Consider the following 56,106-nt stretch of genomic DNA (forward strand, 5'->3'; position numbering starts at 1 on the left):
CGCTCACCCCCTCCCCAAGTCCACTCGATGTGACATTGACCCCCGAAAAGGCCACCGAATGTCACATTGAGTACCCACCAACGGGAACAATGGTGACGGAACACGGGAATCGATTGTCGACTTTGGGAGCAGCAATGACCGCGCTGGATGCAGTACGACGACGTTGGCCGAAGACGATGCCGTTGCAGCCGCTGCCGTCGGAGTCGTGGGCCAAGCAGGAGCCCACCTGGAAGGGTGCGAATCCGCAGGTCATCGAGTCTGCTTTGAAGCGTGCGAAGACACGGACCTCCGGCAACTGGTTCGTGTTCGCTGCCAGTCGCGACGTCAAGGCCGACAAGCCGTTCGGCCGTTATGTGGGCACCACGGAATTGGTGGCCTGGCGTGACTCTGCAGGCAAGGTCCACATCGGTCCTGGTGCGTGCCCGCATCTCGGTGCAGCGTTGGACACCGCGAAGATCGAGTGCGACACGCTGGTCTGCCGCTGGCACGGTCTCGCGCTCGGGCCGAAGGGCAAGCCCGGTTGGCGTCCGGTTCCCGCATTCGACGACGGGGTTCTGGTGTGGGTTCGGCTCGACGAGCTCGGCGGTGAGGAGCCGACGCCCGTGCCCGTGGTCCCGATCCGACCGCCTGCCTCGACCGCCATCGCCGGTGTGGTCACTCTCGTCGGCAAGTGCGAGCCCGACGACATCATCGCCAATCGACTCGACCCGTGGCACGGCGCGTGGTTCCACCCGTACTCGTTCGCTCGGCTGAAGGTGGTCAGCGCGCCGACCGAGATCGATGTACCCGAGGAAGACGATCGCTTTCTGGTCGACGTGACCTTCCGCGTCAGTCGCGGCATCGGAGTTCCGGTGCGGGCCGAGTTCGTCTGCCCCGGTCCCCGCACCATCGTCATGCGCATCCTCGACGGCGAAGGAGCGGGAAGCGTCGTCGAAACGCATGCGACGCCTCTGGCCCCCGCAGCCGACGGCACGCCCCGCACCGCCGTCATCGAGGCCACGATCGCGAGTTCGGATCGTCCGGGATTCCAGATGGCGCGCAAGGCATCCGGTCTCCTGCGGCCGGCGATGAACTTCACCGCTGCACGGTTGTGGAAGGACGATCTCGACTACGCCGAGCGACGCTACGAGTTGCGTTCGCAGGGCCGGGCCTGATCTAGCCTTCGACGAACTCGGCGAGTTGTGCGATGACGGTGCCCCAGCCGTCGTGGAAACCGTACTCCTCATGCATCTTTCGGTCTTCTTCGTTGCGGTGCATCACGTGGGCGTGGTACTCGGTTCCGTCGGGGTGGTCGGAGATGGTGATCACAGCGGTCATGAACAGCTGCGGCGCCGGCCGCCACCCTTCGACGAGCGAGTTGGTGAACACGATGCGCTCACCGTCGTCGACGGCCAGGAAGCAGCCGTCGATATGGGGCTCGTAGGGACCGCCGGATTCGCTCATCGAGGTCCGGAATGCGCCACCGGGCTTCGGATCCCAACCGTCGACGCGACACAGCGCAGGCGCGGGAATCCACCATTTCTCGAACTTCGACGGGTCGGTCCACGCACTCCAGACTGCTGCGCGTGGAGCCTTGATGACTCGGGAGATGGTCAGATCCAGAGCCGGATCGATCGATGTCATTGCGGTTCACTTTCATTCGAGGTATGGGTGACGAAGTCTTCGAGGCGATCCGTCCGGGATTCCCAGACGGCCCGTTGTTCCTGCAGCCAGTGACCGGCAGCATCCAGGTTGGATCGCTCGATCGTGCAGGCACGTACCCGGCCGACCTTGCGCGTACGGATCCAGCCACTGCGCTCGAGCAGATGAATGTGTTTCATGAACGACGGCAGAGTCATGTCGAACGGTTCGGCAAGCTCGCCCACGGTGGCCGGTCCGGATCCCAACCGGCTCAACACAGCCCGCCGGGTCGGGTCGGCCAGTGCCTGAAACACATCGTCGAGAACAGTCGAATACTGAGCCATAAGGCACACTATCTCGCAGGCAATACTAAGCGCAAGAGCTAAGTATGTGAACAAGCTGCTGCGATCACGACCCCTACTGCGCCGCAGCACTATTGGACCTGAAAAAATTCTGAGAACCTTCGAGAAACCTCTTGGCACTCTCGGGGTCGGAGTGCTAATTTCTGTTCTGCACAGTTGAGGAGCGACTCACCACAGGGGTGAGCGCATCTGGGTACAGGAGGTGGTTGCTGTGCTTCGTTTCGATCCGTTCCGTGATGTCGATTCCCTCACGTCGGCAATGCTGGGTGCCTCTTCCGGTTCGGACCGCGCCCCGCGATTCATGCCGATGGACCTCTACAAAGTCGACGACCACTACGTGCTCAGTGCCGATCTACCCGGCATCGACCCCGGATCCATCGATGTCGACGTCGACCGCGGTACGTTGACGCTCACCGCTCATCGATCCGCCCCGGAAAGCACTGGTGTGCAGTGGATTACCTCGGAGCGATTCGCCGGCACGTTCCGTCGCCAGGTCTCTCTCGGTGACGGCGTCGATACCGAGCGCATCTCCGCCGCGTACGACAACGGCGTTCTGTCCATCACCATTCCCCTGGCCGAACGCGCGAAACCGCGCAAGATCGACATCACACACGCCGAGCAGAAGTCCATCGAACACGAGACGGCCTGAATCGAACCGACCACGACACGGCAGTGGGGGTGATGCACTATGCAATCCGAGGCGGTGATGTGGACGGAATCGACCGACCGTGAGCGCTGGTGGCGCACGGTGGTGGGCGTCGAGACGAGCATGAGGGAATGCTCGACGGCAGATGTGCTCGATCAGTGTCGAGCCGAGCCTCTCGACGACGATCTCTACCCGCACACACAGCACGCAGCCTGACGAGAAGGGCCGGCACCGAACACTCGGTGCCGGCCCTTTTCATCGGAAGATCTACAGGGACAACGAAAAGAACGCACTCGATGGATCCACCACGTAGTCCGCGAACGGCGGGCACTCGGCGAATCCGTGTCGCACATACAACCTGCGGGCGGCGGCGAAGTAGTCCTGAGTTCCCGTTTCGAGGCTCACCCGCCCGTACCCGCGTCGACGCGCGTCGTCGAGAACATGAACGAGCAGACTCGACGCCACACCGCGGCCCCGCGCCGCCCCCGTGGTCCGCATCGACTTCAGCTCACCATGATCGGGTGAAAGCTCCTTCAAGGCAACGATTCCCAGCAGTGCGTCCGCCTCCCAGGCAGTCCACACGGTGACGTCCGATCCGCGCAAGCCCGACAGATCGAGGGCGTGCACACTCTCGGCAGGCGAGGTGGCGTGCATGTCCGCGAGATGCTCGGTGAGCAGCGCATGCACGTGCGGACGCGACAGATCGTCGACCTCGATCCGCATGCCCGAACTCACCTGTTCATGAGCCTCTCGATGGCGTCGAACATCTTGAATCGTCCACTCGTCGGAACTGTTTCGATGTCGTGACCGGTGATGCCCCAGCTCGCCAACAGTGTGTTCGCCGCCTGCAGCCCGGTGGTGGCTGCACGTTCCATGAGCGCGACCGGCAGATCGATACGGATGCCGTCGCCCGCCAGTACCAGTGCGGGTTCGGGAGTACGGACGGTCGGCCGCTCGGCGAACGCACCGAGGCCGAACATCGGGCAGTCGTCGCGCCACTCGGATCGCTCGGCAATCACCTCTGCAGCAGCGGTTTCCGGATAGATCTCGTGCATCCGATCCATCAGCTGCTGCCGGGTGACCTCCTCGGAGTCCTCGGCGGCGTAGGCGTGCAGTTCGACGACGGAGCCACCGGTGCGGGCAGCCCACTGCGCGGCCTCGTCCTCGAATCGTTCGAGCACGCTGATGTTGTCGATCGGGGGCATGCCTCCGGTGCCGATGAAGGCGGGGCGGTCGGCGTTGACGGCCTTGCTCAACCAGACTCGGTGAACCAGGAAGGGCGGTGTGTTCTGCAGCGCCGCAACCTGTTTGCGCCAATCGGGCGTACCCAGCTCGGGTGACTGCTCGATCACTCGCTGCAATCCGGCGATGTCGGTGGCGAGCACCACCGCGTCGGCGTCGATGATGCCGCCTGCGTCGACGCGGAACTTTCGCAACCCACCGCGGCTGATCTCGCCGCACGGAGTGGACGTTCTGATGTCGACTCCGAGCCCGGTGAGATACTCCCCCAGCGGGTCCCACAGAGCCTGCGGATACGGGTCACGTGGAACGTCGAAGATCAGGCCCTCGGAGGAGCCGAGGAAGTAGATGTGGAACATCATGGCCAGCTCGGCGGCAGACATCTTCTCGGGATCGGCGAAGAAGCTTCGGGAGAACACGCCGAACGCCAGGTGCCGCGCTGCCTCGGGAAAGTTGATGTTGCGCAGAAACTCTGCGGCCGGAGTGGTATCCAGCTCGTCGAACGTCTTCGGCACACTCACCGTCATCAACGGCAGTGCCGCGATGCCGTTGAGGTCGGTGAGGTCCTTCCACCGGAACGTCGGGCTGCGCTTGACGAACGCGAATGCATTGAGTGGCGGCGTATCGGGCAGGCCTTTGAATCCGTCGATCCGGCCGTCGCCATCGATCAGCGGGTAATCATCGACTGGGCGCAACCGCGCCAACTCGGGGTCCGTGCGACGCAACAGGTTTCGGAGGTTGTAGTACTGCCGAAAGAACGCGTGGAAGCCGCGGCTCATGGTGGCGGGCGAGCCGTCCTCGAGCGTCGTGTCCCAGCCGCCGACGCGGCCACCGAGGTAGCTTTCGCGTTCGACCACGTGCACCTTCACGCCGCGCTCGGCCAGTGCGGTCGCAGCACTCAGGCCCGCGATACCACCGCCGACCACCACCACGTGCGGGACGTCCGCCAGCTGACCGGCATCGGAATATCCCTGCGCCGCAGCATGGGTGACCTTCTTGGAGTCGGTCAACGCTCTTCCTCCGTGGGACGAGAGCCGAGGAACGTGTGCACCACACCGTTCTGCCAACCGGTCATGGTCTCTCTGGCTACGCCGGTGTAGCCGGCTCGCTGCATCCGACGCATGAAGGCCGAGGCACCGTCGAAGGTCACGACACTGCGCCACAGGTGCCGGTACAGGGTGGCGTCGCGCGTCGCCAGCCAGCCCAGCGGAATGATGATGCCCCAGCTCACCACGTTCCAGGAGATCCTGGCCCGTAGCGAATCGTGCACCGAGTACTCGTGGAACGCGATGGTCGAGCCCGGACGCAGCAGTGACAGAAGCGATTTGAGCTCCGTGTCGGGGGCGTCCACATTCCGGATGAGGTAGGCGGCGAGAATCGCGTCGAACGGACCGTCCACCCCGTTGATCGCCAGATCTTCGACGCGTGAGTGCACGAACGTCACGTTCGACGGCCAGTCCTTGCTCCGTGCGACCTCGAGCATCTCGGCGGACGCGTCGGCGGCGACGATCTCGGCGTGCGGCGCGGCTTCGAGCAGCGCTGCCGTGGATGCGCCGGTGCCGCAACCGATGTCGAGCAGACGCAGACCGGAACCGAGGTTCGGGATCCGTAGGCGCTTGGCCGACTTGAGCAGGTGTTCGTGGTAACCGGGGTTCGCTCCGACGAGTCGGTCGTACGCCTTGGCGCCGACATCGAATGCTCCGGGAACTTCGTTGCGCGGCAGTCCGCCCTTACCGACCTTCACAGTGCCTCTTCCTTGCTCACGCGGGCCGAGGGCCCACCCTGGACCGATACGACATCACCGTGCTGCAACTGCCGTCCGCGCCGCACATCCACGTCTCCGTTGACGCTCACCAGTCCGTCGGCGATGACGCCCTTCGCCTCGGCACCGGATTCGATGAGGTTGGCGAGCTTGAGGAACTGACCCAGTCTGATCGATTCGTCGCGGATGGGGACATCGTGTGCGTCGGACATGTCTCCATCCTGTACTAGCGAGCCGTTCGCTGCTACCAACCGGTCACATCGACGAACGGAACCGGCGCAACCGCAGGCTGTTGCTCACCACGAACACCGAGGACAACGCCATCGCGGCACCGGCGAGCATAGGGTTGAGCAGGCCCGCAGCGGCCAGCGGCACGGCAGCGACGTTGTAGGCGAAGGCCCAGAACAGGTTGCCCTTGATCGTGCTCAGCGTGCGTCGGGAGAGCCGGATGGCGTCGCCCACTGCCCGCAGATCACCGCGCACCAACGTCAGGTCGCTGGCCTCGATCGCCACATCGGTGCCGGTACCCATCGCAAGCCCCAGATCGGCCGTGGCCAGCGCGGCCGCGTCGTTGATGCCGTCGCCGACCATCGCCACGACCTTGCCCGACGCCTGCAACTCGCGGACGGCATCGACCTTGCCCGTCGGCAACACGCCTGCGATGACCTGGTCGATTCCCACCTCGGCGGCGATCGTGCGCGCAGCGGCCTCGTTGTCTCCGGTGAGCATGACGGGAGTCAGTCCGAGTGCCCGTAGTTCCGCGACGGCCTGCTTCGACGTCGGCTTGACCGAGTCGGAGACCACCAGCACTCCGCGAGCCCTGCCGTCCCAGCCGAGCGCGACGGCGGTGCGGCCCTGACGTTCCGCGGTCTCGAATGCATCGGCCAGTTCCGACGGCAGCGGCATCGACCAGTCGGCCAGCAGTGAACGACGGCCGATCACCGCAGCGCGACCGTCCACGACACCCTGCACTCCGAGGCCGTCGAGGCTGGTGAATTCCTCGACGCTCATGGACTGTGCCGAACCCGCGATGGCGCGGGCGATGGGGTGCTCCGAACCCGACTCCAATGACGCCGCCACGGCACGGACCACGTCCTCGTCCTCGCCGTCGGCCACGTGCACCGACTGCAGGGTCATCTCCCCGGTCGTGACGGTGCCGGTCTTGTCGAGGACGACGGTATCGACCCGGCGCGTGGATTCGAGGATCTCCGGGCCCTTGATCAGGATGCCGAGCTGCGCCGCCCGTCCGGTGCCGACCATCAGTGCGGTGGGGGTGGCCAATCCGAGCGCGCACGGGCACGCGATGATGAGCACCGCGACTGCAGCGGTGAACGCACCGGCTGCGGAACTGCCTGCACCGAGCCAGAATCCGAGTGTCGCGACCGAGATCGCGATGACGATCGGCACGAAGATCCCGGAGATGCGATCGGCCAAGCGCTGCGCCTGCGCCTTGCCGGTCTGGGCGTCCTCGACGGCCTTCGCCATCTGGGCGAGCTGAGTGTCGGCACCGATTCGCTGTGCTCGCACGGTGATTCGGCCGCCCACGTTGAGCGTCGCACCGACCACGGCGTCGCCGACGCCGACTTCCTCGGGCACGGATTCGCCGGTCAGCATCGATCGGTCGACGGCCGAGGATCCACTCTCGACGGTGCCGTCGGTGGCCACCTTCTCGCCAGGACGAACGACGAACACATCGCCGACGGCCAACTGCTCGATCGGAATCTGCTGTTCCTTATCGTCTTTCAGTACAGCAACTGTCTTGGCACCGAGGTCCATCAGGGCGCGCAACGCCGCACCGGCCTGGCGCTTGGATCGACTCTCGAACCATCGTCCGGCCAGAATGAAAGTGGTCACGCCCGCCGCGGCCTCGAGATAGATGTTGCTCGCCCCGTCCATTCGAGCGATCGTGAACTCGAACGGATGCGTCATGCCGGGCGTGCCTGCGGTACCGAAGAACAGTGCGTACAGCGACCACCCCAACGCCGCGAGGGTGCCCATGCTGACGAGGGTGTCCATGGTCGAGGTGCCGTGCCGCAGGTTGGTCCATGCGGCACGGTGGAACGGCAGCGCGCCCCACACGACCACGGGTGCGGCGAGGGTCAACGACAACCACTGCCAGTTGGTGAACTGCAACGCTGGAATCATCGCCATTGCGATCACCGGCACGCTGAGCACCGCCGAGACGATCAATCGCTGCTTCAGTGGGTCGGTCGGAAGCTCGTCGGCCGGTTCGGCCGCGGGCAGAGTGGCGGTGTAGCCGGCCGCCTCGACGGCCGCGATGAGGTCTTCGGTGGCCACGCCGTCACTGGTGACGCGCGCCTTCTCGGTGGCGTAGTTGACCGTCGCCGATACCCCGTCGAGCTTGTTGAGCTTGCGTTCGATGCGGTTGGCGCACGAAGCGCAGGTCATGCCGCCCAAGATCAGTTCGGTTTCCTGGCTCATGCCTGTCCCTCCTGTACCTCGATGGTGAATTCGGCTGTGTGCACGACGCCCCCGTGCTGGAAGTCCAGATAGAGCGCGTACGTCCCCGCGGTCGGCGCGGAGACGGTGAAGTCGACCGTCGGCCCCGGTGGCCCGTCCTCGGGGTGAACGTGCAGGTAGGCGAGGTCGTCGGCGCGTAGGGCCACCAGGTGTCCGTAGGCACCGAGGTACGGCTCGAGGTCGGTGACCTCGCGACCGTCCTGCTCGATCGTCAGGGAAACGGTGGAGTTCGTCCCCGCGGTGACCGCACCGGCGAGCGTCACGTCGTAACCGTCGACCCTCGATGTCACATTCGGTGTACTCAGGGGCTGCGGCCGATAGTCGCCGGGAACGGTGAGCTCCGCTCCCAGGGTGATGTTCTCGCCACCGGCCGGGGTGAAGTCGGCGAACAGACGATAAGGCCCGGGCCGGGTGAGATCGAGAGCCGTCGACCATGTTCCCGACGCGTTGCGCGTCGGATGTACGTGCTGGAACTCGGTCAGATCGCGCCGAACGACGATGAGGTGCAGTTCCTCGGTGTGCATGACGTCGTAGTCGATCAGCGCCGCCCCGTCCGGTCCGCTGATCGTGAAGGCGACCGGTACCTCGGGCCCGGACTCGGTGACGGAACGATCGAGAGACAGTGTGTAGCCGTCCTGGGTGGCCTGCAGCCCGGCAGGCACTGCGGCCGGGGCGGCCGTCTCGTCGTGCGCGTCGTGGCCGGTGTGTGACGCGGCTGCGGTCGCCTGGGCGTCGGGTCCGATCTTGTCCCCGACGAACAGCGCCGCCAGGAACAGGAACGCGATCCCGACGACAAATCCGACGAGTTTGGTGGGTGCGTCGAGTTCCTGCCGTTCCGAGTTCACAGCACTACCCTACCCCCCCAGGGTATCTAGGCGGTAGTTCCGAGTGCCAACTTGTAGCCGACGTGGGAGTCGACGAAGCCGAGACGGCTGTAGAAGCGATGGGCGTCCGTCCGACTGGCGTCGGACGTCAACTGCACCAGAGCACACCCACGCCGCTCGGCTTCCGCGATCGCCCACCTGATCAGCGCACCGCCGAGTCCCCGGCCACGCCACCGCGCGTGCACCCGAACCGCTTCGATCTGCGCCCGCAGTGCGCCTCCTCGTGCCAGCCCGGGAACGAGGGTCAACTGCAGCGTTGCCACCACCGCGTCACCGTGCACCACCACTACCTGCAGGTTTCGGGGATCCGAGTAGATGTCCTCGAACGCAGCGCGATACCGATCCATGTCGTCGGCGGACTCCCGCGTGACACCCAGCGGGTCGTCGACCAGCAAGGCCACGATCGATTCCAGGTCCGACGCCACCGCCTCACGCACAACGCACGTCGACCCGTCGGGCAGGTCGAATTCCATCGATGTCATTTGGGGTCGAAATGCCATGCGTACGACGGTAAATGACGCGGTTTGTAACGCGAACGACCCGACCGACGAAATCCCGGGTAACCCACTGGCAACTGCAGTCGGGAAAATCGGTTCGGGCCGTGAGCGATGGGGATCGAAAACATGAATGTTGGCAAGTCGAAGCGTGCGCGCGTTGCGTTGAGCGCGTTCGCGATCGGAGCCCTCGGTGCCGGAGTAGTCGTCGCCGCACCGTGGTCGACTCCGTCCACGACCACCGAAGCATCGATCGAACTGGTCTCGACGGCCACCTGCTACGACATGGTGAGCATCGCGATCGGCGGCCGCGGCGACACCCCGCGTGAGGGCGTCAAGTGGCTCACCACCCCCGAGGGCGAGCGGCTCCCCGCAGCGATGTCCGGTGACTACTCCAGCGACTGGATCGACCAGGCCGTGCGCGCCCCCAACAACGGCAACGTGGTTCCGGACTCCTACGCCGCGGTGTACGTCGAGTACCCGGCCGACCTGGCGAGCTACGAGAACGCCGTGCAGACCGGCGTCACCAACTCGCAGACCATCATGAGGACGATCTCGGCGTCCTGCCCCGACACCAGATTCGCCATCGTCGGCTACAGCGAGGGCGCAGACGTTGCCCGCCGCACCGCGATGGAGGTCGGCAACCAGGTTGTGTCCGCCGACGGCACCTACGGAATCGTCGACCCCAACCAGGTCGTCGGTGTCGTCATCTTCGCCGACGCAGGCCGCGTCGCCGGGGAGGGCCCGTTCCCCGGAGCCGAGAACCCGTTCGGTAACCCGGACGGCTTCGACACCCAGTACCAGAACGGCAACAACGCGGTCTCCGGCCAGGGCGCACTCCCCGGTACGTCCGGCGGATTCGGCGCACTCGACGGCCGAGTGGCGTCCTTCTGCTCCGACGGCGACCTCACCTGCGCACTTCCCGCCAACACGTCACTGATTCACCTGGCCGCCAACGTCGGTCGCCAGGTCAACGCCGACGCGCTGCAGAACGAGAACCTCACTCCCGCCACCGGTGCAGATCTCGCACTGGCCCTGGGACGCATCGCAGTCAACGCCTTCAACGAGATCGCATCGCAGCCCAACTGGATGCAGAGCGACGAGACGTTCCTCGACGTGCTGATCAAGGTCTCCGAGCCCGACTACAAGCCCGGCTCAGTGACGACCCCCGTCTCGGCGAAGGTCGACGGCGAACAGGAGCCGATCGAGACCGGTCAGATGGTCGACCTGGTGTACCTGCCGCAGAAGATCTTCAAGGAGATCACCGGCTTCATCTCCTCGAACCAGAACACGATCCCCGTGGTGATGAACGACCCGTACGGCCTCACCCTGGCACCCGGATCGGGACACCACTTCGACTACTGGCGCGACGCCGATGCCGCCAACGGCAAGCCGCTGACCTCGGTGCAGTACGCCGCGGCATGGCTGACCGAACTGGCGGAGGAAGCCAACCGGGGCGAGCCGGTGAAGACCAAGGCAGTCCAGGAGAAGGCCGGACGCGCAGCGATCGAAACGATCGTCGCACCGGTGACCACGTCGGCAACGGCAACTCCGAAGGCCACGACGACCGCCCCGGCAACCTCGACCCCCGTCGTGACGACCACCGTTCCGGCTGCACCCGCACCCGTCACCACCGCCGAGACGCCGGCACCCGCCGTCGTCACGACGACCCCCGAGTGCACGATCCCCGTCGAGGGTGAGACGCCGGTCGAGGGAGCACCGCCGGTCTGCGTCACCGCGACCGACACGGCTGCCGAGACAGCTCCGGAGACCGTCGTTCCGACCACGACGACGGCAGTCCCGGCACCCTAGGTGAACGGAACTTCGTAGCCCGCTACGAGGTTCCACTCACGACGGCAGGCCTGCGCATCAGAAGCGCGCAGGCACCCGTCACCACTGCTACGACCACAAGCCCGGCCACCGACAGCATCAGGTGGTCGGGCTCGCTTGTGCGCGAGATGACCGATTCGTCCATGGACAACGACGGTTCGTAGCTCGCGGAATACACCACGACCGGCAGAGTCATGGTGAACAGCGCAGGCAGCGAGAGCGCCAGAGAGCCCGGCGACGTCGCGAGAGCCGACACCACCACGTACGCGGCGACCAACGGCAGGGCGAATTCCGATCCCGTCGGCACCTCGGCATAGCCCCCGATCACGCCCGCAACGGCGATGACGAACAGCCCGCCCAGCCCGATGTACAGCTGCGGCCAGCGGTAGCCGAGGCCCGCTCCGACGATCAGCAGACCCACGCTCAGAGCCAACTGCGCACTGTCACCGGCAGCGAAGCCGAACGAGCCGATCCCAGCCGACGATGACGCGAACAAGACCAGCAGCAGCCGTCCGTCGCGCCCGGGCAGAAGGAACGACGCCACCAGCGCGACGGCCGTCATACCGGCAAGTGCACCGAGCCAGACGGCATCCCCACTGTCGTGGCCGCCGGCGAACCAACTCAGAACACCGGCAGCCACAGGCAGCGGAAGGCCGACCAGCAGAGTCCGCCGGGTCTCGTACGGCTGTAGTTCTTGATTGCGGTACGCCAGGAACAGTGCGATCGCCGCGGCCGAGGCCACGATCACCATGACGATCGCCCGCTCCGGAACCACTGCGTCCTCGGCACCGACGACATCCCACACGAACACGGGACCGTCGTCGGCTTGCAGCAGGGCATCGAGCGCTTTACCGAGAAGACCGGCTCCGACAGCGGCGACGACCAGCGATGCCTGCGCACCGCGATGTCGCCCCGCCAGCAGGGCGGACGCGCCGAGCAGTGCACCTGCTCCCACTGCGCCGGCCCAGTCTCCAAACATTCCGGTCACCATGCCGACTGTCCGGAACACGACGACCAGTACTGCTCCGATCGCCACGACGAGCACACCCCGTGCACTCGAACGCGCGAGCACGACGCTCACCAGGCAGGCGGTCAGTGCGAGGACAGTGAGCCCGTTGACGATCGTTGCCGGTGAACCGAATTCGGCCGTGCTGCTCAGCAGGGAGTCGAGCGGTCGGACATCACTGATCGCATAGCCGACGACGAAGCCGGCGAGGATCATCGACAGTACTTTCATACTGCCGATCATGCCGTCAGCCGAACTTCACTCCCTGCGCCAGGGGCAGTTCGTTGGAGTAGTTGACCGTGTTCGTGGCCCGCCGCATGTAGGCCTTCCATGCGTCCGAACCGGATTCGCGGCCCCCACCGGTTTCCTTCTCGCCGCCGAAGGCTCCGCCGATCTCGGCGCCGGAGGGTCCGATGTTGACGTTGGCGATGCCGCAGTCCGAGCCGGCAGCGGACAGGAAGCGCTCCGCCTCACGCAGGTCGGTGGTGAAGATCGACGACGAAAGACCCTGCGGCACATCGTTGTGCAGTGCGATGGCCTCGTCGAGGGTCTCGTACGTCAGCACGTACATGATGGGCGCGAACGTCTCGTGCTTGACGATGTCGGTCTGCGCGGGCATCGTCACGATAGCGGGCTGAACGTAGAACGAGTACTCGTCGACCACGTTCACTCGCTCGCCGCCGACCACGACCGTTCCGCCGTCGGACACCGCAGCCTCGAGAGCCTTCTGATACCCCGCGAACGCACCGGCATCGATGAGCGGACCCACCAGAGTGTCACTGGCCAAGGGAGATCCGATCGAGAGCGTCTCGTAGGCCGCGACCAGCTTGCCGACCAACTCGTCCGCGACGGAGGAATGCACGATGACGCGTCGGAGCGAGGTGCACCGCTGCCCTGCCGTCCCGGCGGCCGAGAACACCAGACCACGCGTGGTCAGATCGAGATCGGCCGACGGCGTCACGATCGCTGCGTTGTTTCCGCCGAGTTCGAGCAACACTCGCCCGAATCGCTCGGCGACACGAGGTGCGACGGCACGGCCCATCCTCGTCGAGCCGGTCGCCGAGACCAACGCAACCCGCGAATCGTCCACCAGCGCTTCGCCTGACGCGCGATCACCGATCACCAGCTGCGCGATCTTGGGGTCCACTCCGGCTGCGGCGGCGGCGCGCTCGAACAGCGCCTGCACTCCGACGGCCGTCAGCGGAGTCTTCTCCGACGGCTTCCAGATGACCGTGTCTCCCGCGACGAGAGCGAGAGCGGTGTTCCAACTCCACACCGCAACAGGGAAATTGAACGCGGTGATGACGCCTACGACACCGAGCGGATGCCACTGCTCCATCATGCGATGCCCTGGCCGTTCGGTGGCGATCGTGTTGCCGTACAGCTGACGCGAGAGTCCGACGGCGAAGTCGCAGATGTCGATCATCTCCTGCACCTCACCGAGGCCCTCGGAGACGATCTTTCCGGCCTCGATGGACACCAGCGCGCCCAGATCCTCCTTGTGTACGCGCAGCAGTTCACCGAGTTCCCGGATCACCTGACCACGTACGGGAGCCGGCACCTGCGACCACGACACGAACGCGGTGCGAGCGTCGGCGACGACGGTCTCGACATCGGCCGCCGAGGCCGACGCCAGCGACGCCAGGTTCCCACCGGTGATCGGCGAGCGCGCGATGATCGCGTCCGGTCCCGCGGGGGCGTCGAGCGCGATCGTGGCACCCAGCCGGTCGAGGATCGCGCGAGTGCGCACACTCAACTCGTCGTGGGTGATGGATGCAGACATGCGCGTACACCTTCCGTGAAGAGAACCGAACTGTCGGAGATGAGCCTACCGATGACGGTCACAACCGTATAATTTCCTGTCATATGGACTTGCTTACGGAATTTTAACGCGTATGTTCGACCACATGACGCAAGTATTACAGCGCACAGGCGCGACCATCGACGCCTCGACGGTCCGCGAGGTGATCGGCGAGCACCTACTGGCCGACGGTTTCGAGCTGGTTCTCGACCTCGACGCCTCGACCGGCTCCACACTGGTCGACGCCAGGGACGGCACCCGCTACCTCGACCTGTTCACGTTCTTCGCGTCCAACGCGCTGGGCATGAACCATCCCGCCCTGATCGACGACCCGGAGTTTCGGGCCGATCTGATGCAGGCGGCGATGAACAAGCCGAGCAACTCCGACATCTACACCGTGCCCATGGCCCGATTCGTCGACACGTTCGCGCGGGTCCTCGGTGACGCTCGCCTGCCCCACCTGTTCTTCGTGGAGGGCGGCGCATTGGCGGTGGAGAACGCGTTGAAGGTGGCGTTCGACTGGAAGTCACGCTGGAACGAAAGTCATGGTCTCGACCCGTCACTGGGCTCCCAGGTGATGCACTTCGAGCATGCGTTCCACGGGCGCTCGGGCTACACGATGTCGCTCACCAACACCGATCCGAACAAGGTTGCCCGCTTCCCGAAATTCGATTGGCCGCGCATCCCGTCCCCGTTCATCCGATCCGACGCGAACATGGACGAACTCGAGGACGCATCGTTGGCGGCGGCTCGGGTGGCGTTCGAGGCGAATCCGCACGACATTGCCTGTGCCATCATCGAACCCATCCAGGGCGAGGGTGGAGATCACCACTTCCGGCCTCGCTTCCTGCAGAAGCTGCGCGAGCTCTGTCACGAGTTCGACGCACTGTTCGTGATGGACGAAGTGCAGACCGGAGCTGGAATGACCGGCACCGCATGGGCATTCCAGCAGCTCGACGTCGTCCCCGATGTTGTCGCCTTCGGTAAGAAGGTTCAGGTCTGCGGGGTCATGGCCGGCGGTCGCGTCGACGACATCGACGACAACGTCTTCGCTGTCAGCTCCCGCATCAACTCCACGTGGGGTGGGAACCTCACCGACATGGTGCGGTCGCGTCGAATCCTGGAGGTCGTCGAGGCCGAGAAGCTCATCTCTCGTGCCGGTGAGCTCGGAGCTGTACTGCTGAACCGGTTGCAAGAGTTGGCAACTCGACACACGGTTGTATCCGAGGTCCGTGGCCGCGGTCTGATGTGCGCCTTCTCCCTACCCGACGCCTCCACCCGCGACCGCGTGATCGAGCTGTTGCGTACCGAGGAACGTGTACTGGCGCTCGGCTGCGGCGATGCGGCAGTGCGATTCCGACCTGCACTGACCATCACCGAAGCCGAACTGACACAGGCAGTCGACTCCATCGACCGGGTGCTGAGCATGCTCCAGCGCTCGGGGGAATGTCCGGCCTGAGCTACAACAGCATTCGTGCCGCGCCCGCTGCCACGGCGTCGGCCGCTCGCTGGAGTGCTGCAGAGGACAGCGACCATTGCTGCCAATAGAGCAGCACATCGTCGATTCCGTGGTCGTCGAAGCACTTCAGCGAGTCGCGGGCCTGCAGATCGGGGATCATGCCCCAGCCGAAGCCGAGGTCGACAGCCCGCGCGTAGTCGGCAGAAGCCGGTACCAAGTGCCGCGGCGGCTCGTGCGGTTCGATACCCAAACGCTGTAAGTAGTTGTCCTGCAACCGGTCGTCGGAATCGAACACGACCACCGGAGCGGAGCGCAAAGCCTCTGCCGTCACTCCCGCGGCGAACCATCGCTCGATGAACTCCGGGGTGGCCGACGGCCGGTAGCGCATCGCGCCGAGGCGTCGGACGGTACAGCCACGAACCGGCTCGGCCACTGATGTTATTGCGGCGGAGACGATCCCGTCGTGCAGCAACTGCGCGGTGCGGTCCTGATCCTGTCGATGCAGATCGAAGGTGGTGTTGCGCGCCAGTGGAGCGAGCGCGGGCAACACCCAGGTCGCCATCGAATCCGCATTGACGGCAAGCGAAAGGGGCGCAGCAACGCCGTCGTCACCCAGTTCTGCCCGAGTCTGCTCGGTGAGAGTGTCGATCTGACGCGCCAGACGCAGCACTGCGACGCCCGACTGGGTTGCCACCACCGGCTTGCTTCGCTGAACCAGAGTCCGACCGAGCGACTGTTCCAGTGACTTGATGCGCTGGCTCACCGCGGACGGCGTTACGTGCAGCGTGCGGGCCGCGGCCTCGAACGTTCCGCCGTCGACCACTGCTCGCAGCGCTCTGAGCTGCTCGATCTCCATCAGATGAAGCTACGCTAATCATTCCTCAAGTACATTCGCTGGACCTAACGGTGGTGCCCTCCTAACGTTGCCGGCATGACCTCGCTCGCCGCCGCACAATCGACCCTCACCGGATTGGGCGTCGGACTCTCCCTGATTGTCGCCATCGGAGCTCAGAACGCATTCGTACTACGTAAGGGCCTCCAACGCGCCCACGTACTGCCGGTGGTGGCAGTGTGCGCGTTGTCCGACGCGGTTCTCATCCTGGCCGGGGTGGCAGGAATCGGCGTTCTCGTCGACCGGTTTCCTGTCGCTCTACGCGTCGTGACCGTCCTCGGTGCACTGTTTCTGCTCGTCTACGGACTGATGGCACTGAACCGTGCCCGAAGGCCGTCCGCCATGACCGCGGAGGCGCACGGTGGCGGTTCGCTGATCGCCGCTGTCGCCACGTGCCTGGCTCTGACCTGGCTCAACCCTCACGTCTACCTCGATACTGTGGTGTTCCTCGGGTCGATCGGGAACCGTCAGCCGGGTGACCTGCGGTGGTGGTTCGCCGCCGGCGCGATGCTGGGCAGCGTGCTGTGGTTCACCGCCCTGGGATACGGATCGCGGGTGCTCAGTCCACTGTTCGCGAGGCCGGCGGCGTGGCGAGTACTCGACCTCGGGATCGGCATCATGATGCTGACACTGGCGGCGCTGCTGGTGCTCGGCTGAGTCACGACACCTGACGTCCCAGCACTTGATCCGCGGCACAACGAGTGATCTGATAGTCGCGAAAGACCGACCGCACGGTCTGACAACCCTGGAGGATTTCCCGTGCCGTACTTCGGCCTGCTGATCATGCTGCTGTCGATCTTCTGTTTGATCGACGTCATCACCGCCGACGACTCCGGCATCCGCCATCTTCCGAAAATGGTGTGGCTGCTGCTCGTCATCGTTCTGCCGCTCGCCGGATCGATTGCGTGGCTCGTCGTCGGCCGACCCGAGAACGGCGGCATCTGGGGTGGCAGCGGCGTGCCTCGTACCTCGTCGGCCTACCCCGAATACGACGCACGACCCGGACGCGCCGTTGCCCAATCGCAGGAGAGCGACGAGGAATTCCTGCGCCGTTGCCGCGCCCGAGCCGAGGAACAGCGCCGCATCGCCCGCGAGCAGCGCAGGAACGACTGAGCCAACATCGCTCAGTGTCCACAATTTTCGTCTGCGGACGGTTTTCCGCCTGCGAGCCGAATTGTGGACACTCAGCTCACTACCCGACGACCAGAGATGCAATGGCCAAGCTGACGACGTTTCCCGAACCGAACTCCGCCCTCTCCGATCCCGCCGACCTGTTTCGCGAATACCTGCGCTTCTATCGCGGCGAGTTGGTTCGGCGAATCACGGCCCTGAGCGGCGATTCCCTGACCACCACAGCCGTTCCCTCGGAGTGGACCCCACTGCAGATGCTGACCCATCTGGTGCACATGGAGCAGCGCTGGTTCGTCTGGGGATTCCTCGGCCGCGCAGTCGACGCACCGTGGGGAGACCAGAAGGACGGGTCGTGGCATGTGCCCTCCGATGTGGACGCCGACACCCTGCTGCGCAGACTCGCAGACGGTGCCCGCCTCACCGACGAGGTACTGAGCTCACATCGAATGGACGAATCGGCCAGCCTGGGTGGACGATTCACCGACGAGCAGCCGACGCTGATCTGGATCTGCTTCCACGTGCTCCAGGAATACGCACGCCATCTCGGTCATCTCGACATCGCTGTCGAACTGGCCGGCGGACCGACCGGCGAAGAACCCGAGAGCTGACGCCTCAGACGTTCGCGTACAGATCGACGGTGGTGCCGTCGGGGTCGTGCACGACGGCATAACGCTGTCCCCAGAACGCATCCCAGGGCTGCAGGTGGCCGGTGTACCCCGCCGCGGTCACCGCTGCCCACGCCGCGTCGACCCCGTCGGGCGTCCCGCAATCGAAGGCAAGGGCGACGCGGTGTCCCCCGCTGGGCGGCGTCCACGTCGGATCGAACGAGGTGATGGTCGACGGCAGGTCGAACAACAGGCGAACGCCGCCGAGGTCGACCTCCACATGCTGCTCGGAATCGGCCTCGGCCGGAATGTCCAGTCCCAGAACGCGGTAGAACGCCAGAGCCGAGGCCATGTCGGCGACGACGATTTCGATTCCTGCGAGGCGAGGGTTCACGGGAAGAAGGCTAGACCGGTCAGCCCCAGTTCGCGGCATTCGTCAGACAGAACGGATGCCCGGACGGGTCGAGCAGCACGCGCCAGGTCTCGCCCGGCTGGTCCTCGGGCAGCGTCGCACCCAGCTCCACTGCCGCACTCGCCGCTGCGTCGAGGTCTTCGACCGCGAGATCGAAGTGAAACTGCTTGCTGCCGTTGGCATTGGGCCAGACGGGAGGCCGATAGTCGTCGATGCGACCGAATCCGAGCGCACTGCTGGGCCCCTGCAGCATCGCGTATTCCCTCTCCGCATGGACGACGCTCCAGCCCAACAGCGACGACCAGAACGTGGCGCTGACCTCGGGGTCTGCGCAGTCCAGGGTGACCATCTTCAGGGTGGCAACGGGTGTCTCGGTCATGGTGTTCTCCTCCTCGTGTCGGACCAGACTCCTACACTGACGCGCGTGCCGGATAGGAAAAACGCGACAGCCACGCAGTCCGGCGTCCTGCGACCGGATCAGTTGGCGCAGCATGTCGACCTGGTTCGGCTGCCGTGTGCCCCGTCCCTCGAACCATGGGTCGAGAACTACTGGCAGCTGCGCTGGGATCTGCCGTCCGGTGTCTCCTATCGCAGCTCGACGCTCCCACACCCGGCCTGCACGCTGAGCGTCGAACACGGTTGGAGCCGCGAAGGCGTCGTCGATCCGGTCGTCGTGACGGGGGTGCTCACGCGCCGCTTCGACGTCGTCCTCGCCGAGTCCGGGTGGGTCTTCGGCGTCAAGTTCCGGCCCGGCGGCTACGCGAGTTTCACCGGAACCGTGGCACGAACCCTGCGCGACGTCTCGGTCGCGCCACCGACCCCGTTCCGGTCCGAGACCGTCGCTGCACTGGCCGAGCTGGGAGGACATCTGGATGCCGACCACTGCCGAACCGTCGTCGACTCGGTTCTCGCGCCCTACGCCGGTGACGTGGAACCGGAGTACGAGACCGTCCTGGACATCATCGCGGCGATGCTGCGCGACCGGACGCTGGTTCGCGTCGCACAGGTGGAACAGCGGTGCGGCATCGGCACTCGTCGATTGCAGCGGCTGTTCGAGCGTTATGTCGGCGCGACGCCCAAGTGGGTACTCGGGCGATATCGGATTCACGACGCCCTCAGCGAGCTCGACAGCGGCTACTCGGGTCCGCTGGCAGACCTGGCCGCGCGATACGGCTGGTTCGACCAGGCTCACTTCACTCGGGAGTTCACCGAACTGGTCGGAATGCCGCCGAGCGCCTACCAACCCTGAGTAACGCCTTCGTCACGCAATGCGACTTTTGCCGATTCGTTTGGCACAGTATCCCGCGGTGCTCGACAAGCATCGTGGTGGGGAACAGCAGCACAGAGGAAGAGTGGGCTTCAACGCATGATCAACATTCTCATCGCCGGTGGAATCGCGTTGGCGGTCTCGATTCTGTTGACTCCATTTCTCATCGCGCTGTTCACCCGGCAGGGCTTCGGCCAGGAGATTCGCGTCGAAGGTCCGGCGAGTCACCACGCCAAGCGAGGAACGCCGACGATGGGCGGCGTCGCGATCATCGTCGGCCTGTGGGCCGGTTACCTCGGCTCCCACCTGGTCACGATGGGCGGCGATGGACCGTCGGCATCGGCGCTGTTGATACTCGCTCTTGCGACCGCACTCGGTGTGGTCGGCTTTCTCGACGACTACATCAAACTCCGCATGAAGCGAAGCCTCGGCCTCAAGGCGACCGGAAAATACGTCGGGCAGATCAGTGCGGCGGTGATCTTCGCCGTGCTGGCGCTGCAGTTCCGGAATGGGAACGGGCTGACTCCGGGCAATGTCGAATTGTCGCTGGTACGCCAGTCCACCTTCTTCACCATGGCCCCGATCGTCTTTGTCCTCTTCTGCGTCTTCCTCGTCGTCGCGTGGTCCAATGCCGTCAACCTCACCGACGGGCTCGACGGTCTGGCGGCGGGGTCGATGACGCTCGTCCTCGGCGCGTACACCGTGATGACGTTCTGGCAGTACCGGCAATCCTGCGCCACCAATTCCGTCGCCGGGTGCTACGAGGTGCGCGATCCACTCGACCTCGCAGTCGTCTGCGCGGCCGCCGCGGGTGCCTGTATCGGATTCCTCTGGTGGAACGCAGCCCCGGCCAAGATCTTCATGGGCGACACCGGCTCACTCGCCCTCGGCGGACTGCTCGCCGGACTGTCGATCGTGAGCAAGACCGAACTGATCGCCCTCGTCTTCGGAGCCCTGTTCGTCGCCGAGAGTGCCTCCGTCGTCATCCAGGTCGCGTCGTTCAAGAGCACCGGCAAGCGGCCGTTCCGAATGGCACCGATCCACCACCACTTCGAACTGGCAGGCTGGGCGGAGACGACGGTCATCATCCGACTGTGGTTGTTCGCGGCCATCGCGTCGGCGCTGGGACTCGGTTTGTTCTACAGCGAGTTCCTCGCGGCCGTCGGCTGACCTCTACGATTCTGGGATGACTGACGAACTGTCTCCGGTTGCCAAGGTCGACGCTCTCGCCGCCGAGCTCGAACAACTCGATGCTCGACGCGTCGCCATCGGGGTCGAACTCGTCAACCTTCAATTCGGTCTCGACGGAGACGCCAAGATCCGCGCGACGGAGATCTTCCACAGCGACTACCTGGGCCGGCTGTTCACCTTGGTCGACGAACTGCGCACCGACGAATAAGGCTCGTCACACAGCATCCTGATCCGAACGCGACACCACGGTCAGGCGGAAGTCCCGCAGCGACAAGGACAATGCGGCCAACGCGGCAATCGCTACTCCACCGATCGGAAACACCAGCCACGGATCGCCGATGGTGGGGGTGAAGGTCGAGGGGACAAGGTCGTCACCGAGATACGGCACATACACTGCGTCGGTCACATATGTTTCGGCCATGTAGGTGTCCGTCGCTGTCCAGCCGAAGTCGGCTGCAGGAGGCGAGTTGATCTCGATACTCAACGGATGCTCCCACGACCAATTCGACGCGGCTTCGGTTGGTTGCGGTGGCCAATGCGTCCAGGCGAGTGCACTGCCCGCTCCCAGTGCCGCACCCACGACGATCAGCAACGCGAACAAGTCGATGCGACTGCGTTGGCGATCCTGGACGAGACGCAGACCCGAATCGACGAGGAACGAGGCAGCCACGAGACCGATTGCTACCCCTGCTGCGACGAGATAGAGCGTCACGGGAAACCAACTCGGGCGGGCATGGGTCACGCCCAGTTCCTGCGGATCGGCTACGGCGACATGCCAGACCACCGCTGCGGCAGCGCCTATCGACGCGCCGACGGCGGCAAGCACTGCGACGAGCGCTTTCCCGGATGGCCTGTCCACGATCGGGACTCTACCCACGAGATCCGAAGGAAACTCGATGGCATCGGGAGAGAACGCGCTACGCGGCCCCTTGCCGCCAGCGCCTTTTTTGGTGGCTATGGCCCTCGTCCTGCGCTCGGTCTTGACCTGAAGTTCGGTTCAGGTTTTAGGCTCGTTTTCATGACATCAAACAGACCCATGCAACCGCCCGAGCGTCAACCCATCGGATTCTGGACCGTGCGCGCCGGGGAGGCGATTCGCGCACGAATCCGCGGCGCGCTACACGATATCGGGTTGACGCAAGCCGAATGGTGGCTCCTGCACCAGATCTCGCTACATCCCGCGGGGGCTGATCGCGCCGAGACCATCGAGAAGATCGGGCACAACGACACGCCGGAAGCAATCGTCGAGGCCATCGAGTCCGCACGCGCCAAAGGTTTGGTCGTGGAATCGAATTCGCGCGTGACATTCACCCCGGAAGGTGAAGCGCTGTTTCGGCGAGCAGCAGACGTTCAACAGATGCTGCAGGACGAACGAATGCAGGGAATAGGCCAGGACGAGTTCGTCACCACCATTCGAGTCCTGCAACGAACGATCCAGAACGTCGGAGGTGAAGCCTGGCATTGGTGACGATCAGGCGCGGCGGCCTACGTGCCCTAGCACTCGTCGATATCTCGACCATCTCGGTCGTCTGCTCGGCGTCGATCGCCTTTTATGCCGCTGTGCAACTAGCATCTATCGGAGTCATCGAGCCCCGGCCGCTCTTCGAGATCATGGTCGTACCACCGGCCGTCGTCGCCGTCGCTAGGTTGCTTCTCGGTGCCGTGGTCGGTCTCGGAGTGCTGGTTCGTCCGTCGACACGGAAGCTTCCATCTGGTCTCATGGCCATCGGACACATAGCGGCCAGCGCCGGTGGAGTCGCCGTCACCATTCGCACTCGTATATCGTTCGCGAACAGCAATCCTAGGATCAGGGCTTCCTACGCGCCCTCGAAATCAGCACGCCTGCAACGAAACCGAATGCTGCGCCCAGAACGGGCAAACCGACGACGAGGGTGGCCAGCTGCCCGGGCATACCCAACAACTCCGAGTATTGCGAATCGTCGCCGACAAATGCATAGTTCACTCGACGCGGCGCATCGGCCCACAGGACGATACCGATAGAGGCGATGAGCCCGAGTGAGAAGCCGATCAGGATCGAGACCTTACGCATCCGAGCGGGCTTCGCGGGCCGCTGCTGCGAATGCGGCCATACTCGGGAACTTCATGTCGACACTGTATTCCCCGGATGGCTCCGGCGTTGCTCCCCATCCGGGACGATCGTGCCGCCGATCGATCCACACCGAGGCGATGCCGTGCCGCTTCGCCGGTACGTGATCGTGGAACAGGCTCTGCGCAACATGGAGTAGTCGAGATCGTGGGGCACCCAGCGTCTCGAGAACTCCGTCGAGCGCATCGAAGTGGTTGTCGGCCGGCTTGTAGGCCTTGACATCCTCGGCGGTGACGATGGCGTCGAACTGCACGCCGAGCCGACGATTGCTACCTGCGAAGCCGTCGCGGTGCACATTGGAGAGGATGACGAGCTTGTAGCTCTCCCCGAGGGACGACAACGCGTCGGCCGAATCCTCGAATGCCGGCCAGTCCGAAACGGAAGCCCCGAGCTTGTCCGCCCACTCGGCCGAGACCGGTATTCCCAGCGTGCCACCGGTCCGCGCGAAGGCTTCGGCAAGTATCCGAGGGTACAGGTCCGAGGGCGAATCCCGCTGCGCCTGAGACTCGTTGACACCGTACGCCGACAACAGCTCGTCGTCGGACAACGGCGAGCCGGCCTGCTGCGCCCATGGCCTGAGCACGTCGAGGATACCGGCTTCCCAATCGATCAACGTTCCGTAGCAATCGAAGCTCATGACGTCGTAGTCGGCGAGATTCATGTGGTTCGGTCTCCTTGCGAAAACTCGATGGCGGCCGACTGCTCGTGCCGATACCGTCTGCAGATCATGAACAGCCTACCGCCCGTCATCTGCTCTCGCTTGTCCGGCCGTCGATGTGCGCGCTGACCGACCGGGAATCAAACCTACTGCGCAACAATGTATATCGGGTAGCTCACCGTGGGCCTGTCGTGGGAAACGTCGGGCACTTCAACCTCCCTGCAGTGGCGTCACGCCCCGGCTAGAATTCCAGCGAGCCGACTCGAACGATGACGAAGGGCAGCCCCATGAGCATCGACAGTGACAGCATCGGCGTAGTCGACGAGGTATCCGCGCTGCTGTTCGAGAGAGCCGACACCGGCGATGCGGGCAGGGACCTGACCTCGCGGGTTCGAGAGTTGTGACACGGATTCTGTTGCGCCCCGCCGAGGAGTCCGACGCCGACTTCTTATTCTCTATGGCATCGAACCCTGAGGTCGTCCGTTGGGTCGGAGACGGAAAGCCCTGGAGTAGAGACCATTTCGATCGCCGATTCACGCAGGCACTGAACGCGACGGGCAGCCAACGGCCGGATGTGCAGCAGTGGTTCATCGGCACCGACGAGGATCGACACCCCGTCGGCTTGCTCAGCCTGATCAGACGATCCGACCACATCGAGGTCGGGTACTGGGTGCATCCGGAGCACTGGGGTCACCGATACGCAGGCGAGATGCTCCTCCACGCGCAGGAGCACGCGGCCGCGCTTCCACTGGCGGCGCAGGTGTACCGGGCGAACACGGCCTCCCGCCGGGTGCTCGAGCGTGCCGGGTTCACACTCGTCGACGACGGTGAGCCCATGATTTTTCGGTCTCCTCCGGTGCCATGATGTGCGGCTCACCACCGCCGATTCGGGCGGGGTCGAGTACTGGTGCGTCCGGTCGTGACGCCGCGCACCATCGGTCGTGTCAGAAACTCGTGCGGAAACCCGAGGTCTACAGCGCTGACTGCATGTAGCTTGTCGAGCTGGGATTCGTCGAAGACCACATCGAGAGCAGAGATGTTCTGGCTCAACTGTTCAACGGTCCGAGCCCCGATCAGAGAGCTGGTGACCGATGGATTCCGAAGCGTCCATGCCAGCGCCACCTGCGCAGCGGACACACCGAGTTGGTGTGCGACGTCGACAACTACTTTCGCGATGTCGAGGCCCCGTATGGTCAGCGTTCCGTTTGCCTTCGCGTGATCACGACGGGTTCCTGATGGGCTGTCGGAACCGGCCGTGGCAAGGTCCGCGGCAGAGTACTTACCCGTCAGCACTCCACCGCCGAGCGGAGCCCAAGGAATCACACCGAGTCCCAGATCGGCTGCCATAGGGAGTAATTCTCGCTCGGTAGTTCGCTCGATCAGGCTGTATTCCACCTGAAGTGACGCAAAAGACGGCCACCCACGAAGCTCTGCGGTGGTGTTCATACGAGCGACTTCCCACGCTGGAGTATCCGAAACACCCAGATACAGAACCTTTCCCGAGCGGACGAGTTCGCCGAGCGATGCGATGATCTCGTCACTCGGCGTCATTCCGTCCCACGCGTGCAAATACAGCAGGTCGATGTAATCGGTACCGAGGTTCTTCAGGCTCGCTTCGACGGACCCGCGAAGACTCTTTCTCCCGCCCCCACCGGCATTCGGATCCGACGGATCACGCGTCGCCGCGTATTTCGTCGCGACGACGACCGAATCGCGACGGCCACGGAGAAACCGGCCCAGGTACCGCTCCGATTGGCCGTCGGTGTAAATGTTGGCAGTGTCGACCATGTTTCCGCCCGCGTCGAGGTAGGCATCGAAGATTCTCCTCGAGTCGTCCTCGTCCGCACCCCAGCCCCAGGCATCGCCGAATGTCATGGCTCCCAGCGACAATGGTGATACTCGCAGACCGGAGCGTCCCAGCAGTCGGTACTCGTCCATGCGCGTCATAGATTGTTCCTCTCGTTCACGGTTCACTCCAGCTCACAGTCCCGGTCTCGTCTGGCAACGGGAAGGGCGTGATCATCCTGGGAAGGGCGGTACCAGGCTGATCACGCTGGAGTGACCTACCCTGAAGCGGGTGAGTACGCGGCTGGGTCGAGACGAACTGGCGGCATTTCTGCGTGCCCGACGCGAGGCACTCGTCCCGTCGGATGTCGGTCTGCCGCCACGAATCGGGGCTTCACGTACACCTGGTTTGCGACGCGAGGAGGTCGCTGCGCTGGCTGGGGTGAGCGTCGACTATCTCGTTCGACTCGAGCAGGCAAGGGATGTTCGACCATCCGCTCAGGTGGTTCGGTCACTGTCGAATGCGTTGAAGCTGTCGTTCGATCAGACCGGCTACCTGTTCACGCTCGCCGGACACCGGGCACCCGAGCGGGCCACTGCCCAGCAGATTCCCACCGGAATCCATCAGTTGCTCGGCGATATCGCCCCGCTGCCGGCGATGGTACTCAATCACCGACTCGACATCCTGGCCGCGAACGAAACAATGGCCGCGCTTCTGCTCGACATCGACGACCGTCCGGCCTCGGAACGCAACGTTCTACGAATGTGTTTCCTGGACAAACGATTCGACGGATTCTACGAGGCACGTGACGACGTCGTCCGGGGCGCAGTAACCGACCTACGTGCCGCGTGGGTGAACCACTCACACGACGAAGTGCTCGCCGCCTTGATCGACGAGCTCGAACGAGGGAGTAGCGAGTTCTCCCGGTTCTGGCAGTCTCGGGAAGTGGCCGTACGGAACCGGGGTGACAAACCGATGCGACATCCGCTCGTCGGGCCGGTGACCGTGACATTCGATGTTCTGACGCCACTCGGAGACCCGGACCTGCGGTTGATCGTCTACCGGCCCGCGGACGCGCGATCTCGTTCTGCGCTGAATGAACTCGGTCGGATGCGACGACGACGTGGCGAGCGGCATCTGCGCACCATCTGAATCCGACCTTTCGCGACACGGAAAGTCGAGACTCCATCGGTGCCGTGCTCCTATCGTTTTGGGCAGAACAAAGGAAGGTCATCGGCACATGCTCGAACGATGGAACTCAGCGCTCGACTACATCGAGAGCAATCTCGACCGCGAGATCGATCCGACCGAGCTCGCTCGGATCACCCTCACATCGGAATATCACTTTCGACGAGTGTTCTCGGCACTCGCTGGACTACCGCTGTCGCACTACATCCGACAACGGCGAATGACGCTGGCAGCAGCGGATATTCTCGACGGACAGGGCGTACTCGACGTTGCGACGAAGTACGGATACACCGCAGACGCATTCACCCGCGCCTTCCGAGACCTGCACGGCATCACACCATCTCGGGCACGCCGACCCGGAGCCGTCCTGCGTTCCAGACAAGCAGTGACATTTCACCTGACCATCGAAGGACGAAGCACCATGCGATACCGCATCACCGACCTGCCGGCGTTCCATATCGTCGGCAGAACCACCCGAATCCCACTCCGGTTCCACGGCGAGAACACCGCCATGACCGAATTCCATCGAAACCTGACACCGGGTACCGGCGAACAACTGCGCGAACTAGCCGACCTGCCCGAACTACCCGACATCCTCTTCGTCAGCGACGGCTTCGAGCCCGAACGCGAAGACGGCAGTCTCTTCGACTACTACTTCGCCGTTGCAAGCACCTTGCCTGGAACACCCGATTGGGACACCCGTGCTGTGCCCGCATCGACCTGGGCAGTATTCGAGACAAGCAGCGACACCGCACTCGCGCCCGCACTGCAACAACTCTGGGCCGACGCCTTCAGCGAATGGTTCCCCTCCAACCCCTACGAAACAATCCCGGGACCGGAGATCCTGACCGTCACCGAGACCTCCCCCGACTGGACCTCGGGAGCGGGAGAACTCTGGATTCCAGTCCAACGAAGTCGATAGCCGTCCTTCACTCCTCCCCCTGCCGTCGCGGCCAGCCATGGCTACTCAATGTGACATCCAGTGGCCTTTTTGGGGGTCAATGTCACATCGAGTGGACCGGAAAAGGTGTCAGGCGATCGATTGGCCGTAGACGTGTGTGACCGAGATGGTCACCAGTACTCGTCGGTCGGCGACCATTACTGCTCGATATTCGTTCCAATCGGGGTGCTCACCGGCGGCGGCGCGGAAGTAGTCCACCAGGGCATCGACTTCGCGGCTGTCGGGTGACGATCTCGGGCCGGTGAGGGTGACGGTTCCCTCCGCCGTCGCCCATGCTGTGCCGTCGGCGCTGGTCACTTCGAGCGCGGCACGAGGGTCTCGGCGTAGATTCGTCGTTTTCGCTCGCCCTTCGGTGACCGAGATCGTGATGGTGCCGGCTTCCCGGTCGTAGAACGGCGTCACCGGTGATAGCTGCGGTATTCCGCTCGCTTTGATGGTGGCGAGCACGCCGATTCTGCTCTGCTCGAGAAGCGCATGTGGATCGTAGGTGCTTCCGGTCATGGAGTCCCCATTTGGTCGTCGAAACGAGTATGCACGAACTTCAGCAGAGAACGCCGTCGACGAGGCGTCGGTTCCGTTCCGGTCTCACGGTTGTCTGTCGTCGAACAGCTCCGCCGCGTACGCCCCGATTGCTCGACGGTATCTCCCCAAAGCCGGGTCTGCGGCATGCAGTGCGTTCCGCAGAGCCTGCGCACCGTCGCCCCTGTCCCAGAGTGCGAGTGCCACGAAAGCATCTCGCGCAGAGGAGTATTCGGTTGAGAACTCGAACTCCTCCAGCACTCGCAACGCGTCGTCCTGCCGACCCACGTTGCGGAGCGAACTCGCCAGTTGAATCCGAGCCTGGTTCTCCCTGTCGATATCGAGCCCGTAGGACAACGACGCCTCGTACAGCGGCACAGCCGCGGATTCTTCGCCCAAGAAGTCCTCCAGGCAAGCTCGCTCGAACAATGCACGGGCGTCAGAACACTCTGAGGCTGAAAGCAATTGGTCGATCTGGATCCGCATACGAACGGGGTCTGTATCGTCCGCGTCGCGCCAGAATTCGGCAATTCGATCTTCCCAACTCAGCATGGAATCGATCGTCCACGATGCCGCGGCCCGACGCCACCGCTGTATCTCGGCACTTGCATTGTCTTCGCGACACAAGAAACGTAGTCCGGAGAATCGACGAGGCCGACTCCCCGACGTAGCGATGACACTCGACAACTATCGAGCTGCCAAGAATTCGATTCGATTGCCCACGCCGTCGCGGGTATGGAACCGCCGTCGACCCGGGATCTCCTCGGGATCGGCCCAATTCACCGGGTAGCCGGCAGACGTCAACGCTGCAGCAGTCGCATCGACATCGACCACGAAGGCCGGGTGCGCCTTCAGCGCCGGTCGAAAGTCGTCCTCGATACCGATGTGTACCTCACCATCGGGACCGCCCACTCCCGGCACGCGAAACCAACAGCCGCCGCGGACGGCCAACGGTGGCGGCTTCGCGATCTCCTGCCAGCCGAGAGCACCCGAGTAGAACTCCCGCTCGCGGTCTTCGCCGCCCGCCGGACAAGCGACCTGCACGTGGTGAATCATCGAACGAACGTACCGCCATCTCGATTGACACGCCGGTGAACGGTAGGCAAACGTATGGGCATGCAACTGAGATTTCTGGCCGGCATCTCGACGGCCTTCGCATTCAAGCTCCTGCTGATGCGAGCGCTGACACTCAAGCTGCAGCGAGACATCGAAGCACTGAACAACGGCGACTACCGCCCGCTACTGTCGTCATTCCACCGAGACGCCGTGCTCAAGTTTGCCGATGGTGACAGCCGCTGGTCGGGCACCCACCGCGGCCGCCCGGCCATCGAAAAATTCTTCCAAGACTTCGTCGCTGCCGGAATCAAAGGCCAGATCACGGAAATCTACAGCGGCGGCGCACCCTGGCGTATGACGCTGCTCGCCCGCTTCGACGACCAAGCCCACGCCGCCGACGGCACCCAGATCTACAGCAACCGCACTGTGCTCCTGGTCCGCACGAGCTGGGGAAAAATCATCTCCCAAGAAGACTTCTTCGAGGACACCACCCGCCTCGACGCATTCGAGAAGAAACTGCGGCAACTCTAGATCCGCCGGGCCAATCGCCTCGGCGGACCACTTCGGCTGGTACTCAATGTGACATTCAGTGGCCTTTTCGACGGTCAATGTCACATCGAGTGGACTCCGGGGTCGGATGGGGCGGGGCGGCGATAGGTCACCTGTGGGTAATTGTCGGCATTCGTGACGCTGGCGTGCACGTTGTATACCGTGCGCACCAGGTCTTCGGTGATCACTTCGTTCGGGGTTCCCGATGCCACGATGGCGCCGTTGTTCAGCACGATGATGCGGTTGCAGAACATGGCGGCGAGGTTGAGGTCGTGGAGGGCGATGTAGCTGCTCAGGGGTAGGCCTGCGACGAGGGTGAGGATGTCGAGTTGGTGTTGGATGTCGAGGTGATTGGTCGGCTCGTCGAGCAGTAGTTCGGTGGGTTGTTGGGCGAGGGCTCGGGCGATCTGGACTCGTTGGCGTTCGCCGCCGGAGAGGGTGTGCCATCGTCGGGTGGCTTTCGACGCCATGGCGGTGTCGGCGAGTGCCTGCGCTATCGCCGCGTCGTTGTCGGCTGCGTCGCCGCCGAGGATGCCGTGGTGGGGGATGCGGCCGAGACGGACGACGTCGCGGACACTGATGTCGACGTCGGTGTCGGAGTGTTGGTCGACCATCGCCACGCGTCTGGCGATGCGGCGTCGACGCAGTGTTCGCAGGTTGTCTCCGTCGAGCAGCACGTCGCCGCTGTCGGGGGCGACGATGCCGGCGAGGATTCGCAGTAGCGAGGATTTGCCCGACCCGTTGGGGCCGATCAGGCCGATGGTCTCGCCGGGTTCCGGCGCGAAGCTGATGCCGTCGAGGATCGGGTGTCCACCGCGGGTCCATCGAATGTCTCTGGCGTGCAGTGTCATCGGGACCTCCGTAGCCGGAAGAGAATGAGCGCGAAGGCCGGCACGCCGATCAGAGCGGTGACCACTCCGACAGGAATTTCCTGTGGTGCGAACACAGTTCGGGCGATGGTGTCGACCCAGACCATGAAGATTGCGCCCATCATCACCGTCGTCGGGAGCAGTCTTCGGTGGCGCGCGCCGACGAGGAAGCGGGCGGCATGCGGAAGTACCAGTCCTACGAATCCGATGGCTCCGGCGGCACTGACCAGAGCGGCCGTGATCAGTGCGGTGATGACCAGCAACAGGATTCGCACATACTTCACCGGAACGCCGAGGGACGCGGCGGCGTCGTGCCCGAAGGTGAAGGCATCGAGAGCCGAGGTGTTGAACAGGCACACCACCATTCCCAGCAGTGCGACACCGCCGCACAATGCCACGTCCGTCCAGTCGGCGCCGCTCAGGGAGCCGAGCAACCAGAACAGCACCCCGCGGGTCTGTTCGGCATCGGCCGAGGAGATGACGATGAACGACGTGAGAGCCGAGAACAGTTGCGTCCCTGCTACTCCCGCGAGTACGACGCGGTCGTTTCCGCCGCCCGCACCCGCGGCAAGCAGCATCACCAGGACGAACGACAGCAGTGCTCCGGCAAAAGCTCCGGTGGACAGCGACAGTGCGCCGCCGCCCACACCGAGCACCGCGACGGAGACGGCACCGGTGGATGCGCCCGACGAGATACCCAACACGAACGGGTCGGCCAGGGGATTGCGCAACAGCGATTGCATGATGGCTCCACACAGAGCGAGGCCTGCACCGCAGATGGCAGCGAGCAGCGTTCGGGGCAACCTCAACTGCCAGACGATGCCGTCCTCGATGCGACTCACTCCGGCGGTGCCGATCCCGATGTGCCCCAGTATCACTCGATACACATCGGACACCGACACACTGGCCGGGCCGATCGTCACGGCCACGCCGATCGAGAGCACCAACACCACGAAGCCACCGAGCAGCAGCGGGATCAGCAACCCGCGATCGGTCCGGCTCATGGGGTGGTCAGTCCCCAATTCTGCAGAGCCGCGGCAACTTTCTCGACCCCGTCGATCGTGCGGATCGACGGGTTGAGGTCGGCACCGTTGACGACGATGTACCGCTTGTCCTCGACGGCGGTGAGCCGACTGGTGACGGAGTTCGATTCCAGGAAGGCGATCTTGCTGTCGAGAGCATCACCGGCAATGCTCCGTCGACTCAGATCGGCGAGCACGAGCGCGGTGGGATCGCGATCGAGAACACTCTCCCAATTGACCTGCGGCCATTCGTCGGTGGTGTCGGCGTAGATGTTCTGGGCACCGACGGATCCGGTGATGATGCCCGACGACCCACAGCATCCGGCCATGTACGGGGTGTCGGTGTCGGCGAACCAGTACGCCAGCGTCACCCCCGAGGCGTCGACGGCTCCTGATGCCGTCGCGAAGCGATCCTGCAGCTCGCCGACGAAGCGTTCGCCGCGATCACGCACGTCGAAGATGGCTGCGAGGTCGCGAATTTCCTGGTAGACGGTCTCGATTTCGAGCGGTGATGTACGCGCACCGTCGGAGTTGACGCTGTCGTCGGTCTTGCCGTTGCAGTCGGTGGGAGAGAGATAGCTCGGCACACCGAGCTGCTCGAACTGGTCCCTGTCGGCGACGCCTCCCGGCCCGAGGGTGCCGCCGAACGACGCGGAGACGAAGTCGGGCTCGGCGTCCAGGACCACCTCCAGAGAGGGCTTGTTGTCCGCCAACCTGGGGACCTTCGCGTTCTCCGATTCGAGGTTCGCGCGGACGGGATCGGTCCAGGTGGCGGTGCCGACCATGCGGTCGGCGAGGCCGAGTGAGAGCAGAATTTCCGTCGAACCCTGATTCAGCGACACTGCCCGCTGCGGCGGGGCGTCGACGACGACGTCGCGGCCGCAGTTCTCGATGGTCAGCGGATAGTTTCCGGTGGTCGGGGTAGCCGCGTCGGTGGTCGCGGTGGACGAACAACCGGCGAGAACGAGGATCGAGACCGCGCCTAGGACGGCGAGAGTGGTGCGCATCGTGAGGAGCTTCCTGCTGAGGGCTCGTGTCGCGGAGCCGCGGGTGGAGGTGGATCGCGACGTCCGAGCATTCGGACTTCGAGCTCTCACTCGTCACCGTTGCGCGCCAGTCCCGGAATTGCACCGGATTCCCTCGTTCGTCGCTCGCTGACCCTATCGTGCGGGGCACCTCGAGGGTCAGCGTGCCGCTGCTGTCACCGGCTCCTGGGCATAGCTGCGCGGAAAGGTCCTGCGCGCCATGACGACAATCACCAGCGCTGCGGCCACCAGCGCCGTTGCAGCAGCGGTGACGGCCACGATGCCGCTGAGGTCGATCACCACACCACCCACCAGAGCACCGGTCGCGATCGCCAACTGGAAGGCAACGACATAGATCGCCGACGCCTTGTCCGCATCGGCCGGGGCCGCTCTGACCACTGCCGATTGGATGCACACCGGGAGGGTGGTGAATGCGAGTCCCCACAGGGCGATCGCACCGACGGCGAACACGGCCCAGCTACCGGGCGCTCCGCTCAGAGTGCACCAGAGAACTGCCACCGCCGCAGCGACCGCACCCAAGGCCCCGATGGTCGAGTGTCGGGGCCACCGGTCGTAGGTTCTGCCGATCACCCAGATGCCGATCACCCCGAACAGTCCGTACAGCATCAACATCAGAGTCAGAGTGGTACCCGCCGATCCGATGGCACGGTCGACGATCACCGAGAAGTAGGTGTACGCGGCGAAATGACCGAGGACGGCCAGAAACGTCACTCCACACAGAACGGCCAGGGTGCCGTCGAGCACCCGCGGTGTCTTTTTCGTCTCCGAAGCCGCCCGGGTGACCGGCAGTGCCGGGAGGACGAAGTACAGCGCCACGGCGATCGCTGCGGCCACGATACCGAGAATCGTTGCCGCCGTGCGCCATCCGAACCACTGACCCAGTGCGGCAGTGAGTGGATTGCCGGCCACCAGCGCCAGCGACGTACCGGCGTACACCGTGGCGATCGCCTTGCCCTGCTTGCCGGGTAGCGCGAGCGACGCCGCGACCGGGGCGACGACGGCCCAGAAGACTCCGTGTGTTGCCGCACAGAGCATTCGGGAGATCACCAACATCGGATATCCGACGGATACCGCCGAGAGGAGTTGCGAGAGTGCCAGTGCAGCAACGGTGATGACGACGACGCGCCGTCGGGGCCAGTCGCGCACGAACCGGATCAACGGCATCGTCATCACCGCGACGCCGTACGCGTAGAAGGTCAGCAGCAGACCCACGGCGGATTCGCCGACACCGAGGTCCCCGGAGATCTCGGGGAGCAACCCCACCGGCAGCGTTTCCGCCGTGACGTAGATGAATGCGGCTGCGGCGAGCACCAGCAGCTTCGGTAGCGGCGAAGACATGTTGTGTATCGTTACACACGGTCCGTGCGGCGCGCTACAGTGGCCCGGTGAACACTCGGGTGACCATGGCTGACGTCGCAGCGTCCGCAGGCGTTTCCACCATGAGCGTCTCGTACACCTACAACCGACCGAGCCGGGTTTCGGCGGCCACACGCGATCGCGTGCACGAGGCAGCAGCCACCCTCGGTTACACCGGTCCCAACCGCACCGCGCGGTCACTGCGCAGCGGCAGGCACAACAGCATCGGTGTCGTCCTCGGCGAGAAACTCACCTATGCCTTCGAGGATCCCCAGGCTCGACGCTTTCTGTCCGGGATCGCCGAAGCGTGTCTCGACGCCGACACCGCGCTGGTGATGCTGCCGAACCTGCACCGCGACACCGACAACGCACGCATCAGGGACGCACAGGTCGACGGGTACGTCGTGTGGACCACCGAGATCGGCGACCCCCTGCTCGACGTGCTCGTCGACACCGGCCGCCCGACGTGCATCCAGGGTGGGCCCGACCACCCCGGACTGAACTGGATCGCCATAGACGACAGAGCTGCAGCCGACGCCGTGGGCACCACCGCGTTGAACAGCCGATCTCGACCTGCCATCGTCGCCCTCAGACCCGATACCCGACGCGAATCGACGATCGTGCGTGGCGCGGACGCGTCGGACATCTCGATGCCGGTGACCCGAGCGCGGCTCGCAGGCTACCGAGACGCATGCCTGCGATCGGGGATCGACTGGTCGACGGTACCGACACTGTTCACCACCGACAACGCCCGCGCAGAAGGCGACAGAGCAGCGCGACTGCTGTTGCAGGACAATGCCATCGACACACTGCTCGTGATGAGCGACGAACTTGCCCTCGGGGTACTCGATGCTGCAACCGTGTCCGGAATCGACATTCCGGGGCGACTGGCCGTCACCGGGTGGGACGACTCCCCCGCCGCAGCCGAAGCCGGATTGACCACCGTCGCGCAGTCGCTGTTCGATCAGGGGCGGTCGGCGGCCCGGTGGGTGCTCGGACTCAGCGACAGTGTGGACGACGCGATCTGGAGAATCGAAGAACGAATATCGACAGGTCGCACAAACGGCACACAAACCGAGAACACCGTGATCTAATAGTCCATAAAAAGGGGATGTTCCCTGTTTATGGCGTCTAACCGGACTCTTGGGCTAGTATCACTCGTGGCTATCCGGCCATGAGGGGGAACAATGAGCCGAGAGCACGACGCGCCGCCCCGTCATGTCGCAGCCGTCTCCGGAACAGCAGCCCAACACGACGCTCTGACCGGCCTCCCGAACCGCATCGAGATCCTTGCCCTCATCACCACCGAGCTCGACCGACGCACCCCTGACCGCCAGTTCAGCGTCCTGCTGGTCGACATCGACGGATTCCGAGAATTCAACGACGCCCTCGGCCCCGCCCAAGGCGATGACCTGCTGTGCATGGTCGCCGACCGACTCCTTGCCTCCACCCGGCCCGGCGACACCATCGGCCGACTCACCGGCGACGAATTCGTCGTCATCGCACGAGGCTGCCACTCCATAGCCGCGCGCGCCATGGCCGCCGGATTCACGAGCATCTTCGAGCCCGCCTTCGAGCTCGGCGGCCACCAACTCACCCTCACCGCCAGCGTCGGAGTCGCCTCCAGCACCGACACCGACATCAGCGCCACCCAACTGGTCCACAACGCCGCCGCAGCCATGCACGCCGCCAAAGCCGTCGGACGCAACGAACACCACGTCTTCACCGACGAGCTCCACCAGACCAACCGCACCCGACTCGAACTCATCGAACGACTACGCGGCATCGCCATGGTCGAGCGCGAACTGACGATGGTCTACCAACCCATCGTCGAACTCGCGACAGGAACGGTCGTCGGGGCCGAAGCACTCATCCGATGGAACCACCCCGAACTCGGCCTGCTGATGCCCGACACCTTCATCCCCCTCGCCGAGGACGCCGACCTCATCGTCCCGCTGAGCCTGTGGATACTCGCCGAGGTCGCGCACACGATCGCCGACTGGCAGGCCCGCAACATCCACCTCCAGGTGGGCGTCAACATCAGCCCAGCCCACTTCGCCACAGGAACCCTCGCCACCGACGTCATCGACACCGTCGACACCTACGGCATCGAACCCGGACGGCTCGCACTCGAACTCTCCGAATCACAGACACTCCACGACCTCGACGCCGTCCACTACCAACTACGCGACGTCCAACGCCACGGCGTCCTCATCGCCATCGACGACTTCGGCTCCGGGTTCTCCTCCCTCGAACGACTCGCCACCCTCCCCGTCGACATCCTCAAGATCGACAAATCCCTCACCCAACACCTCGACAGCGACAACCTGCACCGACGCCGCGCCATGACCACGCTCTGCACCGCCCTCGTCGACGTCACCACCACCCTCGGCAAGGACACCGTCATCGAGGGAATCGAGACACCGGAACAACTCCAGATCTGCACCGACATGGGCGTAACCTTCGGCCAAGGACACCTACTCGGACGCCCCATGCCCGTTGCGGCACTCGAACAATTCATCACCCGACACAGCACCCACAGCGAATCCGCTTAACCCGAGGAACCGAACGTGAAGATCGACAACGAAGTCCAACGCTTCACCGACGCACCCCGAGCCCAACTCTCCACCATCAACCCCGACGGCACACCGCACCTCGTACCGATCGTCTTCGCCGTCGCGCCCACCGGCGACCGCATCTTCACCGCCATCGACTGGAAACCCAAGACAACCCGAAAACTCCAGCGACTCGACAACATCCGCGCCGACCCCGCCGTCAGCCTCATCGTCGACCACTACACCGACGACTGGTCCCAACTCTGGTGGATCCGCGCAGACGGATCCGCCCACATCGTCGAATCCTCCAGCACCGAAGGCACATCGGCCACCGACGCCTTGGTCGCGAAATACAGTCAATACAGAAACAACAGACCCGAGGGTCCAGTCATCATCATCGACAAACTGTCCTGGAGATCCTGGTCGGCTTCCTGACCCCGCCCCCTGCCCCCGCTTTGACCACTCAATGTGACCTTCAGTGGCCTTTTCGCCCGTCAATGGCACATCGAGTGGACTGCGGGCGGGTGGAAGTGCGGCGAAATTCGTTGGCAAGTCGGGTGCACTGTTGACACACTGCTGACCATGCTCGACGTGCCTCCCGATCGGATTGTCACCGACCGACTCGTCATTCGTCGCGAATCGGTCGACGATGCGGTTGCCATTGCCGATGCGATCGATCGCAATCTCGTTCGCCTCGTGCCCTGGATGGGTTGGGCGACCGAAGAAGCCACACAGCCTTCGGCTCAGTTAGCTCGTATCGCCGAGGCCGTCGAGCAGTGGGATGCCGGGGAGATGTTCGATTACGGAATTTTCGACCACGACGGCGGTGCGTTTCTGGGCAAAATCGGGATGCATCGCCGAATCGGCCCGCACGGAATCGAATTGGGTTACTGGCTCGATGCCCAGGCGGAGGGACGTGGGGTGATCAGCGAGGCCGTCGCTGCCCTCATGCGGGAGGCCTTGAAACTGGACAGAATCATCCGAGTCGAAATTCATTGTGATGCAGCAAATCTCAGAAGCCAGGCCGTACCCAGGCGGCTTGGATTCGTTCTGGACAGGATCGAGCATCAACCGATCGCAGCTGTTTCAGAGACCGGCGAGCACATGATCTGGGTGTATCAGCCCGACCGACGATAAGCCTGATCTGCTCGCGGCCGAACCGTGACGTTCGGTCGCGGTCGCGCCTTGGCCTGCTCGTAGCGCGCCCGAAGGTCGGACAGCACGCGTTCCGGATCGTCTCGAATATCGCTCGGCAGATGTGTCACCACGATGAGGCCGGCGTTCTGCGCTCGTTCACGACGCTCCACCGTCGCCCTGTGCGCCGCGGGCGAGAGGTGGTACTCCAGCGAATCGATCTCCCAATCCAATGCGACGTCATCGAGCCAGTTGTCGGCGATCAACAGGAACTTTCCCCGCTCGTCGTGGACGACCACATTGTGTTGCATCGCCGGAAGTCCGCTGCGCGCGTACAGCTTCTGGGCCTGGGCTTCTGCAACGGAATGCGCGCCGGCCGCCAACTCCCGCAGCACCCGTCGCGGCATCGCCGTCCCACGAGTACTGCCGGCGTCGAGCTCCTTCATGATCGCGTCCACGGTGGCCGCGCCTCGCTGCACGACGCTTGCAATCAGCGCCAGGCACTGCTCGGCATTCTTCATCCGCCGAACTGCATCGCACAAGCACCGAACGATCGGCGCGACGCGGAGCCCCGACCTGATCTCCGCCGTGGGCATTCGCCACGTTCGCTCCACCACTGCGAAGCTCACGGACTTGCGGTGTTGCGGCTCGGGAATCAGTGCAAATGTCTCGTCCAGCGAGCCCGACGTACCGAATCCATGCAACGCCAACCCTGCCCGACCACTGATGAGAGCATCTTTGCCGCAGTAGATCGCCACCGCGGTGGCGCGTTCCATCGGCGTCAGCGAGCGGTTCTTCAAGAACACCAACCCAGGCAGCGCCCGTGACCAGCTGCCGTCCGGCTGAGTGCGTCGAACAATGGTCTTCGACGCCACCCCGAGTTCGAGTAGATGCGCTGTCCTCATGAAGCCGCGATCCGATGCAGCCGCGATCACCTTCGCGTCGACTCGTGCTCCACCCCGCTTCATAACCAAGATGATGCACAGTCCGCACACCCCGAATCCATCACGACGACGGGAAACGAATTGCCCTGTGGACAACTCACGCCCTGTGGACAAACTGCCGACCCTCGTGCGCCGAGGCGACGCTGCACCACGATCCAATGCCCCCGAAGATTCGCTGCCCGCACTCGATTCGAGGTCCACTCGATGTGCCATTGACTGCCGAAAAGGCCACTGAACGTCACATTGAGTGGACGGGCGGGTCCGGCAATGGACAACTGACTCGGTCGGCGGGGATACCGTCTACGTTGCAAGTGCATTCTGACTTCGGGAGTGAGATATGACGGCGACAGCAGTTCCCTCGGAGCGGTCCGGGTCCATGGCTCCGCGGTCGTTCGTGCCACCCGCGCGTGGTCGGTTGAGTGAGGTGCCCCATATCGCGGGGTTGGTGCTCGGCGTGTTCGCGGTGTTGTTGTTTCTGTGGAGTCTGTCGCCGACTCTTCGCTTCCTGATTCATGTTCCTCGTGAATACGTGGACCGCTACTACTTCGATGCTCCCGATACGAGTTTGTCGTGGGCGTTGGTGGTCGGGTTGTTGGCGGCGGCGCTGGCGAGTCGCAAACGCATTGCGTGGTGGTTGTTGACGATCTATCTGGTGTTGTTGGCGATCACCAATGTCGTCGAGGGCATCACGGAGAAGGACGTCAGCTCGTGGATTGCACTGGCTGTGCATGTCGTGGTGACGGGGTTGTTGATCGCCGCGCGCAAGGAGTTCTACACGCGTGTGCGCCGCGGTGCGGTGTGGAAAGCGCTCGGCGTGCTCGTGCTGGGCGCCGCCATCGGGACGGTGATCGGGTGGGCGCTGGTGGCGTTGTTCCCCGGGTCGTTGCCGGAGAGTCAGACGTTCCTGTGGGCGTTCAATCGGGTCACGGCGTTGGCGACGGTGGACAACGAGCAGTTCGACGGCAGGCCGAACGGAATCGTCAACACGGCGTTGGGTCTGTTCGGAGCGTTGGCGTTGCTGGGGGCTGTCATCACGTTGTTTCGGTCTCAGCGGTCGAGCAATGCGCTCACCGGTCGCGACGAGTCCGCTCTCCGTGGCCTGCTCGACAAGTGGGGTGCCGACGATTCCCTCGGCTACTTCGCGACCCGACGCGACAAGGGCGTCATCTTCGCCACCAGTGGCAAGGCGGCGGTGACGTATCGCGTCGAGGTCGGTGTGTGTCTTGCCAGTGGTGACCCGATCGGCAACCCCGAGGCGTGGCCGCATGCGATATCCGAATGGTTGGACCTGGCCGAGAAGTACGGCTGGACCCCGGCTGTCATGGGAGCGAGCGAGATCGGCGCCACCGCGTACAAGCGGGCCGGCCTGAGCGTCCTCGAACTCGGCGACGAAGCAATCCTGAAAACCAAAGATTTCAACCTCAATGGACGCGAGATGCGCCCCGTGCGTCAGGCGGTCAACCGGGCTCGCAAGGCGGGTGTTGTGGTCACCGTGCGTCGTCATCGGGATATTTCGTCGGAGGAGATGTCGGAGATCATTGCCTGCGCGGATGCGTGGCGCGATACCGAAACCGAGCGTGGTTTCTCGATGGCGTTGGGCAGGCTGGGTGATCCGCTGGACGGCGATTGCCTTCTGGTGCAGGCAGTTCAGGGTGAGAAGGTGATCGGTGTTCTCTCGTTGGTCCCGTGGGGGCGTACCGGTGCATCGCTGGATCTGATGCGCCGGGATCCGGCGTCGCCCAACGGCGTGATCGAATTGATGGTGACCGAGCTCGCCACCGGCGCAGATCATTTCGGCATCAGCAAGATCTCGCTGAACTTCGCGGTGTTCCGCGCGGCGTTCGAGGAGGGCAGCCGGATCGGGGCCGGGCCGGTGTTGCGGATCTGGCGAAGCGTGCTGGTGTTCTTCTCCCGGTGGTGGCAGCTCGAGGCACTGTATCGCTCGAACGTGAAGTACCTTCCGGAATGGGAGCCGCGCTACCTCTGCTTCGCCGACAATCGGGTGTTGCCCAAGGTCGGCGTCGCGTCGGCCATCGCCGAAGGCTTCCTGACTCTTCCGACCTTCCGACGGGCCTCGAAGCACACCGGTTCCCACGTCGCGGTGCCCGCAGCTCTGGCCGACGCCGCCGACATTCATCCCGACGGCAGTGGACCCGACAGCGTTCCGGATGAGCCGACGCCGGGCCGGAAGCGTCCCGACCAGGTGCGCGTGCGCATGTCGAAGCTCGATCGCCTCGAACGCGAGGGCACCGAGGGCTATCCCGTCGCGTATCCCCCGACCCACACCGTCGAGGCAGCGGTGGCGTCGCCGCAGGGCACAACGGTGCGAATCGCCGGACGCATTCTGCGTATCCGTGACTACGGCAGCGTGTCCTTCGCCGTCATCCGTGACTGGTCGGCCGATATCCAGGTGCTGTTCGACCGCGAACGCGTCGGCGACAGAATCGAAGAATTCGATGCCGACTTCGACCTGGGTGACCTCATCGAGGTCAGCGGCACCATCGGGTACAGCAGGCGTGGTGAGCTCTCCCTGCTGGCCACCGAGTGGCGCATGAACGCCAAGTGCCTGCATCCGTTGCCGGACAAGTACCGCGGGCTCACCGATCCGGAAGCTCGGGTGCGGCAGCGTTACGTGGACCTGGCGATCAATCGGGATGCTCGAGCTCTGCTGATCGCACGCTCGAATGTGGTGAAATCCCTCCGTGATTCGCTGGCAGAGCGCGGGTACATGGAAGTCGAGACACCGATTCTGCAGCAGGTGCACGGCGGTGCGAACGCCGCGCCGTTCGTCACCCACATCAATGCCTACAACCTCGATCTCTACCTGCGAATCGCCCCGGAGCTGTATCTCAAGCGCCTGTGCGTCGGCGGCATGGAGAAGGTGTTCGAGATCGGGCGTGTGTTCCGCAACGAAGGAGCGGACTTCAAGCACAATCCCGAGTTCACGATCCTCGAGGCGTACGAGGCCCACAGCGACTACGAACGCGCAATGGTGTTGTGCCGCGAGTTGATTCAACGGGCTGCTGTTGCGGCGCACGGACGCGAGATCATCCTGCGTCCCGACGGCCCGAACGGAGAGATGATCGAGATCGACATCTCCGGCGAGTGGCCCGTCAAGACGCTGCACGGTGCCGTCGCCGAGAAGTTGGGCGTACCCGTCGAACCGTCGACCCCACTGGGCGAACTGCAACGCCTGTGCGACGAGAACGCCATCCCGTACGAGAAGACCTGGGATGCGGGAGCCGTCGCGCAGGGAATGTACGAGCATCTCGTCGAGGACTACACGGAATTCCCCACCTTCTACAAGGACTTCCCGACGTCGATGTCGCCGTTGACGAGGCCGCATCGGAGCATCCCCGGGGTCGCAGAGAAGTGGGATCTCGTCGCGTGGGGTGTCGAGCTGGGTACCGCGTACAGCGAACTGACGGACCCGGTCGATCAGCGGCAGCGACTGACCGAACAGTCTCTGCTCGCGGCCGGGGGCGACGAGGAGGCGATGAGCTTGGACGAGGACTTCCTGCAGGCACTCGAACACGGAATGCCGCCGACCGGTGGTCTCGGCATGGGCGTCGACCGGGTCGTCATGCTCATCACCGGAGGCAGCATCCGCGAAACGTTGGCGTTCCCGCTGGCCAAGCCGCGTCAATGACCTCCGCTACGACCCCATCCGCGAGGCCGAGTGGGAAAAACCGGGAAAATGATGGAAACTGGACGGTGAAACAGACGGCAGGTCGGCTGAGCATCGTGGGGAACCAAATATGGACAACGGGGATCGAGCCGAACGCAGTGCGTTGTTTCCCGTGAAACATCCGCCCGGTCGATACGTCGAGGTGGACGGACAACGTCTGCATCTGCTCGTACGCGGAACCGGACCCACGGTGGTCCTCTGCGGAGGCCTCGGCAGCAATTGGTTCGACTGGAACGACACCGTCGACATCTTGAGCGCCCACCATCACGTGGTCGTTCTCGACCGCCCCGGCTTCGGACTCAGCGACCCCCTACCCGTCGGTGCCACGCCCACCGTCCACGGAGAGGCAGACAGGATCATCGGCGTCCTCGACGCACTCGGAGTCACCGAGCCGGCCGTCGTCGCAGGTCATTCGATTGCCGGCTTCTACGCAGAAGCCGTCGCCCGGCTGTACCCGTCGCGCATCCGCGGGATTCTGTTGCTCGATTCCAGCGCAGAATCCGACCCCCGACGCTTCATCCCGGCTGCCGTGCGTGTCGAGGCCGCGCACGTGATCGCAACGATGCTCAGCAAGACCGGCGTGCAGAAACTGATCGGACCGCGTGTGCGCCGCATCCTCAACCAGGCGACACCGCCCGACGGCACACCGCAGGAGACATTCGACTGGGTCGACGACATCTATCGCAGACCCACCTACCTCGCCGCCGCGCTGGTGGAGGACGTCGTCTACCCGGATCTCTCCGTCGAACTGAACCGCATCCGCAAGCAGTTCCGACTCGGTGTGCCCGTCATCGTGGCGGCCGCACACACGGGCAGGCCGTCGCCGTGGGGCAAGAGATGGGTACGGACACAGCGCAAACTCGCTGCCTACCTGCAAGCGGATTTCACCGTCGTCATGCCCGCCCATCACCACGCCATGATCGACAAACCCGCCGAGGTCGCGGCCCTCATCGCCGAACTGGTGTGAACTCCTCGCGGCGACGCACGTAACGTGTGTCACCGAGCCCGCAGCCCAAGACCCGAGCCGAAGCTCGGCGATGGCGCGGTAGCACGAGAGGAAATTGAAGATGGGTGCGATCAGCACGACGCAGGGACGACAGTCGAAACTACTCGGACTCGGCGTTCACCGGCCCGAGCGAGTCGTGACCAACGACGAGATCTGCGAATTCATCGACTCGAGCGACGAGTGGATCCAGACGCGATCGGGAATCAAGAACCGGCGCTTCGCCGATCCCAAGGAAAACGTCGTAGAGATGTCCATCGCAGCAGGCCGCAAGGCCCTCGAGGCCAGCGGAATCACAGCCGACCAAGTCGACACCGTCATCGTCGCCACCTCGACGCATCTCGAACTGACACCCCAGGCAGCTGCGAAAGTAGCGCACGGACTCGGCACCAAGGGGCCGGCCGCATTCGACATCTGCGCCGGCTGCGCAGGCTTCTGCTACTCCCTCGCCGTCGCATCGGACCTGGTCAAGGCCGGAACCTCCAAGTACGTCCTCGTCATCGGTGCAGAACAGCTCAGCGTCACCACCGACCCCTACGACCGCACCACGCGATTCATCTTCGCCGACGGTGCCGGTGCCGTGGTCGTCGGACAGAGCGACGAAACCGAGATCGGGCCCGCCGTCTGGGGCTCGGACGGCTCGCAATCCGACGCCATCGTCCAGACAACCGACTGGTACGACTACATCACCGAGGAAGGCCTCGAACGACCCTGGATCCGGATGAACGGAATCTCCGTCTTCCGCTGGGCCGCATTCGAAATGGGCAAAGCCGCACAGCGGGTCCTCGACGTCGCAGGCATCAAGACCGACGAACTGCACGCCTTCATCCCCCACCAGGCAAACAGCCGCATCACCGAACTGCTGGCCAAGAGCCTGAACCTCGCCGACGGCACCCCGGTCGCCAACGACATCGCCGAAACCGGCAACACCTCGGCAGCCTCGATCCCCCTGGCCATGGAAGAACTCCTGCGCACCGGCAAAGCAAAAGCAGGAGACACCGCACTCCTACTCGCCTTCGGTGCCGGACTCTCCTACGCCGGACAGGTAGTCAAACTCCCCAACCTGTAGTCGCACATCCACACCGAGTGCACCCGATTCCCGAGTGCACCTTCAACCCCAGTCGGGGCGGTGTGGGCGGAAGCAAGACCGCAGCGGGGGTCGAGTCGTAAGGTTGTCGTATGCCGAAGCCCCCGTTGCCCGATGCTGCTGTGGAATTGCTGAAGAAGCCGAATCCCGCCGTCATGGCTGTGGTTCGCGCCGATGAAACGCCGATCACCGCACCCACCTGGTATTTGTGGGAGGACGGGAAGGTCGTGCTCAATTTCGACGCGTCTCGGAAGCGTCTCGAGCACATCAGGGCCAATCCGAAGGTCTCCATTTCGGTGTTGGACGAGGCCAGTTGGTACACCCATGTGACGGTGCACGGCTCGATCGAGTTGCAGGACGATCCCGATCTGGTGGATATCGATCGCATTTCGACGCATTACACCGGGAATCCGTATCCGGTTCGGGATCAGCCTCGGGTGACCGGTTACGTCACCGTCGACGCGTATGTGGGCTGGGGCAAGCTCGGCACGTAGCGTCGCCAGAGAACGGTTGCGACGGCTGTCTCGAGGTGCCACACTCCCGCCATGGGTTATCCGCAGGGTGAAGGCAGTGATTCGTTCGACGCGTCCAGGAAGGACGAGTCGTACGGGGATTCGCAGCAGTACCCTCCGTACCGAGACCCGAACGCGCAGCACCAGAACCAGCAGTACCCTCCGAACCCGCAGTACCAAAACCCCCAGTACCAAAACGCCCAGTACCAAAACCCGCAATACGCCAACTCCCACTACGGGAATGCGCCGTATGCCGGCGGGTATCAGGCTCCCGCGACCACGAACACGTTGGCGATCGTGTCGCTGGTGCTGGGCATTCTCGGTCTGACGTTCATTCCGTTGCTTGCGTCGGTGTGCGCGGTGGTGTGTGGCCACATTGCGCGCGGTCAGATCAAGCGCACCGGCGAAGGCGGGTCGGGGTTCGCGACCGCAGGGCTGATCATCGGTTACGTCTCGATCGCACTGTTCGTCGTCATCGTGGGTGCGATCGTCATTTTCGCCATCGCTGCCGCGAACACGTCAAGCTACTGATACCGGCTGCGCCAATCGGCCGTGCAGGCATGCGGCCCACACGCCTGCGATCAGTGCCAACGCAATGACGAACAGCGCCAACGCGTTCCATCCCAGCGACTGGAACACGACGCCGCCGATCCATCCGACCATGGACGATCCGCCGTAGTAGAAGAGGTTGTACAGCGAGGTCGCCTGCGCGCGGCCGTGGACGGCGCGTTGTCCGGTCCAGCCCGACGCGATGGCGTGGGCCGCAAAGAATCCCATGGTCAGGATCACCAGGCCGGTCAGAATGACGACGAGGTTCGACGCCATCGTCAGTGCCACTCCGGCGATCATCGTTGCGGTGGATCCGGCGAGCACCACCGACCTGCCGTGCTTCGTCGCGAGCTTGCCCGCTACCCGTGAGGACACGGTACCGCTGAGGTACGCCACGAAGATCAGGCTGATCAGAGACTGTGGGAGCCCGAAAGGCACGGCCTCCAAACGGAATCCGAGGTAGTTGTAGATCGCGACGAAGCCGCCCATCAGCAGGAATCCCTGGCCGTAGAGTGCCGCCATCCCCGGTTCGCGCAGGTTCACCAAGAGCCGTCCCGGCAGGTCACGAATCTGGCTGTGCACCAGCGTCGTTCGCGGTTTCGGTGCAAGCCACACGAACAGCGCGGCGGCGAGAGCCGCAATCAGCGAGACGGTCAGGGTGCCGATGCGCCAGTTGGTGTATTCCGCAACGGGTCCGGCGACGATGCGGCCGAGCAGTCCGCCGAGCGTCGTGCCGGACACGTACGTTGCCGCGGCCAAGGCAGTGTGACTGCGATGCACCTCTTCGCTGAGATATGCGATCGCTATGGCGGGGAGACCGCCCAGTGCGGCACCTTCGAAGAATCGAACGACCAGAAGGACTTCGAGCGACGGCGCGAGCGGTACCAGCAGTCCCAACGTCGTGGCGGTGAGGATCGACGCCGTCATGGCCCGGACTCGACCGATGCGGTCGGCCGCAACCGACCAGGGAATGACCGAGACCGCGACGCCGACCGTCGCGAGTCCGACGGCGAGCGAGGACAGCGACGGCGTGATGTCGAGATTGGCGGCGATGAGCGGCAGGATTCCCTGCACCGAGTACAGCTGGGCGAACGTCGCGACTCCGGCGAACAGCAGGGCCAGGACGAGTCGGCGGTATTCGCGCGAGCCCCTGGGGTGTCCCTCCCACCCGAGGACCTCGGGCTGCGTCGTAGTCATGCAGATCACGTTAGAAGCGCTCACGGTATTCGTCCAATGCATGAGACATGGCAAACCGATACACCAACGATATGATTCGTTTCATGCGTCGCGAAGCGATCGAACTGCTGCCGCTGCTGCCGACCCTCGTGGCGGTGGCCGACACCGAACACATCACCGACGCCGCGCACGTGCTGGGCCTTCCACAGCCCACCGTCAGTCGGCAGGTGGCCCGCGCGTCGGCGATCCTGGGCGTCGACATCGTCGAACGACGCGGCCGCGGAATCGTGCTGACCAGCACCGGCCGAGTGCTGATTCCGTACCTGCAGCGAGCGTTGAGCGATATCGATGCCGGCATCGACGCCATGACCGAGCACGACGCTCGGGCCCGCGGCCGTATCGCAGTGGCGTTTCAGAACACCCTGGGCGAGGACGTCGTACCGGCGCTGATCCGGCAGTTCCGCGTCGACCACCCGGCCGTCACGTTCGATCTGGATCAGGGTGCCCGCGCGCGCTGCCTCGACCGTCTCGAAGGTGGGGTCTCCGACCTGGCGTTCGTCTCTCTCAGCGCCGAGCACACCGACGACAATTCGTTCCAGCTCTACGACGAGAGGCTGATGCTCGTGGTCCCGTCCGATCATCGCCTGGCCACCCGCAGATCGGTCGATCTCGCCGACACCGCCGACGAGAACTACATCGCGATGGGCCACGGTTTCGGCATGCGGTCGATCTGCGACGAGTTGTGGGCGGACGCCGGTTTCAGCCCGCGCATCGCCTTCGAGGGGCAGGACACCCACACGGTGCGCGGACTCGTCGGGGCCGGACTCGGCATCGCCATCCTGCCGCGGATCCGAGCGCACGGCGGAGAAGGAGGAACCGTCGACATCGGGCTCACCCAGCCCGCGGCTCGTCGACGTATCGGCATGGTGTGGGATCCGCAGGCCGATTCGCCGCGTCAGGTCGCGGCCTTCCGATCGATGGTGCAGCGCAGCGGCCGCACACTCGTGATTAGGTGAGTCGATGCAACTGGTTCTGATGCGGCACGCGCTGCCACAACGGTCGGAGACCTCGGCCGATCCCGCTCTCGCCGACCTCGGCGTCGAACAATCTCTGCGGGTGCCGGGTGCAGTGGCCCGATTCCCGATCTCCCGAGTCGTGTCGAGTTCGCAGCTGCGCGCCGTCCAGACGGCGCAGCCTCTTGCCGATCGGCTCGGTCTGACCGTCGAGTCCGACGAGCGTGTGACCGAATACGATCGCGACTTCGGCGGCTACGTTCCGATCGAGTCGGCCAAGACCGAATTCCGGGAAGCATTCGATCGCATCAAGGCCGGGCATCTTCCCGAACAGGTCGACGAGCAGGCATTTCGGCAGCGAGTCCTGGCCGGTGTCGCCGATATCGTCTCGGCCGCCGCGCACACCGACACCGTGGCGCTCTTCGCCCACGGCGGCGTGATCAACATCCTGCTGCAGGACATTCTGCAGACCCCGAAGGTGCTCGGCTTCCCGATCGACTACTGCTCGGTGACGCGTGTGTTGTTCTCGCGCAGTGGCGCGAGGTCGGTCTCCTCGGTGAACGAGACCGAGCATGTGTGGGACCTGCTGCCCCGCAACCGGCAATCCACAGAGAGCTCTTAAACTCCCAGGTAGAGGGCATGAAACGCGGCGTCGACGGCCATCGAGTGGTCGGCGAGGCCGTACCTGGCAGTTAGCCTCGAACCCATCATGGGTGAATTGCGTATCTTCCGACGTCCTGCCGTTGCTCTCACTGCGCTGGCGTTTCCTCTGGTGGCGGTGGGTGCCTTCGCACTGGGCACCGGCTACGACCTCGGCGGCGAATCCACGGCCACCACCACCGCCGCCACAGAGCAGGCACCGGACCAGCAGACGGCGGACCAGCAGACGGCGGATCCTCTGGCCGCGGCCAGGAGCAGCCTCAACAGCGCTTCGCTGCCCATCACCTTTCTCTCCAGCGGTATCGGTCAGCTGACCGACGGCGGCACGCAGCTCAACGACGGCGTCGGACAGCTCGCCGACGGCATCACCCAGGCGCACGACGGAACCATCCAGCTCGCCGACGGGTTCGGGCAGTACCGCGACGGCATCGGTCAGCTCGGGGACGGCGCGTCGCAGATCAGCGGTGGCGTCGACCAGGTTGTCGACCAACTCACCGGCTTCGGCGCTCTGCAGGCCGATTTCACTGCGAAACTCGCCGCCACCGCAGACCAGGTCGATCGCTTCCCGCACCCAGGATCCGACGCCATCTCCGGCGAGATCCGCGGGGTCATCGACACCCTGAACACTCAGGCATTCGGGCCCGACACCCTCGCCCAGCTGCAGACCCTCAAGGGCGGTGCTCAGCAGCTATCCTCCGAACTCAACGACCCCAACAGTCAGTTCCTCGGTGCCACCGCACAACTCGGCGACGCCACGGTGCAGCTGCGGGACGGACTGGGCCAGCTCGACGACGGCGGCCAACAGCTCAAAGCGGGCACCGATCAGCTCGTGACGTCGGTCGAGCCGGTCGAGGGAATCGTCAACGGCATCGCCACCAACGTGCGCGACGCCTCCGCGGCACTCCCGCAGGGAACCGCTGCCACCACCACAGACGACGCCGCCGCCACGGACCAGAATCTCGCGGCCGCGACGACGTCCACCGGAACCGGTGCCACCCCGTATCTGATCGCAGCCCTGGTGGCTCTCGGAGCCCTGGGATGCGTCAGCCTCGTTCGAGTACTCGGCAAGGACAGCAGCCCACGACTGCTCTCGGTGGTTGCAGCCGTCGCCGCGGTCGGCGTCAGCGCCGCTGTGGCCTTCGCCTTCGCCACCGACGCGGCCCTCGGGCCGGTGCTCGGCGCAGGCGTCTTCCTGATCGTCTCCGCCGCGGCATATCTCGCCGCAGCGGGAGCGATTCAGCGAGTGCTCGGCGCCGTGGTCGGCCAGATCGTCAACGTCGTCGCGCTTGTTGTGCAGGTCGTCGTCTGCGGTTTCGCATACGCGTCGACCGCACCCATCTGGGGCGATCTGGCGGGGTTCATGCCGATGAGTTACACCGCGGCCGGTGCCCGCATCATCGCGTCGGGCGAGATGAGCGGGACCGGCTGGCTCGCGATCGGTGCCACGGCGGCTCTGCTGGCCGTCTCGGCGCTGGTGTATGCGAGCGCGCGGGGTGACTCAGCCGACGGGCCGGAGCGGATGGATGGCGGGCGGAGCCGCGAGATGGGCACCGAACTCGCTTAGCGCCTGCTGCAGATGCGGGGTCTGCATGTGACCGTCGAGGTCCTCCTGCGACTTCCATACCTCGATGGTGACGAACGTGCCCGGCTCCACTGCTGACTCGAACAGCTCGTAGGAGATGTTCCCGTCTTCCTTGCGTGTTTCGGCGACGAGGGCCACCAGTCCGTCGCGCACGGCGTCGACGGCATCGGGCTTGGCGATGATCGTCGCGACGACCTTCAGATCGTTGCTCATGAGGCGTTGCTTCCTTCGTTCGGCGAGAGAGACATTCCTTCACCGAACGTACCCCCGACCCGCCTAAGCTGAGGTGTCCATTCGGGAAGGGAAGTCACAGTGAGCCAGACGGCAACCGACCAGCGCGCCACCAAGAAGGATTGGCTCGGCCTCGCAGTGTTGGTGGTGCCGATTCTCGTCGTGTCGATGGACATGTCGGTGCTGTACCTCGCTCTGCCGTTCATGACGGCCGATCTCGAACCCACCGGCAACCAGACACTGTGGATCCTCGACATCTACGGGTTCCTGCTCGCCGGCCTCCTCATCACCATGGGCTCACTCGGCGATCGGATCGGCCGTCGCACCCTGCTCATGATCGGTGCCGTCGTGTTCGGGGCCGCGTCACTCGCCGCGACGTTCTCCACCTCCCCCGAGATGCTGCTCGTCGCGCGTGCACTACTGGGCATCGGTGGAGCCACCATCGCACCGAGCACATTGTCCTTGATACGCAACATGTTTCACGACCCGACGCAACGCAAGGAAGCCATCGGCCTGTGGACCGCCGGCTTCGCGGGCGGTGCCGCGGTGGGACCTGTCATCGGAGGTGTTCTGCTCGAGCACTTCTGGTGGGGTTCGGTGTTCCTGATCAACATCCCGATCATGGTCGTACTCTTCGTCGCGGCCCCACTTCTGGTCCCCGAGTTCAAGGACACCGACCCCGGCAGATTCGACCCGATCAGCGTGGTCCTCGCGATCTCCTCGATGCTCTCGATCGTCTTCGCCATCAAACACGGCGCGCAGGAGGGAATCGACCTCGCAGCAGCCGTGAGTGCGGTGGCCGGGCTGGCATTGGGCGCGGTGTTCGTTCTCCGGCAGCGCAGGGCCGCGAACCCGCTGATCGACGTCACGCTGTTCGCCGAACGAGCCTTCAGCGCAGCTGTTGTGGTGCAGTTCCTGGTCATCTTCGCGATGACCGGATTCAGCCTCTTCGCCTCCCAGTACCTACAGCTCGTCGTCGGTCTCGGACCGCTCGAAGCCGGCCTGTGGTTGCTCGTTCCCGCCGTCGCCGCCGCGGCCGGTGCCGTGCTCGCACCGACGCTCAGCAAGGTGATCCGGACGGGCACGATCATTGCGGGCGGACTGTTGTCCATCGCCATCGGTTGCACGGCAATGGCATTCGTGAACGCCGATTCCGGGCTACCGCTTTTGCTCACCGGTATGGCCGTGCTGACCTTCGGGATCGGCGCTGCCTCGACGCTCAACTCCGACATCGTGCTCACCGCCGCGGCTCCCGAAAAGGCCGGGGCCGCATCGGCATTGTCCGAAACCGGAGCCGAATTGGGCGGAGCCGTCGGTATCGCCATCCTCGGAACGATCGGCAGTACCGTCTACCGACACCGCATGGACGACGCCATCCCCGCGCAGACGCCCGCCGAGATCGCCGATCCGGCACGAGAGACCATCGGTGGTGCCGTCGCCGTCGCCGATTACCTACCGGAGCCGTTCGCCTCGCAACTGACTGCAGTGGCGAACTCGTCGTTCATCGACGGCTTCACTCTTGCGTCGGGTGCGAGCGCGGTCCTGATGGCCGTCAGTGCAGTCACCGTCTTCGTGCTGCTCCGCCGTCAGACCGCGTCGGTGAGGTAGCGCGCCAACCACCGCGTCGCGGACTGGCCGTTCTCGACGTCGTAGCTCTGGTACTCCTGGTGGATGCCGGAGCGGTAGAACGCCTCGATCTCCCGCTGACGCTGAGCGTTCGCCTGGTCGGTGAGCTGGCCCTGCAACACCGGCAGACCACCGGCCGCTGCGAGGTCCGCGATCAGGGACTGTGCTTCCTGCGAGTACTGATCGGCGACGTTCGGCGCGGGGTTGGACGACACTGCCAAGAATCCGGCCAACCGCGCGACGTAATCGTCCTTGGGCGTCGAGCAGTACAGATCGCCGACGGCACAGAACGTCCGCACCACGGGGCTGACGTAGCCGAATCCGCCGACCCGGGGTCCACCGACACCGGTTCCGACCACGGCCGGCCCCACCAGAGCGTCGGTATCGGAGCGCTTCGGGTCGGAGATCAAGCCCACCGCCACCACCTTGTCCGCGGGAACGACGCCGACTCCGGTGCCGATGGCCGCGGCGAGATCGCCCGCCGCGTCGGCTCCCTGGCTGTAGCCGATGATGCCGAGTTTCGTCGCACCGCAACGATCCGCCATCGCCTTCAGCATCCCGCCCGCGTTGGCGACGGCTGCGGCGCGGGACTGCCCGTACACCTCACCCTCCCAGGGGAACGCGGTGGCGGGATACGAGACGTAGTCGGTGCGGATGCCGCTACCGAGACGATCGGTGACGTCGGTGAGCATCCCCGGCTTCGGTGCGGCACCCGAGCTCGTCTCCCAGGTTCCCGGAATGGCCACGACGTACATCGTCGGGCAATCGGCAGGGTCTGCGGCGGCGGGCGATGCCGCTCCGACGACCAGCCCGGACGCAACAGCTGCAGCGACGCCGATACCGGCGCAGATCTTCTTGACACTCATGGGGAGGGGGCCTCACTGGGTGATCGAACGCTTCGTTTGTTCGATCACCACAATGACAGCGGCCTGTGACCATCAGATGCCCACATGGTTAACGGACGTAACCGTGTGGCCGGCGTCGTGAAACGCACACGAGCTCGACGTTGTGGACGGGATCGGACCGCAATCCGTCCACAACGTCGAGCTCGGCGGGAAAAGCGACTTACCGCTGCGGTGCCTGGGTGGGCACGATCGGCGACGGCAGTGCGGTTGCTCCCTGCAGGAAGGTGTCGACGGCGGCCGCGCAGGAGCGGCCCTCGGCGATGGCCCACACGATCAGCGACTGGCCACGACCCATGTCTCCGGCGACGAACACACCGGGGACGTTGGTGACCCACTCGTTGGTGCGCTCGACGTTGCCGCGCTGGTTGAAGTCGACGCCCAGGTCGGTCAGCAGACCGCCCTTGTCCGGTCCGACGAATCCCATGGCGAGCAGAACCAGATCGGCCTCGAGCGTGAATTCACTGCCCTCGACCTTCTCGAACTTGCCTGCCTTGAACTCGACCTCACAGGCTTCGAGTGCGGTGACCTTGCCGTCTTCGCCGACGAAACGCTCGGTGTTGACCGAGAAGACGCGTTCGCCACCCTCCTCGTGTGCCGAGGCAACCCGGTACATCAGCGGGTACGTCGGCCACGGGGTGGACGTCGCACGCTCCTCGGGCGGGCGGGCCATGATCTCGAACTGGTGGACGCTCTCGGCGCCCTGACGGTGCGAGGTACCGAGGCAGTCGGCGCCGGTGTCGCCGCCGCCGATGATGACGACCTTCTTGCCCTCGGCGCTGACGGGCGGCGCAGCGAAGTCGCCCTGCTGGACGCGATTGGCGTGCGGCAGGAACTCCATGGCCTGGTAGATGCCGTCGAGCTCGCGGCCCTCGATGGGCAGGTCACGCCATGCGGTGGCACCGCCGGAGAGGACCACGGCGTCGAACTGCTCGCGCAGTTCGTCGGCCGAGATATCCACGCCCACATCGACACCGGTGCGGAAGACGGTGCCCTCGGCCTCCATCTGCGCCAGCCGACGATCGATGTGGCGCTTCTCCATCTTGAACTCGGGGATGCCGTAGCGCAGCAGTCCACCGATGCGATCGGCACGCTCGAACACCGTGACGGTGTGGCCTGCGCGGGTGAGCTGCTGCGCTGCAGCGAGTCCCGCCGGGCCCGATCCGACGACGGCGACGGTCCTACCGGTCAGGTGAGTCGGGTAGACCGGCGTCACCCAGCCTTCTTCGAAGGCCTTGTCGATGATCTCGACCTCGACCTGCTTGATGGTGACCGGATCCTGGTTGATGCCAAGGACACACGACGCCTCGCACGGGGCGGGGCACAACCGTCCGGTGAATTCCGGGAAGTTGTTGGTGGCGTGCAACCGGTCGATGCTGTCGCGCCAGCGGTCCTTGAACACCAGGTCGTTCCACTCGGGAATCAGGTTCCCCAGCGGGCAACCGTTGTGGCAGAACGGGATACCGCAGTCCATGCATCGACTTGCCTGGGTGCGCAGGGTGTCCTTCGAGAAGTCTTCGTAGACCTCTTTCCAGTCCATCAGGCGCAGGTCGACGGGTCGCCGCTTGGGCACCTCGCGAACCGTGTTCTTCAGAAATCCCTGTGGGTCACCCACGAGCTGCCTCCATGATCGCTTCGTCCACGTCCGCGCCGTTCTTCTCGGCTTCGGAGATGGCCAGCAGTACCTTCTTGTAGTCGCGAGGCATGACCTTCACGAAATGGTTCACCTGCTGTGACCAATCCGCGAGGATCCGCTCGGCCACCTCGGAGCCGGTCTGCTCCTGATGGCGAGTGACGATGTCGCGGAGCCAGGTGAACTCGTCACCCTCGAGCTCCTCGATGTCGACCAGCTCGGTGTTGAGGTTGGCCTCGAACGTCTTGTTCGGATCGAAGACGAACGCGACGCCACCGGACATACCGGCGCCGAAGTTACGGCCCGTCGTGCCCAGAATGACGACCTTGCCGCCGGTCATGTACTCGCAGCCGTGATCGCCGACGCCTTCGACGACGGCTACGGCACCGGAGTTACGAACCGCGAAGCGCTCACCGACGACGCCGCGGATGAGAGCCTCACCGCTGGTGGCGCCGAACAGGAACACGTTTCCGCCGATGATGTTGTCCTCGGCGACGAAGCCCTTCGGGGCGTTCAACGACGGCCGCAGCACGAGATGTCCGCCGGACAGTCCCTTGCCGACGAAGTCGTTGGCGTCCCCGTTCAGGCGAAGCGTCATACCGGACGGGACGAACGCGCCGAAGCTGTTGCCTGCCGAACCGGTGAACGTGATCTCGATGGTGTCGTCCGGCAGTCCGACGCCGCCGTACGCCTTGGTGACCTCGTGCCCGAGCATCGTGCCGACGGTGCGGTTGACGTTGGTGATCTTGGACTCGAACGCGACCTTCTCGCCCTTGTCCAACGCATTGCGGCTGGCCGCGATGAGCTGCTGATCGAGTGCCTTGTCGAGACCGTGATCCTGGACGCCGGTGTTGTAGAGGTTCTGGTTCATGAACGCCGACTCGACCTCTTCGAGGATCGGCGACAGATCCAGCTTCGACGCCTTCCAGTGCTCCTTGGCCGCGGTGGTGTCCAGCAGACCCACCTGACCGACGGCCTCGTCGAGCGTGCGGAATCCGAGCTCGGCCATGAGCTCGCGAACCTCTTCGGCGATGAACATGAAGAAGTTCTCGACGAACTCCGGCTTGCCCGCGAAACGCTTGCGCAGCAACGGGTTCTGCGTCGCGACACCCACGGGGCAGGTGTCGAGGTGGCAGACGCGCATCATGATGCAGCCCGAGACGACGAGCGGAGCGGTGGCGAAACCGAACTCCTCGCCGCCGAGCAGAGCGGCAACCATGACGTCGCGGCCGGTCTTGAGCTGACCGTCCACCTGCACGACGATGCGGTCGCGAAGTCCGTTGAGCAGCAACGTCTGCTGGGTCTCGGCCAAACCGAGCTCCCACGGTCCACCCGCGTGCTTGACCGACGTCAGCGGCGTCGCGCCGGTGCCGCCGTCGTGGCCCGAGATGAGCACCACGTCGGCGTGCGCCTTGGAGACACCGGCCGCGACCGTTCCGACGCCGACCTCGGAGACCAGCTTCACGTGGATGCGGGCCTGCGGGTTGGCGTTCTTCAGGTCGTGGATCAGCTGCGCGAGATCCTCGATCGAGTAGATGTCGTGGTGCGGCGGCGGCGAGATCAGGCCGACGCCGGGCGTCGAATGCCGAACCTCGGCGACCCACGGGTACAC

Annotated in this window: 60 protein-coding genes (1 of these 60 only partly in view); 29 read left to right on the plus strand and 31 right to left on the minus strand. The window is 64.5% G+C overall.

The genetic code is table 11. The features are described from left to right. The first annotated feature begins 134 nt into the window (after window positions 1-134). The gene (locus tag CH271_RS00630; protein ID WP_037195433.1) at window positions 135-1,154 is read left to right on the plus strand and encodes a DUF5914 domain-containing protein; all 1,020 of its coding nucleotides are present in this window, start codon (window positions 135-137) and stop codon (window positions 1,152-1,154) included. A gap of 1 nt (window position 1,155) precedes the next feature. Here the strand turns inward: CH271_RS00630 and CH271_RS00635 are convergent, their stop codons facing one another. Both CH271_RS00635 and CH271_RS00640 read right to left on the minus strand, forming a co-directional pair. After that, window positions 1,156-1,623, minus strand: a complete 468-nt coding sequence (locus CH271_RS00635) for an SRPBCC family protein (RefSeq protein ID WP_094632065.1) — start codon at window positions 1,621-1,623, stop codon at window positions 1,156-1,158. Next, complete coding sequence (locus CH271_RS00640) at window positions 1,620-1,964, minus strand: ArsR/SmtB family transcription factor (protein ID WP_037195431.1); 345 nt, start codon at window positions 1,962-1,964, stop codon at window positions 1,620-1,622. Before CH271_RS00640 ends, CH271_RS00635 begins: the two co-directional genes overlap by 4 nt. Before the next feature lie 229 nt (window positions 1,965-2,193). Between CH271_RS00640 and CH271_RS00645 the strand changes: the two genes are divergently transcribed. After that, window positions 2,194-2,631: an Hsp20/alpha crystallin family protein gene (locus CH271_RS00645; protein ID WP_094632239.1), complete on the plus strand. Its 438-nt coding sequence runs from the start codon at window positions 2,194-2,196 to the stop codon at window positions 2,629-2,631. Window positions 2,632-2,670: 39 nt separating this feature from the next. Then, window positions 2,671-2,844 carry a hypothetical protein gene (locus CH271_RS28645; RefSeq protein ID WP_179274765.1) on the plus strand — a complete coding sequence of 58 codons (174 nt, stop codon included), beginning with the start codon at window positions 2,671-2,673 and terminating at the stop codon, window positions 2,842-2,844. A 51-nt stretch (window positions 2,845-2,895) separates the two neighbouring features. On the opposite strand, the gene CH271_RS00650 is transcribed toward CH271_RS28645, so the two are convergent. From CH271_RS00650 to CH271_RS00680, 7 genes are read right to left on the minus strand one after another with little or no spacing between them, the layout of a single operon-like run. Beyond that, window positions 2,896-3,351 carry a GNAT family N-acetyltransferase gene (locus tag CH271_RS00650; protein WP_094632241.1) on the minus strand — a complete coding sequence of 152 codons (456 nt, stop codon included), beginning with the start codon at window positions 3,349-3,351 and terminating at the stop codon, window positions 2,896-2,898. 8 nt (window positions 3,352-3,359) lie between these two features. Then, window positions 3,360-4,877, minus strand: a complete 1,518-nt coding sequence (locus tag CH271_RS00655; RefSeq protein ID WP_094632067.1) for an NAD(P)/FAD-dependent oxidoreductase — start codon at window positions 4,875-4,877, stop codon at window positions 3,360-3,362. Further along, the gene (locus tag CH271_RS00660) at window positions 4,874-5,611 is read right to left on the minus strand and encodes a class I SAM-dependent methyltransferase (RefSeq protein ID WP_037195427.1); all 738 of its coding nucleotides are present in this window, start codon (window positions 5,609-5,611) and stop codon (window positions 4,874-4,876) included. The genes CH271_RS00655 and CH271_RS00660 overlap by 4 nt, the downstream gene beginning before the upstream one ends. Next, window positions 5,608-5,841, minus strand: a complete 234-nt coding sequence (locus CH271_RS00665) for an RNA-binding S4 domain-containing protein (RefSeq protein WP_032397061.1) — start codon at window positions 5,839-5,841, stop codon at window positions 5,608-5,610. Before CH271_RS00665 ends, CH271_RS00660 begins: the two co-directional genes overlap by 4 nt. A gap of 43 nt (window positions 5,842-5,884) precedes the next feature. Further along, window positions 5,885-8,071 (minus strand): heavy metal translocating P-type ATPase, encoded by a 2,187-nt coding sequence (locus CH271_RS00670; protein WP_094632069.1) that lies wholly within the window; start codon window positions 8,069-8,071, stop codon window positions 5,885-5,887. Then, entirely contained in the window at window positions 8,068-8,955 is an 888-nt protein-coding gene (locus CH271_RS00675; protein ID WP_094632071.1) for a hypothetical protein, read from the minus strand. Before CH271_RS00675 ends, CH271_RS00670 begins: the two co-directional genes overlap by 4 nt. Before the next feature lie 26 nt (window positions 8,956-8,981). Then, on the minus strand, window positions 8,982-9,494 hold the full coding sequence (locus tag CH271_RS00680) for a GNAT family N-acetyltransferase (RefSeq protein WP_256986109.1): 513 nt from the start codon (window positions 9,492-9,494) through the stop codon (window positions 8,982-8,984). 108 nt (window positions 9,495-9,602) lie between these two features. On the opposite strand from CH271_RS00680, the gene CH271_RS00685 reads away from it, so the two are divergent. Further along, window positions 9,603-11,300 carry a cutinase family protein gene (locus CH271_RS00685; RefSeq protein ID WP_037195421.1) on the plus strand — a complete coding sequence of 566 codons (1,698 nt, stop codon included), beginning with the start codon at window positions 9,603-9,605 and terminating at the stop codon, window positions 11,298-11,300. 22 nt (window positions 11,301-11,322) lie between these two features. Here the strand turns inward: CH271_RS00685 and CH271_RS00690 are convergent, their stop codons facing one another. Both CH271_RS00690 and amaB read right to left on the minus strand, forming a co-directional pair. Beyond that, complete coding sequence (locus tag CH271_RS00690) at window positions 11,323-12,555, minus strand: hypothetical protein (protein ID WP_143545984.1); 1,233 nt, start codon at window positions 12,553-12,555, stop codon at window positions 11,323-11,325. Between the two features lie 16 nt (window positions 12,556-12,571). Beyond that, window positions 12,572-14,107, minus strand: a complete 1,536-nt coding sequence (gene amaB, locus CH271_RS00695; protein WP_094632077.1) for an L-piperidine-6-carboxylate dehydrogenase — start codon at window positions 14,105-14,107, stop codon at window positions 12,572-12,574. A 124-nt stretch (window positions 14,108-14,231) separates the two neighbouring features. Here amaB and lat point away from each other — a divergent pair, with 124 nt between their 5' ends. Then, window positions 14,232-15,584, plus strand: coding sequence for an L-lysine 6-transaminase (gene lat, locus CH271_RS00700; RefSeq protein WP_094632243.1), 1,353 nt, complete (start codon window positions 14,232-14,234; stop codon window positions 15,582-15,584). 1 nt (window position 15,585) lies between these two features. On the opposite strand, the gene CH271_RS00705 is transcribed toward lat, so the two are convergent. Continuing rightward, the gene (locus CH271_RS00705; RefSeq protein WP_179274766.1) at window positions 15,586-16,440 is read right to left on the minus strand and encodes a LysR family transcriptional regulator ArgP; all 855 of its coding nucleotides are present in this window, start codon (window positions 16,438-16,440) and stop codon (window positions 15,586-15,588) included. 75 nt (window positions 16,441-16,515) lie between these two features. Here CH271_RS00705 and CH271_RS00710 point away from each other — a divergent pair, with 75 nt between their 5' ends. From CH271_RS00710 to CH271_RS00720, 3 genes are all read left to right on the plus strand, one after another. After that, window positions 16,516-17,133 carry a LysE/ArgO family amino acid transporter gene (locus tag CH271_RS00710; RefSeq protein ID WP_094632081.1) on the plus strand — a complete coding sequence of 206 codons (618 nt, stop codon included), beginning with the start codon at window positions 16,516-16,518 and terminating at the stop codon, window positions 17,131-17,133. Between the two features lie 102 nt (window positions 17,134-17,235). Further along, window positions 17,236-17,589 (plus strand): PLD nuclease N-terminal domain-containing protein, encoded by a 354-nt coding sequence (locus tag CH271_RS00715; protein WP_037195407.1) that lies wholly within the window; start codon window positions 17,236-17,238, stop codon window positions 17,587-17,589. 101 nt (window positions 17,590-17,690) lie between these two features. Beyond that, the gene (locus CH271_RS00720) at window positions 17,691-18,215 is read left to right on the plus strand and encodes a mycothiol transferase (RefSeq protein WP_094632083.1); all 525 of its coding nucleotides are present in this window, start codon (window positions 17,691-17,693) and stop codon (window positions 18,213-18,215) included. A gap of 4 nt (window positions 18,216-18,219) precedes the next feature. Here CH271_RS00720 and CH271_RS00725 read toward each other — a convergent pair whose 3' ends face one another. Both CH271_RS00725 and CH271_RS00730 read right to left on the minus strand, forming a co-directional pair. Beyond that, complete coding sequence (locus CH271_RS00725; protein ID WP_179274767.1) at window positions 18,220-18,645, minus strand: VOC family protein; 426 nt, start codon at window positions 18,643-18,645, stop codon at window positions 18,220-18,222. Then, window positions 18,626-19,003, minus strand: a complete 378-nt coding sequence (locus CH271_RS00730) for a VOC family protein (RefSeq protein WP_094632087.1) — start codon at window positions 19,001-19,003, stop codon at window positions 18,626-18,628. Before CH271_RS00730 ends, CH271_RS00725 begins: the two co-directional genes overlap by 20 nt. A 45-nt stretch (window positions 19,004-19,048) precedes the next feature. On the opposite strand from CH271_RS00730, the gene CH271_RS00735 reads away from it, so the two are divergent. The 3 genes from CH271_RS00735 (at window position 19,049) to CH271_RS00745 (ending at window position 21,290) form a co-directional block, all read left to right on the plus strand. Further along, a complete protein-coding gene (locus CH271_RS00735) occupies window positions 19,049-19,873 on the plus strand; it encodes a helix-turn-helix transcriptional regulator (protein ID WP_256986112.1) in 825 nt (274 codons plus the stop codon). A gap of 117 nt (window positions 19,874-19,990) precedes the next feature. Further along, window positions 19,991-21,061 (plus strand): phospho-N-acetylmuramoyl-pentapeptide-transferase, encoded by a 1,071-nt coding sequence (gene mraY / locus CH271_RS00740; RefSeq protein WP_094632089.1) that lies wholly within the window; start codon window positions 19,991-19,993, stop codon window positions 21,059-21,061. A 16-nt stretch (window positions 21,062-21,077) separates the two neighbouring features. Continuing rightward, a complete protein-coding gene (locus CH271_RS00745) occupies window positions 21,078-21,290 on the plus strand; it encodes an oxidoreductase (protein ID WP_094632091.1) in 213 nt (70 codons plus the stop codon). A gap of 6 nt (window positions 21,291-21,296) precedes the next feature. Here CH271_RS00745 and CH271_RS00750 read toward each other — a convergent pair whose 3' ends face one another. Beyond that, window positions 21,297-21,941: a hypothetical protein gene (locus tag CH271_RS00750; protein ID WP_094632093.1), complete on the minus strand. Its 645-nt coding sequence runs from the start codon at window positions 21,939-21,941 to the stop codon at window positions 21,297-21,299. A gap of 159 nt (window positions 21,942-22,100) precedes the next feature. Here CH271_RS00750 and CH271_RS00755 point away from each other — a divergent pair, with 159 nt between their 5' ends. Next, the gene (locus CH271_RS00755; protein ID WP_094632095.1) at window positions 22,101-22,550 is read left to right on the plus strand and encodes a MarR family winged helix-turn-helix transcriptional regulator; all 450 of its coding nucleotides are present in this window, start codon (window positions 22,101-22,103) and stop codon (window positions 22,548-22,550) included. 339 nt (window positions 22,551-22,889) lie between these two features. Here the strand turns inward: CH271_RS00755 and CH271_RS00760 are convergent, their stop codons facing one another. Together CH271_RS00760 and CH271_RS00765 are read right to left on the minus strand one after the other, a co-directional pair. Next, window positions 22,890-23,132, minus strand: coding sequence for a hypothetical protein (locus CH271_RS00760; protein WP_094632097.1), 243 nt, complete (start codon window positions 23,130-23,132; stop codon window positions 22,890-22,892). Further along, window positions 23,125-23,850 (minus strand): HAD-IA family hydrolase, encoded by a 726-nt coding sequence (locus CH271_RS00765; protein ID WP_094632099.1) that lies wholly within the window; start codon window positions 23,848-23,850, stop codon window positions 23,125-23,127. The genes CH271_RS00760 and CH271_RS00765 overlap by 8 nt, the downstream gene beginning before the upstream one ends. Window positions 23,851-24,247: 397 nt before the next feature. Between CH271_RS00765 and CH271_RS00770 the strand changes: the two genes are divergently transcribed. Then, window positions 24,248-24,712 (plus strand): GNAT family N-acetyltransferase, encoded by a 465-nt coding sequence (locus tag CH271_RS00770; protein WP_170945842.1) that lies wholly within the window; start codon window positions 24,248-24,250, stop codon window positions 24,710-24,712. 8 nt (window positions 24,713-24,720) lie between these two features. Here CH271_RS00770 and CH271_RS00775 read toward each other — a convergent pair whose 3' ends face one another. Beyond that, entirely contained in the window at window positions 24,721-25,794 is a 1,074-nt protein-coding gene (locus CH271_RS00775; RefSeq protein WP_094632103.1) for an aldo/keto reductase, read from the minus strand. 130 nt (window positions 25,795-25,924) lie between these two features. Between CH271_RS00775 and CH271_RS00780 the strand changes: the two genes are divergently transcribed. Beyond that, entirely contained in the window at window positions 25,925-26,785 is an 861-nt protein-coding gene (locus CH271_RS00780) for a helix-turn-helix transcriptional regulator (RefSeq protein ID WP_094632105.1), read from the plus strand. 88 nt (window positions 26,786-26,873) lie between these two features. After that, on the plus strand, window positions 26,874-27,743 hold the full coding sequence (locus tag CH271_RS00785) for an AraC family transcriptional regulator (protein ID WP_094632107.1): 870 nt from the start codon (window positions 26,874-26,876) through the stop codon (window positions 27,741-27,743). A gap of 108 nt (window positions 27,744-27,851) precedes the next feature. Here the strand turns inward: CH271_RS00785 and CH271_RS00790 are convergent, their stop codons facing one another. The 3 genes from CH271_RS00790 to CH271_RS00800 form a co-directional block, all read right to left on the minus strand. Next, window positions 27,852-28,283 (minus strand): PPOX class F420-dependent oxidoreductase, encoded by a 432-nt coding sequence (locus CH271_RS00790; RefSeq protein WP_094632109.1) that lies wholly within the window; start codon window positions 28,281-28,283, stop codon window positions 27,852-27,854. Between the two features lie 84 nt (window positions 28,284-28,367). Next, window positions 28,368-28,853: a tetratricopeptide repeat protein gene (locus tag CH271_RS00795; RefSeq protein ID WP_306437401.1), complete on the minus strand. Its 486-nt coding sequence runs from the start codon at window positions 28,851-28,853 to the stop codon at window positions 28,368-28,370. A gap of 135 nt (window positions 28,854-28,988) precedes the next feature. Then, entirely contained in the window at window positions 28,989-29,357 is a 369-nt protein-coding gene (locus CH271_RS00800; protein ID WP_094632111.1) for a glyoxalase, read from the minus strand. Window positions 29,358-29,411: 54 nt separating this feature from the next. Between CH271_RS00800 and CH271_RS00805 the strand changes: the two genes are divergently transcribed. Further along, complete coding sequence (locus tag CH271_RS00805) at window positions 29,412-29,888, plus strand: nuclear transport factor 2 family protein (RefSeq protein ID WP_094632113.1); 477 nt, start codon at window positions 29,412-29,414, stop codon at window positions 29,886-29,888. 80 nt (window positions 29,889-29,968) lie between these two features. Here CH271_RS00805 and CH271_RS00810 read toward each other — a convergent pair whose 3' ends face one another. The 4 genes from CH271_RS00810 to CH271_RS00825 form a co-directional block, all read right to left on the minus strand. Further along, window positions 29,969-30,757 (minus strand): ABC transporter ATP-binding protein, encoded by a 789-nt coding sequence (locus CH271_RS00810; protein WP_094632115.1) that lies wholly within the window; start codon window positions 30,755-30,757, stop codon window positions 29,969-29,971. Beyond that, window positions 30,754-31,779 carry a FecCD family ABC transporter permease gene (locus CH271_RS00815; RefSeq protein WP_094632117.1) on the minus strand — a complete coding sequence of 342 codons (1,026 nt, stop codon included), beginning with the start codon at window positions 31,777-31,779 and terminating at the stop codon, window positions 30,754-30,756. Before CH271_RS00815 ends, CH271_RS00810 begins: the two co-directional genes overlap by 4 nt. After that, a complete protein-coding gene (locus tag CH271_RS00820; RefSeq protein WP_094632119.1) occupies window positions 31,776-32,804 on the minus strand; it encodes an ABC transporter substrate-binding protein in 1,029 nt (342 codons plus the stop codon). The genes CH271_RS00815 and CH271_RS00820 overlap by 4 nt, the downstream gene beginning before the upstream one ends. A 177-nt stretch (window positions 32,805-32,981) precedes the next feature. Continuing rightward, entirely contained in the window at window positions 32,982-34,181 is a 1,200-nt protein-coding gene (locus tag CH271_RS00825) for an MFS transporter (protein ID WP_094632121.1), read from the minus strand. A 47-nt stretch (window positions 34,182-34,228) separates the two neighbouring features. Here CH271_RS00825 and CH271_RS00830 point away from each other — a divergent pair, with 47 nt between their 5' ends. From CH271_RS00830 to CH271_RS00845, 4 genes are all read left to right on the plus strand, one after another. Beyond that, window positions 34,229-35,293 carry a substrate-binding domain-containing protein gene (locus CH271_RS00830; RefSeq protein WP_256986114.1) on the plus strand — a complete coding sequence of 355 codons (1,065 nt, stop codon included), beginning with the start codon at window positions 34,229-34,231 and terminating at the stop codon, window positions 35,291-35,293. A gap of 93 nt (window positions 35,294-35,386) precedes the next feature. Beyond that, entirely contained in the window at window positions 35,387-36,754 is a 1,368-nt protein-coding gene (locus CH271_RS00835; RefSeq protein ID WP_094632123.1) for a putative bifunctional diguanylate cyclase/phosphodiesterase, read from the plus strand. Between the two features lie 15 nt (window positions 36,755-36,769). Then, a complete protein-coding gene (locus tag CH271_RS00840; protein WP_037195366.1) occupies window positions 36,770-37,189 on the plus strand; it encodes a TIGR03668 family PPOX class F420-dependent oxidoreductase in 420 nt (139 codons plus the stop codon). Between the two features lie 147 nt (window positions 37,190-37,336). Next, the gene (locus CH271_RS00845) at window positions 37,337-37,891 is read left to right on the plus strand and encodes a GNAT family N-acetyltransferase (RefSeq protein WP_179274769.1); all 555 of its coding nucleotides are present in this window, start codon (window positions 37,337-37,339) and stop codon (window positions 37,889-37,891) included. On the opposite strand, the gene CH271_RS00850 is transcribed toward CH271_RS00845, so the two are convergent. Next, window positions 37,873-38,856 carry a hypothetical protein gene (locus CH271_RS00850; protein WP_037195364.1) on the minus strand — a complete coding sequence of 328 codons (984 nt, stop codon included), beginning with the start codon at window positions 38,854-38,856 and terminating at the stop codon, window positions 37,873-37,875. The genes CH271_RS00845 and CH271_RS00850 overlap by 19 nt on opposite strands. Before the next feature lie 313 nt (window positions 38,857-39,169). Between CH271_RS00850 and lysX the strand changes: the two genes are divergently transcribed. The 5 genes from lysX (at window position 39,170) to CH271_RS00875 (ending at window position 45,653) form a co-directional block, all read left to right on the plus strand. Then, the gene (lysX, locus tag CH271_RS00855) at window positions 39,170-42,481 is read left to right on the plus strand and encodes a bifunctional lysylphosphatidylglycerol synthetase/lysine--tRNA ligase LysX (RefSeq protein WP_094632125.1); all 3,312 of its coding nucleotides are present in this window, start codon (window positions 39,170-39,172) and stop codon (window positions 42,479-42,481) included. Between the two features lie 109 nt (window positions 42,482-42,590). Next, window positions 42,591-43,487 carry an alpha/beta fold hydrolase gene (locus CH271_RS00860; RefSeq protein ID WP_176460695.1) on the plus strand — a complete coding sequence of 299 codons (897 nt, stop codon included), beginning with the start codon at window positions 42,591-42,593 and terminating at the stop codon, window positions 43,485-43,487. A 100-nt stretch (window positions 43,488-43,587) separates the two neighbouring features. After that, a complete protein-coding gene (locus CH271_RS00865; protein WP_032378786.1) occupies window positions 43,588-44,592 on the plus strand; it encodes a beta-ketoacyl-ACP synthase III in 1,005 nt (334 codons plus the stop codon). A gap of 110 nt (window positions 44,593-44,702) precedes the next feature. Then, window positions 44,703-45,104, plus strand: a complete 402-nt coding sequence (locus CH271_RS00870) for a PPOX class F420-dependent oxidoreductase (protein ID WP_094632127.1) — start codon at window positions 44,703-44,705, stop codon at window positions 45,102-45,104. 51 nt (window positions 45,105-45,155) lie between these two features. Beyond that, window positions 45,156-45,653 (plus strand): DUF4190 domain-containing protein, encoded by a 498-nt coding sequence (locus CH271_RS00875; RefSeq protein ID WP_094632129.1) that lies wholly within the window; start codon window positions 45,156-45,158, stop codon window positions 45,651-45,653. Here CH271_RS00875 and CH271_RS00880 read toward each other — a convergent pair. Continuing rightward, complete coding sequence (locus tag CH271_RS00880) at window positions 45,642-46,868, minus strand: MFS transporter (protein WP_094632132.1); 1,227 nt, start codon at window positions 46,866-46,868, stop codon at window positions 45,642-45,644. The two genes, CH271_RS00875 and CH271_RS00880, sit on opposite strands and share 12 nt — an antisense overlap. Window positions 46,869-46,951: 83 nt before the next feature. Here CH271_RS00880 and CH271_RS00885 point away from each other — a divergent pair, with 83 nt between their 5' ends. The 3 genes from CH271_RS00885 to CH271_RS00895 all read left to right on the plus strand — a co-directional run bounded on the left by CH271_RS00885 (window position 46,952) and on the right by CH271_RS00895 (window position 50,084). Then, the gene (locus tag CH271_RS00885) at window positions 46,952-47,863 is read left to right on the plus strand and encodes a LysR family transcriptional regulator (protein ID WP_094632253.1); all 912 of its coding nucleotides are present in this window, start codon (window positions 46,952-46,954) and stop codon (window positions 47,861-47,863) included. Window positions 47,864-47,867: 4 nt separating this feature from the next. After that, window positions 47,868-48,482 (plus strand): histidine phosphatase family protein, encoded by a 615-nt coding sequence (locus CH271_RS00890; RefSeq protein WP_094632134.1) that lies wholly within the window; start codon window positions 47,868-47,870, stop codon window positions 48,480-48,482. Window positions 48,483-48,569: 87 nt separating this feature from the next. After that, a complete protein-coding gene (locus CH271_RS00895; protein WP_094632136.1) occupies window positions 48,570-50,084 on the plus strand; it encodes a phage infection protein in 1,515 nt (504 codons plus the stop codon). Here the strand turns inward: CH271_RS00895 and CH271_RS00900 are convergent. Beyond that, window positions 50,019-50,315, minus strand: a complete 297-nt coding sequence (locus tag CH271_RS00900; protein WP_037195354.1) for a putative quinol monooxygenase — start codon at window positions 50,313-50,315, stop codon at window positions 50,019-50,021. The genes CH271_RS00895 and CH271_RS00900 overlap by 66 nt on opposite strands. Window positions 50,316-50,414: 99 nt before the next feature. Between CH271_RS00900 and CH271_RS00905 the strand changes: the two genes are divergently transcribed. Further along, window positions 50,415-51,941 (plus strand): MFS transporter, encoded by a 1,527-nt coding sequence (locus CH271_RS00905; RefSeq protein WP_094632138.1) that lies wholly within the window; start codon window positions 50,415-50,417, stop codon window positions 51,939-51,941. Here the strand turns inward: CH271_RS00905 and CH271_RS00910 are convergent. The 3 genes from CH271_RS00910 to gltB all read right to left on the minus strand — a co-directional run. Beyond that, the gene (locus CH271_RS00910; protein WP_037195350.1) at window positions 51,920-52,825 is read right to left on the minus strand and encodes a cutinase family protein; all 906 of its coding nucleotides are present in this window, start codon (window positions 52,823-52,825) and stop codon (window positions 51,920-51,922) included. The genes CH271_RS00905 and CH271_RS00910 overlap by 22 nt on opposite strands. 199 nt (window positions 52,826-53,024) lie before the next feature. Next, entirely contained in the window at window positions 53,025-54,476 is a 1,452-nt protein-coding gene (locus tag CH271_RS00915; RefSeq protein ID WP_037195349.1) for a glutamate synthase subunit beta, read from the minus strand. After that, window positions 54,469-56,106: the 3' portion of a glutamate synthase large subunit gene (gltB, locus tag CH271_RS00920; RefSeq protein WP_094632140.1), read on the minus strand. The gene runs 2,952 nt beyond the window's last position; the window shows 1,638 of its 4,590 coding nt (coding positions 2,953-4,590); its start codon lies off the right edge, out of view; its stop codon occupies window positions 54,469-54,471. Before gltB ends, CH271_RS00915 begins: the two co-directional genes overlap by 8 nt.

Source organism: Rhodococcus sp. 05-340-2, from assembly GCF_002258915.1.
GTDB lineage: Bacteria > Actinomycetota > Actinomycetes > Mycobacteriales > Mycobacteriaceae > Rhodococcoides.

Bases quoted from the DNA above. Each gene is read 5' to 3' on its own strand.
- CH271_RS00630 (WP_037195433.1), top strand. From the start codon at position 135: ATGACCGCGCTGGATGCAGTACGACGACGTTGGCCGAAGACGATGCCG.
- CH271_RS00635 (WP_094632065.1), bottom strand. From the start codon at position 1,623: ATGACATCGATCGATCCGGCTCTGGATCTGACCATCTCCCGAGTCATC.
- CH271_RS00640 (WP_037195431.1), bottom strand. From the start codon at position 1,964: ATGGCTCAGTATTCGACTGTTCTCGACGATGTGTTTCAGGCACTGGCC.
- CH271_RS28645 (WP_179274765.1), top strand. From the start codon at position 2,671: ATGCAATCCGAGGCGGTGATGTGGACGGAATCGACCGACCGTGAGCGC.
- CH271_RS00650 (WP_094632241.1), bottom strand. From the start codon at position 3,351: ATGCGGATCGAGGTCGACGATCTGTCGCGTCCGCACGTGCATGCGCTG.
- CH271_RS00665 (WP_032397061.1), bottom strand. From the start codon at position 5,841: ATGTCCGACGCACACGATGTCCCCATCCGCGACGAATCGATCAGACTG.
- CH271_RS00670 (WP_094632069.1), bottom strand. From the start codon at position 8,071: ATGAGCCAGGAAACCGAACTGATCTTGGGCGGCATGACCTGCGCTTCG.
- CH271_RS00680 (WP_256986109.1), bottom strand. From the start codon at position 9,494: ATGGCATTTCGACCCCAAATGACATCGATGGAATTCGACCTGCCCGAC.
- CH271_RS00685 (WP_037195421.1), top strand. From the start codon at position 9,603: ATGGGGATCGAAAACATGAATGTTGGCAAGTCGAAGCGTGCGCGCGTT.
- CH271_RS00690 (WP_143545984.1), bottom strand. From the start codon at position 12,555: ATGAAAGTACTGTCGATGATCCTCGCCGGCTTCGTCGTCGGCTATGCG.
- amaB (WP_094632077.1), bottom strand. From the start codon at position 14,107: ATGTCTGCATCCATCACCCACGACGAGTTGAGTGTGCGCACTCGCGCG.
- lat (WP_094632243.1), top strand. From the start codon at position 14,232: ATGACGCAAGTATTACAGCGCACAGGCGCGACCATCGACGCCTCGACG.
- CH271_RS00705 (WP_179274766.1), bottom strand. From the start codon at position 16,440: ATGGAGATCGAGCAGCTCAGAGCGCTGCGAGCAGTGGTCGACGGCGGA.
- CH271_RS00710 (WP_094632081.1), top strand. From the start codon at position 16,516: ATGACCTCGCTCGCCGCCGCACAATCGACCCTCACCGGATTGGGCGTC.
- CH271_RS00720 (WP_094632083.1), top strand. From the start codon at position 17,691: ATGGCCAAGCTGACGACGTTTCCCGAACCGAACTCCGCCCTCTCCGAT.
- CH271_RS00725 (WP_179274767.1), bottom strand. From the start codon at position 18,645: ATGCCGCGAACTGGGGCTGACCGGTCTAGCCTTCTTCCCGTGAACCCT.
- CH271_RS00730 (WP_094632087.1), bottom strand. From the start codon at position 19,003: ATGACCGAGACACCCGTTGCCACCCTGAAGATGGTCACCCTGGACTGC.
- mraY (WP_094632089.1), top strand. From the start codon at position 19,991: ATGATCAACATTCTCATCGCCGGTGGAATCGCGTTGGCGGTCTCGATT.
- CH271_RS00745 (WP_094632091.1), top strand. From the start codon at position 21,078: ATGACTGACGAACTGTCTCCGGTTGCCAAGGTCGACGCTCTCGCCGCC.
- CH271_RS00755 (WP_094632095.1), top strand. From the start codon at position 22,101: ATGACATCAAACAGACCCATGCAACCGCCCGAGCGTCAACCCATCGGA.
- CH271_RS00760 (WP_094632097.1), bottom strand. From the start codon at position 23,132: ATGCGTAAGGTCTCGATCCTGATCGGCTTCTCACTCGGGCTCATCGCC.
- CH271_RS00765 (WP_094632099.1), bottom strand. From the start codon at position 23,850: ATGAATCTCGCCGACTACGACGTCATGAGCTTCGATTGCTACGGAACG.
- CH271_RS00775 (WP_094632103.1), bottom strand. From the start codon at position 25,794: ATGACGCGCATGGACGAGTACCGACTGCTGGGACGCTCCGGTCTGCGA.
- CH271_RS00785 (WP_094632107.1), top strand. From the start codon at position 26,874: ATGCTCGAACGATGGAACTCAGCGCTCGACTACATCGAGAGCAATCTC.
- CH271_RS00790 (WP_094632109.1), bottom strand. From the start codon at position 28,283: ATGACCGGAAGCACCTACGATCCACATGCGCTTCTCGAGCAGAGCAGA.
- CH271_RS00795 (WP_306437401.1), bottom strand. From the start codon at position 28,853: ATGCTGAGTTGGGAAGATCGAATTGCCGAATTCTGGCGCGACGCGGAC.
- CH271_RS00800 (WP_094632111.1), bottom strand. From the start codon at position 29,357: ATGATTCACCACGTGCAGGTCGCTTGTCCGGCGGGCGGCGAAGACCGC.
- CH271_RS00805 (WP_094632113.1), top strand. From the start codon at position 29,412: ATGGGCATGCAACTGAGATTTCTGGCCGGCATCTCGACGGCCTTCGCA.
- CH271_RS00810 (WP_094632115.1), bottom strand. From the start codon at position 30,757: ATGACACTGCACGCCAGAGACATTCGATGGACCCGCGGTGGACACCCG.
- CH271_RS00815 (WP_094632117.1), bottom strand. From the start codon at position 31,779: ATGAGCCGGACCGATCGCGGGTTGCTGATCCCGCTGCTGCTCGGTGGC.
- CH271_RS00820 (WP_094632119.1), bottom strand. From the start codon at position 32,804: ATGCGCACCACTCTCGCCGTCCTAGGCGCGGTCTCGATCCTCGTTCTC.
- CH271_RS00825 (WP_094632121.1), bottom strand. From the start codon at position 34,181: ATGTCTTCGCCGCTACCGAAGCTGCTGGTGCTCGCCGCAGCCGCATTC.
- CH271_RS00835 (WP_094632123.1), top strand. From the start codon at position 35,387: ATGAGCCGAGAGCACGACGCGCCGCCCCGTCATGTCGCAGCCGTCTCC.
- CH271_RS00845 (WP_179274769.1), top strand. From the start codon at position 37,337: ATGCTCGACGTGCCTCCCGATCGGATTGTCACCGACCGACTCGTCATT.
- CH271_RS00850 (WP_037195364.1), bottom strand. From the start codon at position 38,856: ATGAAGCGGGGTGGAGCACGAGTCGACGCGAAGGTGATCGCGGCTGCA.
- lysX (WP_094632125.1), top strand. From the start codon at position 39,170: ATGACGGCGACAGCAGTTCCCTCGGAGCGGTCCGGGTCCATGGCTCCG.
- CH271_RS00860 (WP_176460695.1), top strand. From the start codon at position 42,591: ATGGACAACGGGGATCGAGCCGAACGCAGTGCGTTGTTTCCCGTGAAA.
- CH271_RS00865 (WP_032378786.1), top strand. From the start codon at position 43,588: ATGGGTGCGATCAGCACGACGCAGGGACGACAGTCGAAACTACTCGGA.
- CH271_RS00870 (WP_094632127.1), top strand. From the start codon at position 44,703: ATGCCGAAGCCCCCGTTGCCCGATGCTGCTGTGGAATTGCTGAAGAAG.
- CH271_RS00875 (WP_094632129.1), top strand. From the start codon at position 45,156: ATGGGTTATCCGCAGGGTGAAGGCAGTGATTCGTTCGACGCGTCCAGG.
- CH271_RS00880 (WP_094632132.1), bottom strand. From the start codon at position 46,868: ATGACTACGACGCAGCCCGAGGTCCTCGGGTGGGAGGGACACCCCAGG.
- CH271_RS00885 (WP_094632253.1), top strand. From the start codon at position 46,952: ATGCGTCGCGAAGCGATCGAACTGCTGCCGCTGCTGCCGACCCTCGTG.
- CH271_RS00890 (WP_094632134.1), top strand. From the start codon at position 47,868: ATGCAACTGGTTCTGATGCGGCACGCGCTGCCACAACGGTCGGAGACC.
- CH271_RS00895 (WP_094632136.1), top strand. From the start codon at position 48,570: ATGGGTGAATTGCGTATCTTCCGACGTCCTGCCGTTGCTCTCACTGCG.
- CH271_RS00900 (WP_037195354.1), bottom strand. From the start codon at position 50,315: ATGAGCAACGATCTGAAGGTCGTCGCGACGATCATCGCCAAGCCCGAT.
- CH271_RS00910 (WP_037195350.1), bottom strand. From the start codon at position 52,825: ATGAGTGTCAAGAAGATCTGCGCCGGTATCGGCGTCGCTGCAGCTGTT.